The following is a 57,671-nucleotide window of genomic DNA, read 5'->3' on the forward strand; positions in this document are numbered from 1 at the left end:
CGTGCTGCGCCCGCGCCGCACCGACGCGCTGGCCCAACTGCTCGACGAGATACGCCAGGACAAGGACTACCGCAGCCACGAGACCGTGGCCGCACCCGTCCCACCCACCCGGACCGGCGGCGGGACAGAGGAACTCCCGCCTGTTCCCGGCGGCAAGACGAAGGAACTCCCCGCGCTCGACGGCGACGCCCGCCCGCCGCGTTCCGTAGGCCGCCCGCGCCTGGGACCCGGACAGCGCCGGGTGGCCGTGGCGATCGCGGTCGTCGCGGCAGCCGTCGTCGGCTTCGGCTGCTCCCTCCTGATCCCCGGCCGTACCGACGCCGCCCCGGCCGCACCCTCGGCGAGCGCGTCGGCCGCCCCGGGCGCGGCCTGGGCCGCCGACGTCCTGACCAACCCCGGTTTCGAGTCGGGCCGCCCCTCGCCGTGGAGCTGCACCGGCAACCCGGGCTCGATCGTCTCCTCCCCCGTCCACGCGGGCGCCAAGGCCCTGCAGGGGAAGGTCAGTTCAAGCGACACCGCACAGTGCAACCAGACCGTCGCGGTACGGCCGAACACCACCTACTCGCTCAGCGGCTGGGTCCGCGGCTCCAACGTCTACCTGGGCGTCAACGGCGGCGCCTCCACCTGGACGACTTCCCCCTCCGGATACAGCCCACTGGCCGTCTCCTTCACTACAGGCGCCGCCCAGACCAGCGCGACGATCTACGTGCACGGCTGGTACGCACAGGGCAGGTACTACGCCGACGACATCACCCTGACCGGGCCTGGTGGCGGCGGCGGTGGCGCCCAGTAGGGCTTGGTCAGGTGCGAGGACGATCACGACTTTCAGTAGTCCCACGGGCTCGGTACTACTCATGCTGAGGATTCCTTCGTCCGGAGTCAGAACCGACTCGTGAGTTTGTCGGCCACCTCGGACGCCACACCGCGGCCGATGATGCCTCCGACGACGCCGCGCCAACGACGGTACCCACACCGGGAAAGCCGGGGCCGGCCCGGGCACCCGCCTCCGCGCCGTGGACCACCAGTGGCATCAGCCAAGCAGCGCGCCCACGGACCGCGGGACTTACGCACCCGCAACCGAGAGGGCGCTGGATCACCGCGAGCCCCGCCTGATGCTCAGCGCACCATCAGCAGCGCCGGACCTGCTGGCAACCGGACCTGCCGGCAACCCTCTGAACAACCGAACCGGAGAACACCGCACCAGAAGAAATTAAGTGGCCCCTTGGGGCCGTTTCCTCTTCGGGCCGTTTACTTGGCCCCTCGGCCACCGCCAGACGCACTCTCAACAACCAAAGCCTTGGCCACCTCTGGTCAGGCACGGAACTGGGGCGCGCGATACGGATGAGTATCGACATCGCCGTATGCGCCGGTTACGCCCCCCCTTCTACTTCAATGCGCCGTGGCTGGCGGGCTCCGACCGCTCCCGCTAGCGGCGGAAGGGGGGCCACAGTCAGTGCCCTCGGTTTTCATACGGATCGGGCGCCATCGACGCGCCGCATAGTTGTGCCACGCGTGGCGAGATCCCGGCAGCAGTGGGCGTCGACAGCGACAACCGCGAGAGCACCTCGCCCAGCAGGCAGGTTGAAAATGAGTTGGAATCCTGGATTCAACGCACCCTACCCCGTTCTGCAATACGCAAGTTGGGGTTCCCGGCTGAAGGCCCGGATTGCCGATTCAGTGTTTTCGATCATAGCCTCCCCCGTGTCGACTCTCGTTTTGGCCATCATCGCCCAGAATGCGAGCCACTCGATCATCAGGGCGATCGGATGGCTCGGGCTGGTAGGCAATATTGGCGGAATCTTCAAAATGGCCTATGAGATCGGCAGGACTGGCCAGACGCGCGGCAGGCGCATGGTGCACATCCGAGTCGTGGACGCTGACACCTTTCAACCGATAGGTTTCAGCCGATCACTCCTGCGCCTGGTGGCGCAAATAATCGATAGCTGCTCCATCATCGGCATGTTTCGACCCCTATGGAACAGCAAGCGGCAAACCTATGCCGACCTGATCTCTCGATCCATCGTTGTTGTCTCCTGGTAGCGCGGTACGAAGCCGCCTTGGACAGCGGCTTGTGCCGCCGGACCAGCGGGCGTGGCGGCAGGACGAACTCGTCCGGTGCCGTGGCTTGACAACCGTTGGTGATCACACCGGTCCCGCCGTCCAAGGGCTGGCGAGACCTCCCGCTCGGACGTGAAGCAGGAGTGGGCGGGGCTGCCCTCACGGTGCTGGGATCTACGCAACTCTTTGCGTGGCACCCCCTGTCACGAAGTACCGGAGTGCCGGGGGAAGAGACCGCGCTCTCCGCACCCCGCGCGGGCGGGTTCCGCTTCGAGCAGCTTCAACAAGATCGTGTCACGAGCTCGTAGATCGGCATAGGCATCGGCATCACAGCCGTGATCACACGTGCAGCGTGGCCGACATGACCGAAGTTTCACAGTTGTTCCTGACGTATGGGCGTGCACGCCGCGCGATGGGATAGTGAAGAGGGGAAATGGGGGGCATGCAAGCATGAGTGGGCATGAAGACGGAAAAACGGAGATCCCTGCTGCGGATCCGCGCGCGCCGACCGACGGGAATCACGTACCGGACAATCAAGATCGGCCTCCGGCCGAGGAAATTCTTGCCGCGGGCGGTGCGAAGCCCGCCGAGGTGCCGGCCACTCCCGCGGAAGCCGGCACCCCGCCCTCCTCGCCGCACGCCGAACCAGCCGAGGGCGGCACCCCGACCAGTCCGAGCCCGGAGCTGTCGGCGTCCCCGGAGGACTGCCTCCGGGACGAGTTGAAGGCGCTGCTGTCGCTGCATCAGCACGATGCCCAGTTGAGCGACAGCGTGAGAACCCAAACCGAACTTCTGCATGAACTCACCGACGGGGTGACGCTCCTGACGGCCCGCAGTGAGGAGTTGGGACGGTTACGGGAGTACGACACGGAGATCATCGCCCGGCTGCACGCCGAGAACACGCGCCTAAGACAAGGTGAGTTGACCGAGGCGATGGCGCCGCTGCTCCGCGGTCTGCTCCGGCTGCACGACAAGATGGGCAGCCTGGCGGCGGGCGACCGGGACAGTATCGCCGGTCTGCTGCAGGCCCAGCTGGAGCAGACGCTTGATGTCACGGCCGGCATCCGGCCCTTCTCACCGTCGGTCGGTGAGCCGTTCGACTCGGCGCGCCACACGGGTATGCACCGGGTGCAGACCACGGACCCAGGAGCCGACAACATGATTGCCCGCGTGCTGAAGGCGGGCTTTCTACGGGACCAGAGCATGGTCCGAACCGCCGAGGTCGACGTCTTCCGCCTCGCTCACTGATGTAGCTCTTAGACGCTACGGGGGGTCTCCATGACCGCTGAGACTGGCCATGTATTCGGGATCGACCTGGGGACGACGTACTCCTGCGTCGCGCATGTGGACGAGTACGGCCGGCCCGATGTCATCCGCAACCTCGACTCCCAGCCCACGACGCCCTCGGTGGTGGCTTTCGACGGCGACGACTTCGTCGTGGGCGCACAGGCCAAACGCCAGGCGAGAGTCCGCACGGAGGAAGTGTGCAGCCTGGTCAAGCGGCATATGGGGGAAGAGGACTGGCGGTTCATCGTCCACGGGCAGGAGTACGCCGCGCCCACGGTTTCGAGCCTTGTCCTCAAGGCCCTCATCGACAACGTCGAACGCGTCACCGGGGAGACCGTGAGGGACGCCGTCATCACGGTCCCGGCCTACTTCGGCGACGACCAGCGCAAAGCCACGAAACTCGCGGGTGAGCTGGCGGGCCTCACCTCGGTCGACATCATCAACGAGCCCACGGCGGCGGCGTTCTCGTACGGCTTCGGGCATGAGGAGCTGGCCGATACCGCCGTCCTGGTGTACGACCTCGGGGGCGGAACCTTCGACACGACCGTCATCAAGCTGGAGGAGTCGGCGATCACCGTGGTCGCGACCGCCGGCGACCACGAACTGGGCGGCGCGGACTGGGACCAGGAGCTGGTCCGCTTCCTCGCCCAGAAGTTCCAGGAGCAACGGCCGGACGCCGGGGATCCGCTTGACGACGTCTACGACGAACAGGAACTGCTGGCGACCGCCGAGGAGACCAAGCAGGCGCTGTCCATGCGGGAGTCCGTTGAGGCGCTGGTCGTCCACAACGGCCAGCGGGCCGCCGTGCCCGTCGACCGCACCGCCCTCGAGCAGATCACGGCCGCGCTGCTGGAACGCACCATCGAGTTCACCAAACTGGTGCTGGGCAGGGCACGCGATCGCGGCGTGGACCGGATCGACATCTGCCTGCTCGTTGGCGGCATGAGCAAGATGCCGGTGGTTTCGCGGCGCCTCAGTGAGGAGTTCGGCCTCACTCCGCGACTTCTCGACCCCGACCTGGCGGTCGCCAAGGGCGCCGCGCTCTACGGGCAGAAGAAGGAGCTCGAGGCGCTGGTCCGCAAGGGGCTCGTGGAGCAGGGAAAGCTTGACGCGGACCAGCAGCTCGGCGAGGCCGATCCCGCGGACGTCCTGCGTGAGGTCCAGAAGGCCGGAAGCGACCGCGGCATGTCCGGCACTGCGGCCGTTTCGCTGGTCAAGACCCAGATCACCAATGTCACCTCGCGCGGTTTCGGCATCTTCGCCGAGGGGGACGGCAAGGTACTCGTTGCGCAGTTCCTCGCCCACCAGGACGATCCACTACCGATCGAGGTACAGCGGCAGTTCTATACGACCGTCGACAGCCAGACCGAGGTGCTGATCGAGGTCTTCGAGCAGGCCACGAGCGCCGAGTCCGGCAAGCCCGAGGACAACAAAGTGATCGTTGCCGACTCCATCACGGGGATCCCGGCCGGCTCTCCGCAGGGCACTCCGGTCGAGGTGACCTTCGCCATGCAGCCGGACCAGACCATCAAGGTCACCGCGGCCCACGAAGCCGTGTCCGAGCCACTCGTCCTGCAGATCACCGCCGGTGTGGGCAGCGAGGTCATGCGGAACGAGGAGATGGCCAAGGTCGAGGCGCTGAGGCACCGCACGTGACAGCGCACGTTCCCTTCGACGGCACCGCGTACCGGCGGCAAGTGCTCGCGATCCTGCAGACGCAGACACCGCTGTCGCTGGACGACCCGTTTCTGCTCGCCGCCCTGGACCCGGCAGAAAGCCTCCAGGACGACGCCGTTCAGCAGCACCTCGCCCAGGTGAAGGCGTTTCTCCAGCGGGAGCGCGACTCGGCCAAGTACAAACCGGTTGCCACCGAGCTGATCCGGCAGTGGGACGAATGGGCACCCCTGCTCCTCGACGGCAAGAAGCGGGAGGGCGCCCGGAAACGGGCTCAGGAACGCAAGGACGCCGGATACCGGGAGGTCGACGAAGCGCTCGCCAAGGTTGTCAAGGAGTTCGGGGGGATCCCACGCAGCAGAGAATCCAAGCTGTGGCGGTTGGCCGAGCGCCTCGACATGCCGGAATCCGCGTTCCGGGCACGGCTGGCCCGCCACCCGACGGTCGAGGACGGCGGCGGCGTGGAACCGCTGCCGGCGGAGGTGCGCAGGCAGATCCGCAGCCAGCTGGACGAGCTCGGTCGGCTGCGCGGGGACCGGTTGGGAACGGCGACGCTGTGGGCCTTCCTCAAAGTGCCCGCGAACGCCGGGCAGGAGCAGATCCGCGAGGCGCTCGACACGTTGGCCGGCAACCATGTGGGCGGCTACAACCGGCAGACGACGGTCACCAACAACCTGCTGACGCAGGTGCGCAATCAGTTGCTCGGGCGGGACCCGGCGGCCTACACGGCCGGCCTCTTCGAGGACGCCCGGGACGCGCTGCGACCGCAGGTGAAGAAGAGCGGAGACGTTTCGGACACGCTGGAACCCGCGGACGTCGAGGGGCTGGTACAGGAGGTGACACGCCTCGCCTACGGGTTGTCGTTGGATCGGGCCCGCCAGGTGGTGCTGTCGCTGGCGGGCGAAGCGGGCCTCGGCGTCTCGACCGGCATGCCGGTGGAGTACGTACTGTGCCCGGAGTGCAGAGCCGTCGCGCCCGCGGACGGCCCGCGCACCTGCCGGTATTGCAGGGCCGCGCTGTACACGCCCTGTCCCTCCTGTGGACGGGAAACCGAGGCGGCGCCGGTCACGTGCAACCACTGCGGCTACGACCTGCGCGCCGCCCACGAGACCGCCGCCGTCCTGCGCCGCGCCTGCGAGGCGTTGGCCGCGGCCCGGCCGCTCGAAGCCGCCCGGTACGCCGGTGAGGCACGAGAACGGGCCGAAGCTCTGCCACAGGGGCTGGACCTCGACCCGGCCGAGGCCGGGTCGTGCGGCGAGCCGGCCGATGTGGAGCGCCGGGCGCTGGCGGCGGTGCGGGCGGCCAATGCCGAGTGGCGGGCACTGGAGTCCGACATTTCTCTCCGGCGGATCTACCAGGCGGCGGAGCGCGCGCGGCATCTTGTGGCCACCGGCTCGGATGTCAGCGGCCCGGACGGCGCGACGCCGGCCGCACGACTCGACGCCCTGACGGCCCGCCGGGACGCGATGCGGGAGCGGGCTGCCGAGGCACGCACCCTGCCGCCCGGACAGCAGGAGCAGGCACTGCTGGTGATCCTCGCCGAGGTTGCCGACTGCCGCGAAGCGATCGTCGCGCTGGCACGCTTCCCACTGGCCCCGCCGACCGCGCTCACCGCGGCGGAAGAGGGCGACGGCGTACGGCTCACCTGGCGGCCCTCACCTGCCAAGGGCACGGTGGAGTACCGTGTTTCACGCGTCGTCACCGACCGCCGTACCCGAACCACCCGACAGCACACGCTGGGCCGTACGCAAAGGACCCAGTTCGAGGACTCCACCGCGCCTGTCGGCGAGATCGTCTCGTACGAGGTGCTCGCCGCCTTCGGCGAACGCCGTTCTCCGCCCGTCACCAGCCCGCCGAGGCTCGTGGCACACGACGTCCGCGATCTGCGGGCCGAGCCCATCCCCCGTGCGGTCCGGCTGAGCTGGCGGATCGGCAGCGATCCCCACAGCAGTTACAACGTAGTCATCAACCGCGTCGTCGAGTCGTCGTCACCCATCAGCCGCCCCCTGCGCCGTATCCACGGCTCCGGCGGCGAGGCCTTCGACCGCCATGTGGAGACCGGTGTGACCTATCGCTATCGAGTCTTCGCCGAGTACACCGACGAGCATGGACGACAGATCACCACACCCGGGCAGGAAGTGACGGTGACGGCGACCGGCTGACACCGTCGGGGGTGCCGACGCCGTCCGCCTGCCCGGCAGCGGGTGCCCGCGCCGAATGAGCACGCATGCGTACGGGTCCATGCCCGACGATGCGAGCGAGCGCGCCGGACTCAGCTCTCCCACATGCTCGATCACAGCGTGACCGTGACGGCCACGAGGGCCCGTGCGGCGCCCACCACCGAAGTCGGTCCGGGGCAGCAGGTTCGGAGCCAGTGCCCATGGGCGGCTGACGCGACGGGAAGGTCTCTTGCCGAAAAGCAGTCAACCAGCCCTGGAATGGGCATAATTGGGACTGTCAGCAGTTCTGCTCACATAGGCGGGAATGAGCGGTGACGTGTGGAGCAGGCATCGGCCTCGGACCACCACGTACTGCGTGTTCGTCAGGCGCGCTGCATGGGGACGCCAACCCCGTCCACCACTCGGAGTCCGGTACGCCGTACCGATCCGAGGAGATCTCCGCCCTGTTGCGCAAACGCCTCGAGGGGACGCCGAGATGACGCTCGGCAAGCCCGACCGACGACCGGATTCGGGCCCGGAACGGCAGCCATGGTGAACGCTCATCGACGTGGGGAAGGGGCGTGGGGACGTGGCGGCTGAGGAATACGCGGTTCTCAGGGCGAGGACACTGCTCGGCGTTTCTCGGTGGACGCAACAGGACTGCGCCGACGCGGTGCGGACGCACGACGAGTTGGAGGAGCCCGGCGAGGAGATGTCGAGGGTCGAGGCGCACGAACTGCGTAAGCGGTTCCGGACACTGCCCGAGTCGATGCTCGGGACCGGCGCCATCGACGGCGCGAGGCGGGCGATGTTCGCAGGCGGCCACCTGGACCGGCCGTCCGGGCCGGCGCGTCGGATGTACAGCCTGGCTTACCTGGCCCTGGTCCGCTTCCACCAGGGCCTCACGGGCAACCGGCAGTGCCTCGATGCGGCGATCTCCTTGTCGCGAACCTGTCTAGAGGTATGGGAAGCGGCGGGCGAAGCCGAACGGTCGGCGTTCGTCGCCAGGATCCCCACGGTCGACTGCTCCCTGGCCGCGGCCCTGGGAGCTCGCTACAACCTGAACCGTGAATTCCTGGTGCACCCCGATCCTCCCGTGCGCCCCGACGAGGTCAGGGCCGACCTGGAGGAGGCCTTCCGGGCCATCGAGCGGGGAGCCGCCCGGTTGCCATCCCACCGGGGCGGCTCGGATCCGCAACTCCAGGTCTTCAGGCAGCAGCTTCAGGCCATCAAGGCCTCCCTCATGTCCTTGAAGTACGCCGATATGCCGGCCGGCCCCGACTCCGGCTCCGAAATGCGCGCCACCGTCGCCGAGTTGGACCTGATCCCCTACGCCCCACCGGGTGACGCGACGGGGGCGCGCTCGACTTGGCTCGGCACCCGGATCTTCCTCGCTCAAGCCCTCGTCAACGAACCCGGAGCACTGACCAGTGATCTGCGCCGGGCCGAGGAGGTGCTACTGGGGCTTCTCGATGCTCCGGATCTCACCGAGGAGTCGGTGATCGCGGCCGCGCAGTTGAGTCTGGCCACGACACGGATGCTCCTCGCTGACAGCACGAGGGACGAGCGATACAGGCCACTCGCCGTGAACGCATTCGAGCAGTCCTATCTGACCGGCGCGCGCAGCAATCTGCGTACAGCCTGGGATGCGGCGACCCAACAGGCCGGGTGGGCGCGCCGGGACGGCCGCCGTCTGGAGGCTGCCCGGGCCTATGCCGCCGCGTTCCGTGTGCTCCCCGTGCTCATACATACCCAAATCACCCGCGCGGACAAAGAGTCGGCCCTGGCGATGGCTGCCGACGCGCTGCCGATGTGCGCGAGGGAGCTGGCGAATTCGTCCGCCGTCGAGGACAGGATCGAGGCCGTGCTCGCTCTGGAGGGAGCCCGTGGCGTCCTGCTGGCCGAGGGGCTCGGCCAGCGCGCAGGTCCCGCCGCCGACCGGGCCACCCCGCGATCCTCTTCGACCGTCGAGGGCGACGCCCGGACGGCACGGGCCATCGAGAACCTCACTCGTGAGCTGGACAGGCTCCGGCGGCAGGAACTCGCCCACCCGGCCGGTACGGAGTGGAAGGGAGCAGCGAGCATGGCCGCGTGCCGGCGGCAACTGGCCCTGGTGCAGGCGCGCAGTCGGGACGGCTCCGGCGAGGTAGCCGCCCCTGACTGGCAGGAGATCGTCACGCTCGCCGAGGTCGCTCCTCTGGTGTATCTCACCGTGACCAGGGATGGCGGCGCGGCTCTCGTGGTGACCGGCGAGGAATGCCGATGGACCGGTCCGATACCGGTGGACCTGCCGACGCTCACCGTGGGCGTCGTACGGAGACTGCTCGACAGACTGAAGGAAGCCGAAGTCCTCCAGGACCGGCAGAAGTCCCCGAAGTACGGCAGGACGCGAGGGCAGTTGACCAGAGACGTGGTCAACGACCTCTGGGAACAGGTGATGCAGCCGGTCGCCGAGGTGCTCGGGGACTGTGAACGGGCCGTCCTTCTGCCGGGAGGACTGCTGGGCATGCTGCCCCTCCACGCGGCCGGCAAATGCGACTCGCAGCAGGTCGACGAGTGGAAGTTCCTTCTCGAGAGGACCGCTCTCTCCTATGCCCCGCACGCAGCGGCCCTGCGCAGCGCCGCGCGCAGCCGGCCGGCGATCACCCGGCTCACCCTTGTGCACCCCGCACCGGCCCCGGCGGGCGACGCGATCCACCCCTCCCTGGACGTGGCGGCCGAGTTGAGCGGCGTGAAATCCGCTCGTCCCACCGGTGTCACGATGACGGAGATCGAACCCGAACAGGTCTCCAAGGCGCGCCTACTCGATGCGTTGCGGACCACCGACGTCCTCCACTTCACCGGACATGGCGACGTGGACAGCGGCAATCCACTCGGCAGCGGCCTCCACCTCGGTGGGGACGCCCAGCTGGAGGTACGCGACCTTTTGGCCGCACGTGGAGTGCGTGCCGCGTTCGCTGTGCTCTCGGCCTGCGGCACCGCCGTGACCGGCGACGCTCTGCCGGACGAGGTGGTGGGACTGCCGGCCGCGCTCATCCAGGCCGGTCTGCGCGGGGTTGTCGCCACGCAGTGGATGTGCTTCGACGACTTCACGGCGCCGCTCATGACGGAGTTCTACCGGTACTGGCTCGGCGGCGCCCATCCCTCGGTGGCGCTCGCACGTGCGCAGGCCACCGTCCTGCGCCAGGGCCTCCTGGTCAATCCGTTCGCCTGGGCCACCTTCGCGTACACCGGTGCCTGACGTGTGCCGGCCGAGGCCGCGGTCCTGAAGCGCCCGCGACCGGCACAGGGGCGGTACCCGTCAGTCAGCGGTGTCCGGATCCGTAGTGGTGTCGGCCTCTCCGGGCGGGACCGGCGCCGGAGGCGCCTCCATGGCCCCTTGCGGCGGCGGACGCATCTGGTCCGAGGTGAGCATCGAGCGCCCGTGCGAGCGGCCTGCGCCGCCTCCCAGCGTCTCGGTCGGATCGAACTCGTCGTCCGACGTTCTCACCTGTTCCGGCTCGGCCGACGTCTTGTCCGGCTGTTCGGGCACTTCGGGCTGCTCCGTGGTCATCCCCACATCACCTCGATGTAAGTGATCTCCTCCCAGGAGATCAGAAGGCCGATATTGCGCAGTACCGGTCGCCCGTCGGCGCCGCGCCGGAAGCTCCCGTCCGGCAGGGCCGCCGCGGTGTCGCAGAGGTAGAGGTCATGCGGCTGCGGGTACGCCGAGGCACGGGAGTCGAGCCGTCCACGCGCATCACGGGCGAAGACCCCCAGAATCCAGCCGTTGGTCCCCCCGTCGGTGTCCCGCAGCCTGATCCGGAGCCACAGCGCGGAATCATGGCCGAACAGGGCGTCCCAGGCCAGCGGTTCGGGTGTCTGCCCGTTGGCGATCCGTGCCCATCGGCGCCCCTTGCGGAACGCACTGCCGACGGCGAACCCCGCCAACAGCGGCACGGCGACGTACGGGAGCGGCAGCCACCACCAGGCCCACGGCACCGGAGGTCGCGCCAACCGCCCCGACTCCCAGACACGCGGATACGCCCACGCAGTGAGCGGAGCCAACGCCAGATGGAACAGGGCCGCGATCGCCGCCACCCGCATCGCACGGTCGGCCAGCCCGGCCCGGACGACGGCCGTCTCGCGTTCCACGGCGAAGATGTAGAGGGCCCCCGGCAGCAGAGCGATCATGGCCACCGCGGCAGCCTCGAATGTGCTCACGCTCACCCCCGGTGGTTGTCGCTGTCGCCCCGCCCCCTTGCCCGGAAGGCTGCCCTCTCCACTCGACAGCAACCGCCGGGCGCGGACGGACTCCGCTGTCCGCCACAGACACCCGCTCGGAGCCATGTCCCCGATGAGCCACGGGCGCCGCCCCTGTCTCCAGGCTGCGGCGGGCGGTATTACGAACGCCTTCTGCGCCGCGGCCAAGCCGGGCGAAGAGGCCTGCACGGCGCTGAGGGCGCCTCCTGTGGGGAGAGAGTCAACTCAGCTGCTGCTGACACTCGTTGAGCGTGAACTCTCCGAAATTGTCCGCGAGCTTCTCCATGAGCCCGCCTTCCAGAACCCCGGGGTTCCACGCGTACACCGGGTACTCGCCATCCTGGTCCCGCTGCGAGCTGTCGAGGACGACAACATCCCAGACGTCGTCGTGCATCAGCACCACCAGTGCACGCACCCGCAGCCGGCGCTCGGTCTTGTGGCCGTAGGCCATCTTCTTCAACCGCACGCGTCCGGCGGGCACTCGGGGCTGTCGGACCGGGGGTACGGACGAGCATGGCGGGCGAACCGATCGGCCGAAGTGGATCACTGGTACCCCGTAACCCGCCCCGCCCGTCACCGCCCCAGCCCCGCAATGACCGGTGCGAGAGGCCACTTGGACAAGGAAAACGCAACTTCGACATGGCCCGCAGAGGCAGCTACCTTCACCTGGTCTTCGGCGATCGCCCACGGTCGCGCAGGAGTTCGTTCAGGCTGAGCCACCCGCGGCGGGATGAGTTGGTCAGGCCCCACGAAGCCTCGCCCCCATGCGTAAGCCACCGAGCCGGATCCACACCAGGCACCCCCAACCAGGGAGAGACACATGCCCCATCTTGCTCTGTACACATTCGGCGTCCTGAAGTCACCTCTCGCCGATCCCGCACCTCTCACGCGCGAGTTCTACGACATCGGTGCGGCCGTCTACCGGAAGATCAGTCAGCACCCGGGATACCTCGCGCATGCCGAAGCGGCAGAAGGTGACCAGGGCGCGCTCTTCGAGGCGGACTGGGGTGCATGGGGAGAGTTCGCCGTACCGACCTGGTACGACAAGGGTCGTACGGTGGAAACCACCGCCCTGGCCGCGACCCTCTCACTCTGGACCGACCTGCGCCCGGCCTTCGACGCCATCTACACCGGTCTCCACCGTGAGGCGCTGAACAGGCGTTACGACTGGTTCGAGAGGACAGGCAACCCGAATTACGTGTTCTGGTGGGTCTCCGACGGCGTGATACCCACCTGGCAGGACGGGGTTTCCAGGCTGGAACACCTCCGCGACCACGGCTCCGCGCCGCACGCCTTCACCTTCCACCACTCGTTCACCCCGGACGGAACTCCGACCAGGCTCAAAGGCATCGGGCCGAAGAGCGACCAGGTTCACTGACCAGGAACTTTGCCCCACGACACCGCGCTCGACGGGTTATGTGACCTGTGGGGGGGGTGTCTCAGCCCCAAGGTGTCTCAGGCGGCGCAGCTGCTCCCATAGACGAGACGTGACGGGCGTCGCGGCCACGTGCCGCAGCGGCCGCTCAGAGGTGGCCGTCCAGGAACTTCCGTACCTCGGTGACGGTCATAGGCCCCGTGCCGTGCGCCACCGCCTCTCCCTCCTTCAGCAGGACGCAGGAGGGGGCTCCGGTGATCCCGTATCGCTCGGTTGCGGCCGGACAACGCGTGATGTCGGCGCGGACGGCCGTCAGGCGGCCCGTGTAGTCGTCGGCGATGCCACCCACGACGAGATCCATCACCCGGCAGGGCTCGATTGCCTTGGGCCATGTCCCGGTGAAGTATGCGAGGACCGGAACTCCGCTCATCCCGAGGATGAAATTGAACTCCGCGTCCTCACGGGGTCGGTGAACCCGATTCGCCATGGAAGCTCCTGACCTCACGTTTCGTCATTCCATCTCCATCATCCCTCGCGCGGTGTGCCAGGCCGGCCCGGTCGGTCGTCCGGTTGACCCGTCGGAAGGGAGGCACGGGGCGGTCGCAGAACCACGGTGGTCCCCGGCGCGAGCGGCCCGGCCCCCCGTTCCTGGTGACCCGGCCTGGCCGCCCGGCCGGTCACCCAGCTGCAGCCCGCCGCGCGCCCGTGGGTCAGCTCATGCCAGGACAGCGCCCCGACGGGCTTCCCGAGGCCTTGTCCGGTCTTCACGTCAACCCCCGGTCCCAGCCGGCCGATACCGCTCTTCCCCGGGGCCGCATGAGCCAGCTGATGGCACCGAGAACGAGGCACGATTCCTGGACCGCTCGCGGACGCGGTCGTGGACGCTCGAAGAACGCGTCAGCTGACCCGAAGACCGACCGCCAGCGTCAGTTCAAGGGCCCGGTGCGGCGATGCGAGATCCGGAAACAACTCCCGCAGCTGCGACATCCGGTACCGGACCGTCTGGGGATGGACGAACAACGCCGCCGCCACCTCGTCCCGCCTGCCCTGGTGCAGCAGCCACTCCCGCAACGTCTCCTCCAGCCGCCGTGCGGTCGCGACAGGCAAGGTCCGCAACGGTGCGAGGGCTCGGGCACGCAGGTCTGCGAACGCGTCCGCGTCGGCGCTCAGCACCAGCTCGGGCAGGTGGTCCTCGGTGTCGCGAATATCAGAGGAGAGGGAGCGTGCGCGTGCGGCTCGTGCGTACGAGGCGGACGCACGCGTCCATGGCCGGGCCGGGCCGACCACGGCGGTGCGGTCGGTCAGCTGCCGCAAGAGATGTGATCGATCGGCATCGGGGACGAGCAGCACACCGGTGGCGTCCGGCAGATCGTCGAGGACGAGGGTGCTCGGGTCGAGCGTGCGGTAGGCCGGCCGGGCCTGGGCGGCGGGCAGCAGGACCGCGGTCAGCGAAATCGGAGGCTGCCACCCGGCCCGTTGGACAGAGGCCAGCAGCACGTCCGGGCTCGCGCCGGCGAGGAGGTCGCGGGCCAGGTGTTCCAGGTGGCGCTCGTGGTCCCTGCCCCGGGCGGCCAGTTCGTCGGCGTGGCCCGCGGCGCTCGCGGCGGAGAGCTCGTCGATGTAGGCGAAGGTCAGCTCGGCGAACTTGGCGACCTCGGCGGCGGGCAGACCTGCGGGTACGGCACCCGCTGCCAGGCATCGCCAGGCCACGCGGGCGCCGACGCGGTAGGCGCTGAGCAGGGCGTCCATCGAACGGCCGTCGCGCACCTCGCCGCGGCCCAGCTCGTAGGCTGCGTCACCGGCGTCGCCGCCCGTGGCGTTCCCGCTCGCGAGGTCCAGGTAGTGCCCCAGGGCAGTGCGGACGGCTCGGCGGATGCTGGCGCCCATGCGGCCCGAAAGGGCGTTGGCGTAGGGAGGGACCTCGTCGATGATCGCCTGGACGACCTCGTCGGCGGTGGTCTTCAGTGCGGCCCGAAGTGCGGTGACCGTCGTCTCATCCAGGGCCAGTTCGCCGGCCCTCCGGATTGCATGGCTCATGTTTTGTTCCCTACGAACAATTCAGCCGCCCAGATTTACGTCCTACGGTCAGGACTTTACGCCTTGAGGCGCAGCAAGCTGGAGTCATGACGAGTACAGCCCTCCGCAGCAGGGCGTGGAAACTGCTGGAGATGGTCACGACGCCGCTGCTGCCGTCGGACTACCTCGACCTTGTCAGCCCGCTGCGTGCGGGCGCTGACCTGCGTGGGCGCATCGAGGCCGTGCACCCCGAGACGGGTGACGCCGCGACCATCGTGATCAGACCGGGACGGGGCTGGCGCGGCCACACAGCCGGTCAGTACGTGCGGATCGGGGTCGACGTCGACGGGGTGCGCCTGTGGCGTGCCTACTCCATCACCTCGCCGACAAACCGCCAGGACGGCCGCGTCACGATCACCGTGAAGGCGATCCCGGACGGCAAGGTCAGCAACCACCTGGTCCGCAGGGCCGAACCGGGCACGCTGATCCAGCTCGACCAGCCGACCGGTGACTTCGTGCTGCCGCAGACCAAGCCCGCCAAGGTGCTCTACCTGACGGCCGGCAGCGGCATCACGCCCGTGATGGGCATGCTGCGCGACATCGAGTTCGACGACGTCGTCATGGTCCACTGCGCGCCACAGCCACAAGACGTGATCTTCCGCAACGAACTGCACGACCTGGTCGCGGACAGGAAGCTGCGGCTCACCGAGGTGCACACCGACACAGCTGGCAAGCTCGACATCGCCCGTCTCGACGAACTCGTGCCCGACTGGGCCGAGCGCGAGACCTGGGCCTGCGGGCCCGCGGGCCTGCTCGACGCCGCCGAAGAGCACTGGACCGAGCACGGCGTGCAAGAGCGCCTGCACACCGAACGCTTCCGCCCCAGCATCGTCGTCGCCGGCGACGGTGGCGAGGTCACGTTCAGCGCCACCGGCAAGACCGTCGACGCGGACGGCGCCACGCCGTTGCTGGACATCGGTGAGGAGGCCGGCGTACTCATGCCCTCCGGGTGCCGCATGGGCATCTGCTTCGGCTGCGTCACGCCGCTCAAGGCGGGCGCCGTCCGTGACCTGCGCACCGGCGAGATCACCGAGGCCGAGCCGGGCGTCCTCATCCAGACCTGCGTGTCCGCCGCGGCGGGCCCCTGCGACATCGAACGGTAGGAGCACCTTGACCGCCACCGACCCCACCGCCCACCTGACCGCGGAGCAGATCGAGGAGCTGGGCCGCGAGCTGGACGCGATCCGCGACGAGGTGATCGCCGACCGCGGCGAGAAAGACGCCGCCTACATCCGCAAGGTCATCTCGGCGCAGCGCAAGCTCGAGCTGGTCAGCAGGGGCGTGCTGCTGTTCTCGATCTTCCCGCCCGCGTGGCTGCTCGGCACCGCCGGTCTGTCCGTGGCGAAGATCATGGACAACATGGAGATCGGCCACAACATCCTGCACGGCCAGTGGGACTGGATGCGAGACCCGAAGATCCACTCCACCACCTGGGAGTGGGATCACGTCTCGCCGTCCGAGCAGTGGAAGCACTCGCACAACGAGCTGCACCACACGTACACCAACGTGATCGGCAAGGACAACGACCTCGGCTACGGCATCATGCGCGTCGACGAGGACCAGAGGTGGCACCCGTTCCACCTCGGCCAGCCGCTGTGGAACTTCATCAACGCCTGCTTCTTCGAGTACGGCATCGCAGCGTACGACCTGGAGCTCGGCAAGAACCTGCACAAGCGCCGCCGCAAGAACCCGGAGTTCCGCGCGCGGGCCAAGGCCGTGGGCCGCAAGATCCGCAAGCAGGTCCTCAAGGACTACGTGATCCACCCGCTGCTGTCGGGCCCGTCGTTCCTCACCACACTCGCCGCCACGTTCACCGCGAACCTGGTCCGCAACATCTGGACCCACTCGGTGATCATGTGCGGGCACTTCCCCGAGGGCGTGCAGGTCTTCGAGCGCCGGTCGATCAAGGGCGAGACGCACGGCCAGTGGTACCTGCGCCAGATGATGGGCTCGGCGAACATCAGCGGCAGCAGGGCCATGCACTTCATGACCGGCAACCTGTCGCACCAGATCGAGCACCACCTGTTCCCGGACCTGCCGAGCAACCGGTACGCCGAGGTCGCGGTGAAGGTGCGCGCACTGTTCGAGAAGTACGAGCTGGAGTACGTCACCGGCCCGCTGCCCAAGCAGGTGTTCTCCGCGTGGCACAAGGTCTTCCGGCTCTCGCTGCCGAACAAGAAGCCCAAGCTCAACACACCGGACCCCGAGCAGGAGCTCGTCGCGGCCTGATCCCGGTACTGGTTCAGATCTTTCGGCCGTACCGGCGACACCGCCGGGTTCGGTGAGATCCGTTGCGGACTTCGGATACCGCCAGGCACGTCCGCCTCGCGGCCCGTTGACCACCACCGCCGGATAGCCGGCCCAGAGTTCGGCGTCCTGCTCGGTCGCCGACTCGATGAGCGGGGTTGCTTCCGCGGGCAGGGCCACGCAGCCGTCGTCATCGACGTCGCCGGAGAGAAAACGCTCCGAGCCCGAGAGGCGGCACACGTACGACGTGTCGTGATCCCCCACGGACAGCAAGGGCGTCTCGGTGTCGTCGGACAGGACGCACTCGCGGCAGTAGTCCAGGAGGCTGGTCCAAGTCGGCCGGGAACCAGCGGACTTGGGGGCTGGAGAATGTGCCTGCTCCTCAAGTCGAGCCGCCGGGCGGCCGCTCAGCGGTACGAGGAGCGGGGCAGCGCCGAGCGGGCGGTCGGCGAGGATGATGCGGTCGTCGACACCGTGCGCGGAATGCACCGGCACCTGGCGGCCGCCCTGCCCCCTCATGCCGGCGTCGCAGGTGCAGCATCCGGCGCCGTCGCCTTCTTCGCCAGATAGTCGCGGCCCCGCTCTCCTCCGGGAGGGCGGGGCCGCTTCGTCATGTCCGAACCAGCTGCCCCCGCTCTCTCGCTACCGGGTCGGCGTACCGTGTCGGCGTGGCAAACGACGGGCGGCCCAAGACTTACGAGATCACGGCGCCGAACGGCCCTGGCGCGACCGTCGGGGTGCACCCGGATCCGTGCAAGCGTCTGCCGACACCGACGTATCCAGCCGCCGGCACCGGCGCGTGCCGATCGCGCCGGTAGTGGGAAGCCTCGCACTGCACCCCGGCAAGCTCTGCGCGCGAGGGACGGGTGGCCCCCGGTCGACCCCGCGTGGGTCGGGGCCGACCCACGTACGCATAGACGTTGAGCAATTGGCCACCGACGACCGCGACTGAATGTTCATCGGGCAGGTAACACCCTGTAGCCGTTAGCCAGTGGCGTCATAGCAACAGGCTGGGGTTGCCGGAAGCGCTGGGCCGTCGCAAGGATCACAGGCATGGATGATCAGCCCGACCAAGTCGTGGCCCTAGCTGAGATCGTGGACGCCGGGCGGGTGCTGCTTGCCCGCCGTGCGGTCGCCGAGGGCACCCTCGCGTGGGTCTTCCCAGGCGATGCCGAAGAAGCGGTGACGCGTCTCACCTGCAGCTTGACCCGAGAAGCGGACATGTCCATCGGTATCGATCCCGCTGGACCCCGGTCAACTAGGTCGCCAAGGAGCTCGGGTCAACACCGAGTCCGATCCGACCTTCCGGAGATGTCCACACGTCGGGGGCAAACCCCGCCCCTCGGCTACTCCTCGGCGCCCTCCGGCTTCTTCCCGGCGGAAGCCAGGGTTCCGCCGAGGAGGGTCGTGCCCAGGGGCCATGAGTGCATGTGCACCGGAAGGGTCACGCAGTGCCTCCCGACGCGCAGGAGCAGGCCCCTGTCCACCAGGTCGTACGCGGCGGCGGCGCGCAGCGGGTCCCGGGTCAGCCCGGCCCATGCGCATCCCTCCAGTCCTCGGCGGAAAACATCCATCAGGACGGGGTCGTCCAGGACGATCCGGCTCTCGGATTCGGGGCGCTGATCGACGACAGACAGGAACGCCGGACCCTTGCGGAAGTAGAGGAGGCCGAACTGCCGGGCGGACCGCCACCGGCCGACGGGAAGAGGCCCCTTCTCCCGTACGGTGATCCGGTCGGGGGCGGGCAGGTGGTCGAGGCGCGGGATCAGGTCGAGCTGTTCCGGGCCCAGGGCCAGTGACCAGGTGATCCGGGCCCCGATCGAGGAGCACTCGCGAATCAGCGCGATGAGCCGCACAATCGCGTGACCGGCGAGGGCCGAGAAGTCCGCCGGATCCGCCAGCCGCACCTCGGCGACGGGCACCCGGGCCAGCAGCGCCGCCAGCTCGGCGGCCGCCGGGAGTTCGGCCTCACCAGGGCCGAGGGCGAGTGTCGCAGTCGCCGGCCGGCAACCGGGCGAGGCGCCGCCCTCGCCGGAACCCGCCGCCCGTGCCCTGAGTTCACCGATGTCCATCAGCATGCTCACCACGACGCCGCGACCTCCTTGCCGTTGATCAGCTTGCGTCGGTACGGGTCGACCCCGAGTGCGACGCTCACGAAGCGCCCCTCGTCCTCGAAGGCCAGGCCCCGGTCGACGAAGTAGCGGAGCATCTTCTCGACGTCCTCGTCCCCGACGGTGTGTCCGCCCTCGGCGAGCCGTCGGCGTATGCCCTCGCGGCCGGCCGCCTGGAACATGCCGAGATACACGTTGCTGTGGAGGTCGTCCAGCTCGATAACTTCCTCCGGCCAGCTGGCGCGGCGGTCTTCGATGACCACCCGGCCTTGGTCATCGACGCGATAGGAGAGGGTGCTCTGCGGGTATGCCTTGGCCCAGTCCTCGCACGCCTGCTTCATCTCGTCCTCGATGGGACCCGAGATTCCCTGGACGCTGGTGTCGAAGAAGAAGACCATGTCGTACAGCTGATCCCGTGGGACCTGGTAGATGAAGTCGTATATCTCCGACGGGCGGCGGAACATGAACCCTTGAGCGGGATCTTCGAAGTAGGGGCTGAACCGCTCGAGCGCTATGCGCCAGGCCCCGCTCGGCGGCTCCAGATGCTCGAGTGTGGCCATCTTCCTGAGCAGCCTGCGGTATTCGTTCTCGGTCTCGCCGGGGAAACCGTAGAGGATGCTCCACGTCACGTTGAGACCGAGATCCTGCCCGTCACGCAGCATCCGCACGTTGTGCGCGGCGCTGACGCCCTTGTCCATGAGGCGTAGCACGTGGCTGCTCAGACTCTCGATACCGGGCTGCACGAACAGGACGTTCGCCTCTTTCAGTCTGCTCAACTGTTCCCGGTTCATGTTGGACTTGATCTCGTAGTGGATTCTCAGATCGCAGTCGAGGGCAGCCAACTCAGGCATGGCCGTGCCGAGATACTTCATGTCGAGAATGTTGTCCACCATGACGAGGTCGAGGACCTGGTAACGCTGGGCGAGATCCCTGACTTCCTGGGCGATGCGCTCAGGGGCCTTGCTCCGGAAATCGATGTTCGATCCGTTCAGGCCGCAGAACGTGCACTGATGGGCTTCCCCCCACCAGCAGCCGCGGGAGGTTTCCAGCACCAGCATCGGCTGGACGTGGTGACGGACGGGTGACGTTTCGAGTGCCTGGAAGTAGCTGTCGTAGTCGGGTGCGGGCACCATGGCGAACGGCAGTGCCGTCTTGGCCGGCGGATTCACAACCGTCTGCCCGTCACTCCCTCTCCAGCTGAGCCCCGGAACGCCGGCAAGGGGCTCACTATGGTCGATGCAGTTCAGCAACGCGGGCAGTGCCCGCTCGCCTTCGCCGCTCACCACGAAATCGAGTTGCTCGAAATGCCGGTGCAGGGCGGGACCTTGGACTCCGTCGCAGTTGCTGCCACCGAGTACGGTGAGGATGCCCGGCACGAGTTTCTTCAGCTCCCGGGCCATCGCGAGGGACGGCACGTTCTGCATGAAGGTGCTCGTGAACCCGACCACGTCGGGTGGATCGGCGGCGATCTCGGCCGCCAGAGACCGGATGAACCCCCGGGCGTGTTTCTGCATCGCGACGGGAAGCGTCGGGTCTATGCCCCGCTGCTCGAGGAACTCGGAGTACTCGTCGGCCTGGTAGCTGTCGACGTCATACAGCGCCGGCGTGAACACCCAGTCGCCCACACCGTGGAAGACCTGATCCGCGACATTGCCGTAGTCCGCCGTTGTGATGGAGCCGTTGCTCTCCCGCATCAGGTGTTCGGCCCATCGGAGGTTGATGTACAACTCGTCGACATCCCAGTCGCCGGCATTCTTGCGGACGCACTGCCCCAGAACGCCCAGTGCGCTGGATGGGGTATCGAGCCCTTGCCACGGCATGGCGATCAAGAGGAGTTTCACAGGTTGCCTACCCAGGATTCGGTGTCGGACGACGGGAACGGGATGTGGCCGAGCGGCGGACGGGTATGTGCGGGCCGCGCATATCACGACCACTGCGTGCGGTCCGTCCGGCCGAGCGCCGTGAGCAGCGCCTCGTGTGCCTCGGCCTCGCCCACTGAGATCCGCACTCCGTGTGCCGGACAGGCGCGGACCTTGACCCCCGCCGTGGCCGCAGCCCGCGCGAAGTGCTCGGCGGCCGAGGCGAGCGGGAGCCAGACGAAGTTGCCCCGGGAGGGCAGGACGGGCAGCCCCAGTTCCTCAAGGCCTGCCGTGAGTTCCTCTCGTGCCGCGGCCACTGCGGCCAGCCGCCCGTACAGTTCGGCCGCGCTGCGCAGGGACCGGATGGCTGCTTGTTCGGCCATATGCGTCACGCCGAACGGCAGTGCTGTCTTTCGGACGGCGGCCATGACCTGGCGCGGCCCGACTGCGTAGCCCACCCGCAGGCCGGCCAGCCCGTACGCCTTGGAGAAGGTTCGCAGCACCACCGTGTTGCCGTGGTCGCGCAGCACCTCCGGCAGACCTGGCGGGTCGCCGCCCCGGTCGAACTCCACGTATGCCTCGTCGAGGACTGCGACCACGTGGTCCGGCAGTGCATCCAGGAAACCGTGCAGTTGCTCGTGGTCGATGACGGTTCCAGTGGGGTTGTGCGGGGAGCACAGGATCACCACCCTGGTTCGCGGGCTCACGCGTTCGCGGAACGCGTCGAGGTCGTGACCGCCGGACGCGGTCAGCGGCAGGTGGACGCCGACGGCACCGCACATGGCAACCAGCAGCGGATAGGCATCGAATCCAGGCCATGCGTAGAGGACTTCGTCACCTTCGCCGCACAGGGCGAGGAGGATCTGTTGGAGCACGCCCGCGCTCCCGGGGCCGACAGCCACCTTGTCCGCGTGGACGCACACGTGGCCGGCGATCTCCCCCGTCAGAGTCCGTGCGGTCGGGTCGGGGTAGCGGGCGAGCCGTGCGAAGCCCTCCTCGATGACGGGCAGCACAGTGGGCAGCGGGGGCAGAGTCAGTTCGTTGCTGGACAGATCGAAGGCGACGGCCGCGTTCGTTCCGGCGCTGGACGGTTCGGTGCCCCGGTAGGCCGTTATGTTCCGTAGCGTGCCGCGTTCCACGAATCTCACGTTCACCGCTGAACGCTCCTCTCACGGAGGCATCGGTCGGCCGGCTTCACGCAGTCCTCGCCGCCCGCGACACGCTCAGCGCGAGCAACTCGTAGAGCATGTCGTGGACCGGGGCGGCCAGGCCCGCCCGGCCGGCGAGGCGGACCGCGGCGCCGGTCCAGGCCTCGAGTTCCGACGGCCGGCCTTCGAGGATGTCCCGTTGCAGCGAAGAGGTGACGTCGGGCGGCTGCAGGTCCATGCGGGCGGTTGCCGCGTCCACGGCGTCATCCGGGAGTGCGATGCCCAGCGCCACGCCGGTCTCGTACATCTCCCGCATGCCGGCGATGAGTATCTTCCGGGTGCCGGCGCGCGACCGGAGCTCGCCGACGGTAGCCCCGCAGGCGGCACCAAGACTGCCGATCGGCACCACCAGCAGGAACTTCGCCCACAGGTCGGCCCAGATGTCGCTCGGCTCGGGGGCCGCCACCGAGGCGTTGCGCAGCGCCTCGCGCAGCCGCTTCACGCGGGGGGACGCGCTGCCGTCCCACTCCGCGAAGCCCAGGGCACCGGGGGGACCCATGTGCCTGATCTCGCCGGGACCGGCCGTCGTGGCCACGATCCTGACGGTACCGGGAAGCACCCGGTCGCGGCCGATGGCGGCGGCAACCTGCGCGGGGGCCTCCACTCCGTTCTGCAACGTGACCACGGCGGTGTCCTCGCCGAGCATCGGGAACAGTGCGTCGACGGCCGCCGGCAGCTGCGGCGTCTTGACACAGAGCAGTACGAAATCGACCTCGCCGATGTCCTTCGGGTCGCCCGACGTCCGCACCTGGGGCACCGACCAGTCGTGCTCGCCGCCAGTGACGCGCAGCCCGCTCCGCCTGAGCGCGGCGAGGGCCTCGCCGCGGGCCAGGAACTGCACATCGCACCCGGCGGCGGCGAGCCGCCCGCCGAGGTACCCGCCCACTCCGCCGACGCCCAGCACAGCAATGCTGGGCCCGCCCGGTTCTCGCGTCGCCGTCATCGGGTCAACCGCTCTCGCACTCGGATGGGGAGGGACTCCAGACCCCGGCTGAGTGAGCTGTCGGCGAGCCAGGTGACCTCCTCCTCGGGCACCGCGAGTTCGAACCCCGGTAGTCGGCGCAGCAGTGAGGAGAAGGCGATCTCGCCCTGGAGCCGGGCGAGGGGAGCGCCGATGCAGAAGTGCGTACCGTGCCCGAAGGAGAGATGGCGGTTCGGGGAGCGGGTGATGTCGAAGCGTTCCGGGTCGTCGTACACCTCGGGGTCGTGGCCGGCGCCGGACAGGGACAGGTGGACGAAGCTTCCCTTGGGTATCTCCGCTCCCCCGAGTTGCATGTCCTCCGCCGCGACCCGCAGCGAGGCCCAGGCGGCCGATCCCTCGTAGCGCAGGATTTCCTCGATCGCCGCGGGAATCAGCTCGGGGTTTGTGCGGAGCATGCCTAGTTGCTCGGGGTGCCGGAGCAGCAGCAGTGTTCCGTTCGCGACCATGTTGGCCACCGTCTTGTGGCCGGCGATGATGAGCAGAAGGAGCGAGGAGAGCAGATCCTTCTCGCTGTACATGCCGGCGTCCCGGGCCCTGATGAGTTCGCTCAGCAGGTCGTTCCGTGGATCGCCGCGCCGCTCGGCCACCAGCCGGGTGAAATACTCGGTGAACTCCTGACTCGCTGCCTTGAGTTCCGCCTCGGCGTGCTGCAGCGGATCCTGGCTGAGGATGTAACTCCAGTGCAGGAACAGCGGCCTGTCCTCGACGGGTATCCCGAGGTACTCGCAGATGACAGTGAGCGGAAGCGGCAGGGCGAACGCGGTCAGCAGGTCGATGTCACCGGACTGCGGGAAGGCGTCGATGAGTTCGTCGACGATGTCCTGGATGCGGGGGCGGAGCCGGGCGACCGCGCTGGGCAGGAAGGCCGAGCTGATCGGCTTCTTGAGGCGGGTGTGCTTGGGCGGGTCAGCGAACCCCAGATTTCCGACCACGAGGAGGCTGTTGGCCACCGCCTTGTCCCGGTACGGGGCGGGCAGGTTCTCGACTTGCTTGGACAGGCGCGAGTCACCGAGCGCCTCCTCGACGACCTTGTTCCCGAGCACCGCGTACGCCTCGGCACCGGGGGGAACGTCGATGCGATGGACCGGACACTTGGCCCTGAGATCTGCGGTGACGGCGTGCGGGTTCGGTCCAGGATGAGTGAAGAATTCCGAGGGAAGAACGTCAGACATCACGCCTCCCTGACTCGTGCCGCTCCGCTGCCGCCCGCAACCGCCGGCACGATCCAGATGATGTCGTCGTCTGCCACTTTCGTTTCGAGGTCGTCGAGACATCGAATGTCGCTGTCATTGCGATAGACGTTGACGTATCGTTTCACCGATCCATCCTGGTCCATGAGCCGATCTTGCACACCGGGGCATGCTCGCTCGAGGGCGGCAAGCACCTCTCGGACGGTTTCGCCCTCGACGGGCAACTGCCGCCGACCGCCAGTCAGCACGTGAAATGCCGCGGGAAGCTTGATGGATACGACAGGCGCAGGGTGCTTACCGACGGTTTGCGAGACGATCTCAGGCATGTGCCATCACTCCTTGGGTTCGCTATTTTCCCTTGGACGGCTCGTCATTCTTTGAACTGGCCTGCGATGCTGAATTCATCGCGAATGTCCGGCGGAATGCGAATATCAAGCATTTCGCACCGCTCAGGACCGGGCCGCCAACCCGCCACGCGATGCTCGAGAAGGCCACCGATCGCACGGATGTACCAGATCAGATTGACCGGCCAGGACGACTGACGGAAGAGATACTCATCCATCCGCGTCGGATTCTCGCTGAGCTCCTGAAACCGCTCGTGCGGCGGTCCGATCTCGTGCCAGTTCGGGTGCGAGTGCACGGATCCCAGCAGATCCAGGCCCTTCGCGGACTGTCGCTGAATCGCCTGGAGTACACCCTTGTCGTCGCTCCAGAACCCTCGTCCCGGATTCCGGTACACCTCGCCGAACTGGGGGGCGATAGCCGTCTCGAATTCGGCCATCACACTCTCGTCCTGGTCGCGGACGTTCTGTACGAATTCGAGGTCACTGATTGCGATCTCAGAGCCGCCCAACCGCCCGAACAGTAGTCCCGACGCACGGGGGAGATAAGTGGGAACCGCGTCCGCGTCACGGCTGTTCAGGCACTTCAGGCACTCCTGTACGGCGTTGTCGACGAAGCGCCTGAGGGGTTCGCTTTCGAAACGCGCGACCCTCGGCAGATGGGCAGTCACGCGCCGAGCATTCTCCATGCTTGTCAGTTGTGACTCACCTCCGATTTCTCGCTCGACCCATATGATGCCAACCGGTGGTAGAGGAGCAGGCCAAACTACAACCAACGATGCATCGGGCGCGCAATGCGACTGACCGGGGCCGGCCCCTAGTTATGATGTGCCCATGCATCTCTCGTCATTTCTGTGCTGCTGGCGCTCCTCATAGGAGCGGCCGCCTCTGATGCATGACAGGGCCGTTCGGACGGATGGACGGGCCCGACGCGTCCCCTGGACCAGGGATCGGGCCATCCTCACGGCGGCATCGACCCCCAGGAGATTCTGTGAACACCGCATCCCAGACCATGTCAACCGACGCCACCAGCTCCGGCACCCCTGGCGACACGCTCGGCCTGTCCGCCGTACAGGCCCGCAACGCGCTGCTGGAGGAGCAGATCCTCAAGAACCCCAAACAGTTCCGGGTGCTGACGGGCGACCGGCCCACCGGTCGCCTGCACCTGGGGCACTACTTCGGCACGCTGCACAACCGCGTGCGTCTGCAGAACCTTGGCGTGGAGATGTTCGTGATCATCGCGGACTACCAGGTCCTGACCGATCGTGACGTGGCGGACAACCTGACCGAGCACGTGGAGAACCTGGTACTGGACTACCTTGCCGTCGGCGTGGACCCGGCCCGCAGCACGATTTTCACGCACAGTGCCGTGCCTGCCCTCAACCAGTTGATGCTGCCCTTCCTCAGCCTCGTCTCCGTCTCCGAGTTGAACCGCAACCCCACGGTCAAGGACGAGATCGCCCACTCACGCCAATCGGCTGTCAGCGGGCTGATGTTCACCTATCCCGTTCACCAAGCCGCCGACATCCTCTTCTGCAAGGGCAATCTGGTCCCGGTCGGCCAGGACCAGCTCCCGCACCTGGAGATCACGCGCACCATCGCCCGCCGCTTCAACGACCGCTACGGCAACAGCACCGCCGTCTTCCCCGAGCCCGACGCCCTGCTGTCGAGCGCACCGCTGCTGCTGGGCACGGACGGCACCAAGATGAGCAAGAGCCGCGGGAATGCCATCCTGCTGTCCGCCGACGCTGACGAGACGGCCCGTCTGCTCAAGGGGGCCAAGACCGACGCCGAGCGCCACATCACCTACGATCCGGCCAACCGCCCGGAGGTGTCGTCGCTCCTCCTTCTGGCTGCGCTCTGCCAGAACCGGCCCCCCGAGGCGGTGGCCGCCGAAATCGGCTCCGCCGGGGCCGCCGCGCTGAAGAGGACGGTAACCGAGTCCGTCAACGAGTACCTGGCCCCGATCAGGGCCCTGCGGGCCGAATACGCGGAGGACCGCGGTTACCTCCGCCAGACGCTTCGTGAGGGCAATGAGCGGGCCCGGGCGGTCGCCGACGCCACGCTCGCCGAGGTACGTGCTGCCATGAACAGCGTCTACTGAGGTACTGGCCGGTGAGACACCGCTGCCGCTTCCGTTGCGGAAGCGGTGTCTCACCAGGTGGTTCCTGCCGCCCACCGGGGCAGTTGCTCGCGATCAGGATGAGGACCTCCATGCACCCTTGGATGCAGTCGCGGCCCGGGACGACACCATCCTCGTAATCTGACGCCGTGACAGTGACCTCCGGCAGAGTTCTCTCCCCTGCGTCGCGGCCTGGTGTCCCGCTGCGCCACTGGCCCCGCTACGTGCGTCTGAGCCTGGTCGAGGCCCGGCCTGTCGTCCAGATCGTGTTCCTCATGCGGTTCGCGGTGGGCGCCGCCTTCTTTGCTCAAAAAACGGTGGACGCACCGCAGTTGGCCGCCGGGGTCCTCGCATGGTGGCTGGCCGTGGTGACCGCCTACCTGGTCAACGGTGTGCTGGACGTCAAGGAGGACCGCGCCAACGGGTCCACCCGTCCGATCGCGCGGGGTGATCTGCCGGAGCGGACAGCCGCTTTCCTCACCGCGGCCGCGGCCGCGGGGTCCCTTCTGCTGTCGCTGTTCGTCCCTGGACTCACCGTGTGGGTGGCGCTGTTCCTGCTGCTGGGCTGGCTCTATTCGACACCGCCGTTTCCCGCAAAGCGCTGGAGCAGCACCTGTGCGGTGACGGTGTTCGGTCTCGGATGGACCTCGTTCGCGGCCGGTGCCACCTCCGTGGGAGGCGAACTGAGCCCGGCCGGCCTGGTCTTCGCCGCAGCGATGAGCGCCTGGATGGCCCTGGTGGGCGCGGTCGTCAAGGACCTCGGCGACGTCGAAGGGGACGCCATCGGCGGGCGCCGCACCGTGGCCGTGCGGTACGGCGCCGGCCGAGCCCGCGCGGTGGCGGTGGCGGGGTCGCTGTTCGTCGGCATCGGCGCGGTGCTGGCGGCACTGACCTGGGCCCCGCTGACGCTGGCCGGAACCGTTCCCCTGACGTTCGGAGCAGTATGCGTGGTGGCGCAGATCGTCCGCACGGCCAGGGTCGCCGACGGGGACAAAAGGACCAGGCGCAGCGCGTACCGAGTGTTCATGCGCACCCAGTACGCGGCGAACATCATCATGATGCTCGCGCTGGTGTTGCACGGGCCTGCGTGACATCCGCCCATGTGCCGGTGATGAGGGGGCTTCTTGAAGTTTTCCAAGTTCCTCAACAGATGCGAGTCAGTAGCGTCCGAAGGCCTTGTTGACGGCGTCGATACGGGACACGGCGTCCAGTTTTCCGTAGATGTTGTTGAGGTGCCGCTTCACGGTCGCTGTCGTTATGCCGAGCTGCCGGGCTATCTGGCTGTTGGTCATCGCCTTCGCGACCCTCTCGAGCACTTCCTTCTCACGCCTGGACAACGCCACGCAGGCGGCGTGCGCTGATGCCGTCTCCGAGGTGCCCCCTGCTGCGTCCTCGATCGGCAGAGTCTCGGACGCCCGGGCGGAGGCTCCGCCGTAGCCAACTGCGCCCGCATAGAGTCGGCTTCCGGAACTGGAGCGGAACGCGGCACTGATCAGCAGCAACGCGGATGTCCGTCGCGAGGGTGCCTCGTGCTGCACAGCGGAGCGGATGGTCGGCTGCATGGCTTTCCACAGGACCTCCACCGCGCGGACCGACTCGGCCACTGCGATTCCCTGGTTGGCGCGGTCGGCTCCCACGAGGTGTGAGTACTGCCAGACTTTGGCCGGCTCCAGCGGTTGGTCCCCGTTCAGCGTCGCAACGCAGTCCTCGACGATCGCCTGCGCCTGGTCGCGGCACTTCGGCCAGGCATCCTTGCGCGTCACCAAGGGACTGCGGACTGTTCTCAGCGCCGTCTCATAGGAGCGGATGACGTTTGGAGTCGCGGTGCGCAGGAACTGCGCCGCAGTCGGGTAACGCAAGAGCCCCCCTGCTACAGCCTTATCGAACGCGCCGGATGTACGGATCGACGCCACCCCTCAGCACGCGGGCGACCAGGACATCGCGACCGCCAGCAGGGTAACCGCCCTGCCCCCGCGGCCCGTAGCCGTGTGCCCGACTTTGAATAACCTTGACGTTCGACTGTGTGTCAGATCTACCTCGAGTCCTCATCGGACCGGGATGACCCAGACCGCGGTGCCGATCGGACCGGCGACGATTCGGACGTGTAGGGCCAACCAGTTGTCCTCGTCGCTGAGTCATGACGCGGACGGCCGTTGCATCCCTACTCGGCAGGGCAACAGTGGCGGCGGGGCTACCAGATGCTCCAGGATCGTCGTGCCGCCGTAGTCCTCGTCCACCCAGTTCGTGCCCGGAGACGGACCCTTCGCACAGCGGGCGAGTCCCGCCCATTCGACGCCGACACGTACGAGACCCGCGCTATCGGGGGTGATCTTCGAAGCCGTTCTTTCCGCACACCCCCGACGAGCAGGGCTTCGGTCAGTACGAGCGGTTCGGCAACGGTTACTTCTACGGGCGGATCGTCAGCGCCTCCGGCTGGGACACGGCTGCGCGTACCTGGCGGGAGTACGACGTCACCAAGCACCCCCTCAACGTGTCATCCGATGCTGCCGAACTCCACGGGGAAGTCCGGAGGCCAGGGCTGGTTGAAGTCGAACAGGGACGGGTCCTCGTACATGCGGGCCGCCTCGCGCCACGCGGGTTCGGCGGACAGGACGAAGGTGTCCCCGTACGGTTCGATCATCCAGGTGAAGGCCGCATCGTCCGTGACGAGGTCATGACGCCCCTTCAGTACCGCGAACTCCGCCTCCGACGCCCGGCGGACGTGGATCCCCTTCTCGTAAATGGGTTTGAGCAGCATGAGGTCCACATGGCCGAAGTACACCTCGACGCGAGTGTCCGTTTGGTCGATCGCGAGGGCGTCGCTGCGCAACAGTAGCTGCCGGTGCGACGGCGCGAAGCTGACCACCCGGAACAGACGTCCCTCTCGTACGAAATCCGGCATTCTCCGTGTTCTTCCTGTCCTCGGGGTCTTCGGGTCACGGGGCCCAGTCCGGCTTCGGCATGTCTTTGACGCGGCTCGGTACTTGGTCACCCGGCTTGGTGAAGTACAAGTACCAGTCGACGGCGTCGAAGCCCCGGCGCCCAAGGATCACCTTGAGACGCAGCGTCGCCACTTCCCATGCGGTGCCGTTGTTGCTTCCTGGCGTGGCCACTGCCCGCCAGTCGCCGCGGACCAATGGTTTCCCGCGCTCGACCAGTGGGACCGGCCCGTATTAGTGCTGTCCGACGTCGCAGCGCACCTGGCAGAAATACAACGCCACCACCAAACACGCACAGGGGGCCGCACGCCGGGCGTGCGGCCCCCCGTCTTAGGTCGGTCTCGGGGGGAGAGTCAGCTCAGATGCTGCTGACACTCGTTGAGCGTGAACTTTCCGAAATTGTCCGCGAGCTTCTCCATGAGGCCGCCTTCCAGAACCCCGGGGTTCCACGCGTAAACCGGGTACTCGCCATCCTGGTCCGGCTGAGAGCTGTCGAGGACGACAACATCCCAGACGTCGTCGTGCATCACGACCATGAAGTGGGGCGGCAGTCCCAGCGCCTCGCGGTCCTCCAGGGTGTAGGCAGGAGAGCCCAACAGTTTGTCCCCCCCGGCCGGCGTCTGGTAAACGCCGGGGAACTCGACGGGTGGAACAGCCCACATCCCGAACTCCTCGATCAGGCGCCGATACGAGGGAGGGAAGGAGAGACCCATCTCAGACTCCGCCCTGGAGATCACCCCTGATGGACAGCCGTCGCCGTGGTGCGCAATGTCCTCGTTGGCCCGCACCAGCCTGATCACCTGTTCTGCTGTCCTGAGACCGCTTGTCATGTGAAGTCCTTCGCCCTGTTCTGCCAATAGCCTTTCTTCCACTTCTCGAACGCAGGCCGGTCGATTCCGCTGGGGATCTTGGTGCCCGACTTGGTACCCGTCGGTGAAGGTGACGGCTTGAGCCTGCCGGAAGGTGATCTCTGACGGGAGTCCTCGTGCCCGAACTCGACCAGCGGGTCATCACCGGGCTGCTCACCACCCGGCTGGCTCGCACCGAGGGCCGGCTGCTGCTGGGTGCACGGGAAGTACGCGGCGAACGGGCCAGAAGAGTTCAGCGTGCCGATCGACGACGGGACACGGCGCAGGGCCCGGGTCACCCGTACCACCTCGGTACTTGGACTCACCGACGCCTAAGGCGCTGCTGAACAACCTGCTGCCGCGTCTGGAGACGCACACCTCCTGGCTGGGCCGGACCGCCGCGCTGTGGCACGGAGACGTGTCGCAGCCGCGCCGCAAGAGGATCCTGCGGGACCGGCCGGACATACTGCTGACCACACCGGAATCGCTGGAAGCATGCTCGTCGGCGCCAATGTCGATCACCGGGTGTTCTTCTCCCTGGCTTCTTTCCTCCATCGTCTTGGCCGTACGGGTCGGCGTCCGGGCTCCATCCGCAACTGCCTGTTTATCACCGTCGACGAGGGCGGACTGATCGCGGCAACAGCCCTGCTGCTTCTGTGGTCACGTGGCTGGGTGGAGCCGGTGGTGGCGCCAGCGGAACCCCGGCACATCGTCGCCCAACAAGTACTGGCCCTCTGCTTGCAGGAACATCGAGCCGGGGACCGGGTGTGGCGGGAACGGTGGGGAGGGCTCGGTCCCTTCGGAACCTCGGCCGAGCCGATCGTGTGCCACCTGGTCAAGGAGGGATTCCTGGACCAAGACGGAAGGATGCTCTTCATCGGCCTCGAGGCCGAATGCCGCTACGGTTACCGGCATTTCATGGACCTCACAGCGGTGTTCACCGCGGCTCCGGAATTCACGGTGCTCTCTGGCCGCACCGAGATCGGCACGACTAATCCCGCGCTGCTGACCGAAGAGGTGGTGGGGCCTCGGCGCCTGCTCCTCGCCGGGCAGAGCTGGCAGGTGCCGTACATCGACTGGTCCCGGCGGCGACGCTTCGTCGAACCGGTTGACGGCGGCGGCAAGGCGCGCTGAGGAGGAACTGGTTCCGGCCGGACCGCCTCGTACGAACTGACGCGCGCGGCACGGGAAGTGCTCCTCGGCGCCGGCCAACCGGTCGCCCTCACCGGGCGCGCCAAGGCCGCGCTCACTCAGGCACGCGAGAGCAGTTCGGAACTGGTCCACCCCGACGGGACGGTGGTCGCAAGGGGCGGGCGCGACACCAGTGTGCGCTGGTGGACCTGGGCCGGCTACCGGGCCAACGCCACCCTGACCGCCACACTCACCACGATCGCCGATCCCCTCCTGCATCCGACTTCGCGAGGACGTGACGCCCGCGGAATGGAGGAAGGTCATTCGGAAGCCGCCGATCAGCTGTGCCTTCCGGATGGACGCGCGTGCGCTGAACGGCCTCAAGTTCAACGCCGCACTGCCGACCCGGCTCGCGCGGAGGCCACCCTTGCCGCACGGCTCGCGGATCTGGACGGCGCAACGGCTGCGCTCAGAGGACCGACCAGGTTCACAGTTCTGGGGCAGTGACTTGGGCATCGATCATCGAGGGACCAACAGGCCGACAACGCGAACCGGCTCCTGAAGATCAGGCTCGTACGTCCCGCTGCTGAACTTCCTTGAGCACTCCGGCCACCGTCACGAAGTCGTTGTCCACGTGGAGAACGGTGTGCCCATGGTGCACAGCTGTCGCACACACCAACAGATCGATCGCCCCAGCCGCCCGATGCTGGCCCCGCTGGGTCAGCTTGTACTGGGCGGTGTCGACCCAACGCCAGGCACTCTTCGGCACAGGAGAGAGCAAGCAGAGTGCGTCCAGCTCCTCCGCGAGCTCGTCCCGATGAGACGGACTGCTTGCCGAGTAGAGAAATTCGGCACGTGTCGGCTCGCAGAGGTGGAACACCCCGGCGGCGATGTGTCCCTCCCACGGCGGCAACGCACCGGGGGTGCGGAACAAGTACCACAGGGCGGAGGTGTCGAGCAGATATGTGATCACTCGAAGGCCTCGCGCCGGGCACGCTTGCCTGCGTCATGCGCCGCCGCGGCCTGCTCGAACTCGCCACGCGCACCGCGCGCGGCCAGCTTTTCGGCAGCATCGAGACGCTTGATCCGTGCCACGTAGTCCCGCAGGGCTGCGTTGACCGTCTCCTTCTTCGTCGTGACACCCATCAGTCGCATGGCCTCGGCGAGCGCTTCGTCATCGAGATCAATCTGCGTGACGGACATCGAGCACCTCCAGCATCCATGATGTATGCCATCAGGATACATCACCAACATTCGACGCCAGTAGGGCTGTCGTTTGGATCAGTCCGGATCAGGCCGCGGCGCCTGGAGTGGTGCATCGCAAGGCGGAGCATGACCCGCGTACTGGGTGTACTCGGGTGATGCGACAACGCGGCGAGGTGCCGTGCCAGGCGTCGCGGACCCGGGTTGATCCGAACGACATCCCCTGGTTGCAGTCGCCCACCGAAGATGACCGGACGAGGTCCAGGCACACCCGGCACAGGCCGTTGGCCAATAGGTGCCAAACAGCACGGCTCGACCACTCGACAACCAGCAGAGGATCGCCACCGAGGCACTGCGTGCGGAGCACCCTCAACAGGCACCGGACCTGGGGTCAATCCCAACACGGCTCGGCATGTCCGATTCTGGGATATTCACGGGCCTCAATTTCGGCCTCAACGTAGCGAACCCACGATCGAGCATGACCGCCAAGATCCCCCAACTCCCTCGACCCTCCAGCGAAGTTGCTGGTCAGATCGATTCTTCCCGCGTAGCGGAGAGTGGGGCGGGTGGGACTCGAACCCACGGCCGACGGATTATGAGTCCATTAGGGATCTTGGCGGACCTTGCCGATCAACATCGATCCCTGACGTTCCTGCAGGTCAGGCGCGCTGATCGATGTCAGTCCTATGAAGCGCTTGTCGATCTGTTCCGGTCCTTGTGGCCCCTCGATGGCCCCTGAGTGTCCTTGAGGGAGCGCTCGCAACCTCGGTAACCGTCGTCCACCAGGTCGGCCCCGGGGATGGATCCTTCGACAGCGGACGAGTCCCGGTCCTCGACGCCGACACGTAACGAGACCCGCGGTATCGGGGTGATCTTCGAAGCCGTTCTTGCCGCACACCCGGAGAACAAGGCCAGGGTCAGGACGAGCGGTTCGGCGGCGGCTACTTCTACGGGCGGATCGTCAGCGCCTCCGGCTGAGACTCGGCCGCGCGTACCTGGCGGGAGTACGACGTCACCAAGCATCTGCACACGGACGGCATCCTCCTGGACCACGACGGTCACAGACACTTCGGTCCGTGACCGCCCTCGTGCCCAACCCGTCAGGCAAGCCTGGTCGTTGCTGACCACCGCGGGGAGCTCAAGCACGGCCTTGGCCCCGGGCCTTTCTCCGCGGGTGCCTGTGATGTCCATTGCGCCTTTCACCAGTGAAGGGCCGTGCACGGCGCTGAGGGCGCCCCCTGTGGCAGGGGGCGCCCTCAGCGCGTCGTCCGCGTCAGCCGATGCTGCCGTACTCCATGGGGAAGTCCGGAGGCCAGGGCTGGTTGAAGTCGAACAGGGACGGGTCGTCGAACTCGCGGTCCGCCTCGCGCCACGAGGGGTCGCCGGAGAGGACGAAACTGTCCCCGCCCGCTTCGATCATCCAGATAAAGGCCGCATCGTCCGTGGCGAGGTCGTGGCGCTCTTTCAGCACCGCGAACTCCGCCTCCGACGCCCGGCGGACGTGGATCCCCTTCTCGTAAATGGGTTTGAGCAGCATGAGCTCCACATGCCCGAAGTACACCTCGACGCGGGTGTCCGTTTGGTCGATCGCGGTGGGTTCGCTGCGCAGCAGCAGCATCCGGTGCGACGGCGCGAAGCTGACCACGCGGAACAGGCGCCCCTCTCGTACGAAATCCGGCATTCTCTGTGTTCTTCCTGTCCTCGGAGTCTTCGGTTCACTGGGCCCAGTCCGGCTTCGGCATGTCTTTGACGAGGCTTGGCACCTTGTCACCCGGCTTGGTGAAGTACCAGTCGACGGCTTCGAAGTTCCGGCGTCCAAGGATCACCTTGAGACGCAGCGTCGCCACTTCCCATGCGGTGCCGTTGTTGCTTCCTGGCGTGGCCACCGCCCGCCAGTCGCCGCCCACCAACGGCTTCCCGCGCTCGACGAGCTTGTTGAGGGCTTCGGTCGGGGTCTTCGCGCCTGAAATACCGTCCAGCGAGATGCTCAACTTCACCGACTCATTGTCCAGAGCCTTCTCGACGCCCACCATCCAGATCGGACGCCCGTCGCCACCGGGGGCTGCCTTGCCGAGAAGCCTGTTGTTGAACGTCCGTGCCCCGGCGCCGCTGAGGCCTCCGGTGCCGCCCAGGGTCTCTTTGGCCAGCGTATCGGAGTATGGGTTGATCCCCAGAACGATGTGGTCGCCGTCCTTGACGAGCTCATTGACGATTCCTTCGAGGCACTCGTTGTGCACCAGGACCGGCGTCGACCCCGTGTACACGTAATACGTGTGGTTACGCGCGACCTCGAAGTTGAAGACCTCGACGGATCCCTTGACGACCGTGGTGCCAAGGACCTTTGTGGAGCCGCCTTCCCGCGCCACAAGGGTGTCTCCGGCGCGCAGTTCGCCGGCCTCGACCCAGCCCCGTTCACGGACCCAGAAGCGATGCGAGTCGGTCGCTTCGACCTGGCCGTCGGCGGTTCTGATCCGGACCACGGAGTCGACGGTCCGGTGGAACAGGTTCAACACCGGCTGCAAGGACTTCTTGCCCGTGACCTGGTCCTGCGACCAGACCCGGTCGCCGACCTCGATGTCCTCGATGGATTTGGGACCGTTTTCCGTCGCAACCTTGGTGCCGGCCGTGAAGCACTTGGTCAGCGCGAGCTTTGAGGTGATTCCCGCGATGGCGGCTTCGCTGACGCCGGCGATGCGCAGGGCCTTCCATGCCTCGTCGATGGCGATGCCGGTTCTCATGGCGGCATCGAGGGCCGTCACGCCGTCCCTGATGGCCTTGATGGCGACGTTGCCGAAGACCAGGGTGGCAATGTCGAAGACGGCCCATCCGCAGTTGCCCAGGGTTCCGCCGCCACCTGTTGTGATCCTGTCCCAGCAGCCGGTGAAGTCTTCGGTGAGGGCTTTGATAAACCCCTTGGCTACGGCGTCGTTGAACTCCTGCTGTGTGATCGTGTAGGTGACCTCTTCGGTCTGAGGCTTCAGCTCCAGACTCGCGAGGAACTGGGTTTCGGAAGCGGGGCATCCGGACTGCACGTCCGGGATGTCCGTAGCCGTACACAGGTAGACGTCGACGAAGGTCTTGGAAGTGATGTTCGCGGTGATGATGCAGTCACCGACGTGGACGATGACGTTGCAGTTGTCCTTGTTCAGGATTTCCGGGTCACCGACGGGTTCTTTGTGCGTCTTGTAGAAGACGCCATCGACGCCACCAGTGCCGGCCTCGAGTTGGTCGTTGCGGTTCTTGGTCTCTGTTCGCCGGGCCGCCTCTTGGGCTTCCTTGGCGTACGCGTCGGCGTCCTTCGCCGCCTGTTCCGCCTCGGTTGCCGCCGCGTCGGCGCGGTCGGCCGCTGTCCGGGCGTCCTTCGCAGCTTGTTCGGCCTCTTCGGCTGCGGTACGGGCGGCTGCCGCGTCGAGGGCTGCCTGGTCGGCGGATTCGCGGGCGTCCTTGGCGTAGCCTTCGGCGCGGCCGGCTGCCTTGGCGGCGGCGGCTGCGTCCTCCGTGGCCTTGCGGTCGTACTCGATCGTGCGGGCCAGGGAGGCTGACGCCTTCGAGGCGGCGGTGGCGGCGTCGGCCGCGTAGCCGAGGGCCTCCTTGGAGTACGTGCGGGCGTCCGACGCGTAGCCGGCAGCGTTGGCCGCGTGTTTGTAGGCCTCCTTCGCGTCGCCTGCGGCTTGATCAGCGATCGCCTTGGCGGCGGCGGCCTCCTCCTGGGCGTTCTTGGCGTGGGCGTCGGCGACGGCCCTCTGTTGGTCGGCGATCGTTTTTGACGCCTGCCCGCTGAGCACGACCAGGTCGGCGGCCGAGTCCGTGGTGACGTAGGGGGATCCCAACTGGATCGCGTCGTTGGCCGGCTTGGCGATTTGTTCGGCGGACTTGGCTGCGTCCACGGCCGATTGGGCGGTGACGTAGGCGAAGCCCGCCGCCTTCGCTGCCGCGACGAGTGCCTTGGCGACCTCTTGCTGGGCCTTGTCCGCCTGGGTCTTGGCGGTCTTGGCCTGGGACTCGGCCTCGTCGGCCAGTTTGACGGCCGTATTCGCCTCTTCGGCGGCGTGCGCGGCTGCCTTGATGGCATCCGCCGCGGCGCTGGTGGCGGTCTTCACCGCGGCGTCGGCCTTCAACTTCGCGGCCTGTGCCGCGTCCGAGTCGGAACGCGCGCGCTTGGCGGCTGCTTCGGCTCGGGTGGCCGCTGCGTCGGCATCGGCTGCGGCCTTCGTCGCCGCGTCCGCCTCGGACCGGGCCTTCGTGGCGGCCGCTTCGGCGTCGTCCGCGTGCTGGTCTGCCTTGTTGGCCGCGGCGCGTGCGGCATCCGCCGCGTCCCCGGAGTCCAGGGAGTCGGCGTAGGCTCCCTTGGCGTCGGCCTTGGCGCGTTCGGCCTGGGCCTTCTGTTCGGCATCCCAGGCGTCGTCGCGCTTGGCCTTGGCGCTGTTACTGGACTTGACCGCGTCGTCCCGCTTCTTTTCGGCGGTCTTCTCGTCGGCCTCGGCCTTGTCCTTGGCGTCCTTGGCCTTCGTAGCTTCGGAGTTGGCGTTCTTTTTGTGCTCGGCGGCCTCGGCTTGCTTGGCCGCGGCAGTTTCCTTCTCCGCCTTGGCCGTCTTTTCCTCGGCCTCGGCGGCCAGGCGCTTGGCGTGCGCGTCGGTGGCGGCCGCCTTCGCGTCGCTCTCGGCCGTCAGGGCGTCGGTGAGCTTCGCCTCCGCGGTCTCCTTGTCCTTCTTGGCGTTGTCGCGGTGCGCCTTCGCGGCGTCGGCCGCGGCTTTCGCCTGCGACTCGGCCTTCTCCGCGGCCTTCTTGCGGAACTCGGCCTTGGCCTGTGCGGCCTGCGCCAGCGCGCGCTGCGCGATGGTCTCGCTGTCGCCGGCGGAGGCACGGGTGGCGGCCTCGGCGGTCTCGCCGGCCTGCACCATCGCCGTAAGCGCGGCGACCACACCCTTGGTGACCTGAGCCTTCTGTTGGCCAACCAGCAGTCCGCGACCCCTCGGCGCGCCATTGGAGTCCGCGATCGAGTACGCCGATTGCTCGGCAGTGTCCGAAGCAGTGGCCGCCTCCTGCGCCGTGGCAAGCTGCTTCTTGAGCACCGCGAGCTGGTTCTTCGCCGCGGTCTGAGCGGAGGTGATGCCCGACTTGGCCTTGGTGAACTGCGTAGCCGGCGGAGGGGTGCCCGTGTGGCTGGACGGCTGAATGTCGAACTGCTGCGGACCGGTGCCATTGCACGCGTACAGCAAGGAGTCGTAGCCGTTGGTGAACTCGTGTATGTCCAGGCACTTGTGCGTGCCGGTGTTCATCAGGGACGAGGTGGCCCGGAGGTTGAACTCCCAGGTCTGTGCGGGCGAGCTGTTGCAGGTCCAGATCTGGATCTTCGTGCCGTTGGCGCTGTCGCCGTTCGAAACGTCCATGCACTTGAGGGAGTTCACGTTCCGCAGGTGAACGCCCTTGTCGTCGGTCAGGACCTGCCACTGCTGCGCGGCTGAGTTGTTGCAGGTGTAGAGCTGGACGGGCGTGCCGCTGGCCGCCTTCCCGCCCTCGGTCTCCAGGCATTTCCCCTGCGAGGCGTGCAACTTGATCACCGTCGGCGCGTCCCCGACCGTGCCGGTTCCGCCTGCCGACCAGAAGTCCTGCCAGCGGGCGAGGCGGTCGGCGATCCATGACTGTCCCAGCAGGTCGCCCAGCGTCTTGGAACCGGACGTCAGGGCGGTGACGGCGTTCTTGTTGGCGGTCAGGATCTGATTGCGCTGCGTGGTCTGGGAGGCGATCTCCTGCTGCCACTCGGAGGCGGCTGTGGCGGTGACACCGCCCAGGACGTTGTCCGGGTCGACCGGGTCGCGCCAGGCGCAGGACGCGAAGCGGGTCTTGAGGTCCTCGACCGCGATCCGGTACTCCGTGCTGTCCGGCTTCGGAGCAGTACGGGGGAACCCGCCGGACGCCAGGAAGAGCCGGGCGTCGTCCGCGCCTGCGTTCGCCCCGGTCGTTCCGTGCATCCAGGTGAAGGCATCGCGCTCGGCGAGTGCCCGATTCCATTCGTCGGCCGGGAGGCCCGGGTCCGGGGAGCCGCTGTAGAGCGGGGCGCCCAGGGCGTCGACGGCTTTGACAGTGGCCTCGTCGGGCCGCGGAGTGGAGTCCTGGTAGAAGTCCCCCTCGCTCTTCCAGAACCGGTCGGAGATCCACTTGGTCAGACCGGTCTGGGTGTAGAAGCTCTCCTTGCCGTCGTTGCTGGTGCCGGGCGGCCAGTGGAAGTCGGTCTCGGTGAAACCGGCCGGCGTGGTCAGCCCGCTGAGGGGCTGTTGCCAGGCGTCCCGGAGAGCGTTGATGGTGTCCAGGTCGCGGTCCGACTGGGCCTTGTCCTTGTCGTACGCCGTGGCGAGCGCCGTGTCCTGCCAATGCTGGCGGTTGGCGAGGACGTGCAGCTGCTCCGGCGTTTTGTTCAGGCCGTCCTGTGCGGTCGTGGCCATGGACGTGCCACCCAGGCGCAGGACGTCGGTCATCAGGCACTGGTCTTGCCGCAGTTGCTCGGCGGCGGTGTCCTCGTTCCAGGAATACGTGTCACTCGCCGGGGTGGCGTCTCTCCCGGTGGGCGGGCCGACCGGGCTCGAGCCGACTATGCCGGCGAGGAGTGCGGTGGCGAGGACGGGCGGGAGGAACCGGGCGGTCATGGCGGATCGTCTCGACTTCGCCTGCGAGCCGAGTCTCGGCAGTCCCATCCCGAGAAATCTCGGCGGTCTGGAGCGCAAGTGCGTACCCCCTGTTAGGGGGAAGGAAGCCGCGGGTCGCCCCGTGGGACTCACGGCGTGCAGGCATTGCGGCACGTCGATGTGCCCCCGTGGCGCGGCGGCACAGTTCCCCCGGTCGTTGGCTGATGAGCACCCGTCCGGTTGGTCATGTGCCGGTCAAGCGCGCGTTCATGATGCGCACGCTTCGGCGATCTCAGACAGTGGTCTTTCCCTGTGCGACAGGGGGAGTGGCGCGAATGCGCGTACCGTTGGGAGGGCGCAAAGGAGTGCAGACCCTCGGCGCAACCAAGGGACTCCCGCGCCGTCGGGAAATGTGCATGAGTAGTGCAGGCCGCGTGAAGATGGCTGGTTCTCGATCCGGGTCGGCCGCCCTGGCTTCCGCGTCTTCGCCGGATACCCGCTGACGCTTCGGCTTCTGACCTCCGACAGCGATCGACGGCCGACGCCGCTCCCCGTAGGCGATTGCCGCGCTACGGATGGCAGCCCCGGGACGCAGTCGGCGCAGCCACGCCGACGCCCCCCCGGCCCCCGTGCGGCCCCTGGATCTTGGTACCGAGTGTCAGGGCGGTCGCCGGGACGGCAAGCGACAACCTTGATCACTCGTTCCACCGCAGCCAGAGTGGCCAGGGCTCCCCCGCGCACCGCCGGACCCCAAAGCCGCGAGCAGGTGGTTCCGTCCATGGAGTGGAAGTTGACGCCCCAACACCCCACGAGGAACGTTTCCGCAGCTCAGAAGGTATGCATGGTGGGGCGGGTGGGACTCGAACCCACGGCCGACGGATTATGAGTCCGCTGCTCTAACCGGCTGAGCTACCGCCCCATCTACGGCGCGTCGCGCACATTTGTGCGCGCCGTCTGCCGCAGCATAGCCGCTCATACGATCTCCTGCTTCGGATGGTCGGCAACGCATGACCATGAGGACTTCGGCGCGGCGCGCGCGGTTCCGGCGGACATGAAAAAGGACCCCTGAGGGGTCCTCTTCCGCTGCTCTCCCGACTGGACTCGAACCAGTAACCTGCCGGTTAACAGCCGGCTGCTCTGCCAATTGAGCTACAGGAGATCGAGCTCCCCCGACTGGACTCGAACCAGTAACCTGCCGGTTAACAGCCGGCTGCTCTGCCAATTGAGCTACAGGGGATCGCTTCGTTGCATCGAACGTACCTACCTGGGTATTCGCCAGGGGGCGTGCGCTCGCTGCGACACATACATTAGCGCAAGCAGGGGGGTGCTCCGCCAATCGGTTCCCCCCGCACCGATGCCGATCGCAAGGGAAGGGTGGCTGCCATGCGCTACCGGCTCACGTTCGTCGCCGGACTGGCTCTGGGTTACGTGCTCGGCACAAGGGCCGGGCGCGAGCGCTACGAGCAGTTGAGGAAGACCGCCCGGCAGGTCGCCCAGAACCCGGCGGTGCGCAACACCGCCGAGTCCGCGGCCCAGCAGGGGCGGGAATTCGCCGGCAAGGCCTACCACGTGGTGACCGAGAAGGTCGGTGACCGTGTCCCCGACTCCGTGGCCGACCGGGTGCGATCCCTGCGGGAGCGCAACACCGGCACCGGCGGCGGGGACGACTGGGGCACCACGAACACCTGAATTCACCCGGCTGAGGGCCGTCGGCGGGCATCCGTCCGCCGACGGCCCTGCGCGCTCACCCCCCTTCGTACGGCAGAATTTGCACCATGGGGATAGTCGCCGGGTTGGACAGTTCGCCCGATTTCACTCGTATCGTCGTCTGCGACACGGACACGGGCGCCGTGCTGAGGCAGGGCTATGCGCCGCACCCGGTCGACGGTGCCGAGGGTGGCAGCCGTCCTTCCGACGTCGATCCGCAGGCCTGGCTGCTGTCCCTGGGCGAGGCGGCGGGCGGCGGGCTGCTCGAAGGCGTGCAGGCCATCGGCGTCTCCGCGCAGCAGAACGCGCTGGTCCCGGTGGACACCCAGGGCAATACGGTGCGCCCCGCGCTGGTCGGCGGTGACAAGCGGGCGCAGGTCGCGGCGGCGGATCTGATCGACTCGCTCGGCGGCCGTGAGGCCTGGGCCCAGGCCGTGGGGTGCGTACCCCAGGCGGCCCATCCGGTGACCAAGCTGCGCTGGCTGGCCAAGACGGAACCCGAGGTCGCGCTGCGTACCGGCGTGCTGCTCCAGGCGCACGACTGGCTGGTGTGGCAGCTGCTCGGGCGGCCGGTGAGACGGACCACGGACCGGGGCGGGGCCTCCGGTACCGGTTACTGGTCGGCGGCGACAGGCGCTTATCGGCCGGATCTGGTCGAGCTCGCGCTCGGCCACCAGGCGATGCTGCCCGACGTGCTCGGGCCGTCCGACGCCGCGGGGACCACCCCCGAGGGCCTGCTGATCTCCGCCGGGACCGGCGAGACCATGGCGGCGGCCTTCGGACTGGGCATCGGGCTCGGGGACGCGGTCGTGTCCCTGGGGGCCTCCGGGTCCGTGATGGCCGTACACCCCGAGGCGCTGATCGACTCCTCCGGGATGATCACCTCTCTCGCGGACGCGACCGGCATGCATCTGCCGGTCGTCACCACCCTCAATGCCGTACGGGCCCTGCGCGGCGCCGTCGACCTGCTGGGGCTGCCCGATCTGGAGAGCCTGTCCGACCTGGCGATGAAGTCGACGCCGGGTTCCCACGGGCTGGTCATGCTGCCGTATCTGGAGGGCGAGCGGACGCCGAATCTGCCGCACACGGCGGGGACGCTGGCCGGGCTGCGCCGGGAGTCGATGCGGCCCGAGCACCTGGCACGGGCCGCGTTCGAGGGCATGCTGTGCGGGCTCGCGGACGCGCTGGACGTGCTGCGCGGCCGGGGTGTCGAGGTGCAGCGGGTCTTCCTGCTGGGGGCGGCCGCCGAGCTGACCGCCGTCCAGGCGGCGGCCCCGGCGCTGTTCGGGGCGCAGGTCGTGGTGCCGCAGCCCGCGGACTACGCGGCGATCGGCGCGGCCCGGCAGGCGGCCTGGGCGCTCGGGGTCTCGCAGGGTGCACTCGACCCGCGGCTGCCACCCGTATGGCAGGGCGCGGCCGCGCAGCTGCTGGAGCCCGGCGAGGACCTGGCCGTGGGACAGGCGGTACGGCAGCAGTACGTGTCCGTACGGGAACAGACGCATCCAGGGGCGTTCCGGGCATAACCCCCGGTCGGGGCGCCGGGGCGTACGCCTCAGGTCGGACGTCCGGCGACCCGTGGACCGAGATCCCGTCCGTCCTTTGACCGCTGTTGGGTTAATCAGTTGAGGTAACGCGGGGGTAGTGACCGACGATAGGGGGGTGGTGCACCACCCAACCCCCGTCGACGACTCCGAGAGACCCCGCGTGCTCATACGACTCCTGCGTACCTATCTCAGTCCGTACAAGAAGCCCATCGCCCTGCTGCTGCTGCTGCAGTTCCTCCAGACCTGCGCCACGCTCTACCTGCCCACCCTCAACGCGCACATCATTGACAACGGTGTCGTGAAGGGGGACACGGGCTACATCCTGTCCTTCGGGGCCCTGATGATCGGGATCTCGCTGGTCCAGGTGGTCTGCAACATCGGGGCGGTCTACTTCGGCGCCCGTACGGCGTCGGCGGTCGGCCGCGACATCCGGGCCGGCGTCTTCGACCGGGTGCAGTCCTTCTCCGCCCGAGAGGTCGGCCACTTCGGTGCGCCCTCGCTGATCACCCGCACCACCAATGACGTCCAGCAGGTGCAGATGCTCACGCTGATGGCGTTCACCCTGATGGCGTCGGCACCGATCATGTGTGTGGGCGGCATCGTCATGGCGCTCGGACTGGATGTGCCGCTGTCCGGCGTGCTCGTCGCCGTGGTGCCGGTGCTCGGCATCTGCGTGACGCTGATCGTGCGGCGGCTGCGGCCGCTGTTCCGCACCATGCAGGTGCGTCTGGACACCGTGAACCGGGTGCTGCGCGAGCAGATCACCGGTAACCGCGTGATCCGCGCCTTCGTACGGGACGGCTACGAGAGGGACCGGTTCGAGAAGGCGAACGCCGACCTCACCGAGGTGTCCCTGGGCACCGGCCGGCTGCTGGCCCTGATGTTCCCGATCGTCATGACCGTCGTGAACCTGTCGTCGATCGCCGTGGTCTGGTTCGGTGCGCACCGCATCGACAGCGGCGGCATGCAGATCGGCGATCTGACGGCGTTCCTCGCCTATCTGATGCAGATCGTGATGTCCGTGATGATGGCCACCTTCATGTTCATGATGGTGCCGCGCGCGGAGGTCTGCGCCGAGCGCATCGAGGAGATCCTGGCGACGGAGAGCAGTGTCGTGCCGCCGATCGCGCCGGTGGTGGAGCTGCGGCGGCACGGGCACCTGGAGATCCAGGGGGCCGGGTTCCGCTACCCGGGCGCCGAGGAGCCGGTGCTCAGGGCCGTCTCCCTGGTGGCGCGGCCGGGCGAGGTGACCGCCGTGATCGGGTCCACCGGCAGCGGCAAGTCCACGCTGCTCGGGCTCGTCCCCAGGCTGTTCGACGCCACGGAGGGCACCGTGCTCGTCGACGGTGTGGACGTGGGCACCGTCGAGCCGCAACTGCTGGCCAGGACCGTGGGGCTGGTGCCGCAGAAGCCGTACCTCTTCGCGGGCACCGTGGCCACCAACCTCCGGTACGGCAATCCGGACGCGACCGACGACGAGCTGTGGCACGCGCTGGAGGTGGCGCAGGCCAGGGGCTTCGTGGAGGGGCTGGAGAACGGCCTCGACTCCCCCATCGCGCAGGGCGGCACCAACGTCTCCGGTGGTCAGCGGCAGCGGCTCGCGATCGCCCGCACCCTGGTGCAGCGGCCGGAGATCTACCTCTTCGACGACTCCTTCTCCGCCCTCGACTACGCGACGGACGCGGCGCTGCGGGCCGCGCTGGCCGAGGAGACCGCCGAGGCCACCGTCGTCATCGTGGCGCAGCGGGTGTCGACCATCCGGGAGGCCGACCGGATCGTGGTCCTCGACGAGGGCCGGGTGGTGGGCACCGGACGGCATCACGAGCTCATGGCGGACAACGAGACCTACCGGGAGATCGTTCTCTCCCAGCTCACGGAAGCGGAGGCTGCCTGATGGCCGGGCCTATGGGGCGGATGGTGGCCGGGGGCGGCCCCGACCAGCGCTCGATGGATTTCAAGGGGTCCGGCAAACGGCTCCTCGCACAGTTCAAGCCCGAGCGGGCCACGATGTTCGCGATGCTGTTCGCCGTGGTCCTGAGCGTGGGCCTGTCGGTGGTCGGTCCGAAGATCCTCGGGCGGGCGACCGACCTGGTCTTCTCGGGCATCATCGGGCGGGAGATGCCCGCGGGCGCCACCAAGGCCGAGGTGCTGGCGTCCATGCGGGAGCGCGGTGACGGCGGCATGGCCGACATGCTCTCCGGCACGGACTTCACGCCCGGCGAGGGCATCGACTTCAACGCGGTCGGCGAGGTGCTGGGGCTCGCGCTCCTGGTGTTCGTGCTGGCCGGCCTGCTGATGGCGGTCGCGACGCGGCTGGTGAACCGGGCGGTCAACATGACCGTCTACCGGATGCGCGCGGACATCCAGGCGAAGCTCTCGCGGCTTCCGCTGTCGTACTTCGACAAGCGGCAGCGCGGTGAGGTGCTCAGCCGCGCCACCAACGACATCGACAACATCGGGCAGACCCTCCAGCAGTCGATGGGCCAGCTCATCAACTCGCTGCTGACCATCATCGGCGTCCTCGCGATGATGTTCTGGGTCTCGCCGCTGCTGGCGCTGGTCGCGCTGATCACCGTGCCGCTGTCCTTCGTCATCGCCACGCGCGTCGGCAAGCGCTCGCAGCCGCACTTCGTGCAGCAGTGGCGGACCACCGGCAAGCTCAACGCGCACATCGAGGAGATGTACACCGGGCACACCCTGGTGAAGGTGTTCGGGCGGCAGGAGGAGTCGGCCGCGCAGTTCGCCGAGGAGAACGAGAAGCTGTACGAGGCCGGGTTCAAGGCGCAGTTCAACAGCGGGATCATGCAGCCGCTGATGATGTTCGTCTCGAACCTGAACTATGTGCTGGTGGCGGTCGTGGGCGGCCTGCGGGTCGCGTCGGGCTCCCTCTCGATCGGTGACGTCCAGGCCTTCATCCAGTACTCGCGGCAGTTCTCGATGCCGCTGACACAGGTCGCGTCGATGGCCAACCTGGTGCAGTCCGGGGTCGCCTCCGCCGAGCGGATCTTCGAACTCCTCGACGCGGAGGAGCAGGGCGCCGACCCGGTCTCGGCCGAGCACCCGGCGGAGGTGCACGGACGGGTGGCGCTGGAGAACGTGTCCTTCCGCTACGACCCCGACAAGCCGCTCATCGAGGACCTCTCGCTGAAGGTCGAGCCCGGTCACACGGTCGCGATCGTCGGGCCGACGGGGGCAGGCAAGACCACGCTGGTCAATCTGCTGATGCGGTTCTACGAGGTCACCGGCGGGCGGATCACGCTCGACGGGGTCGACGTCGCGAGGATGTCCCGGGACGAACTCCGGGCCCAGATCGGCATGGTGCTCCAGGACACCTGGCTGTTCGGCGGCACGATCGCGGAGAACATCGCGTACGGCGCCTCCCGGGACGTGACCCGGGGGGAGATCGAGGAGGCGGCGCGGGCGGCCCACGCGGACCGGTTCGTGCGCACGCTGCCCGAGGGGTACGACACCGTCATCGACGACGAGGGGTCGGGGGTGAGCGCCGGCGAGAAGCAGCTCATCACGATCGCTCGGGCGTTCCTGTCCGATCCGGTGATCCTCGTGCTCGACGAGGCGACGAGTTCGGTCGACACCCGTACGGAGGTGCTCATCCAGAAGGCGATGGCGAAGCTCGCGCACGGGCGTACGTCGTTCGTGATCGCGCACCGGCTCTCCACGATCCGGGACGCGGACACCATCCTGGTGATGGAGAACGGGGCCATCGTCGAGCAGGGGGCGCATGCGGAGCTGCTCTCCGCGGAGGGCGCGTATGCGCGGCTCTATCAGGCCCAGTTCGCGCAGGCGGTGGCCGAGGTGGACTGAGGGCTTCTTTCGCCCCGCCGCCCCTGCCCGTCCCGTACCGGGGCCAGCCCCCGGACCCCCGCTCCTCAAACGCCGGAGGGGCTGATTTTCAGCCCCTCCGGGTGCGGGTCCTCAGTCCAGGTATCCCCGCAGCTGGTCCGCGAAGGCGTGGTCCCGCAGTTTGTTGAGGGTCTTGGACTCGATCTGGCGGATGCGTTCGCGGGTGACGCCGAAGATGCGGCCGATCTCCTCCAGGGTGCGGGGCCGGCCGTCGGCCAGGCCGTAACGAAGCTGGACGACCTTGCGCTCGCGCTCGCCGAGCGTGGACAGGACCGCCTCCAGATGCTCACGGAGCAGCAGGAAGGCGGCGGACTCGACGGGACTGGTCGCGTCGCCGTCCTCGATCAGGTCGCCGAGCGCCACGTCGTCCTCCTCGCCCACCGGCGCGTGCAGCGACACCGGTTCCTGGGCCAGCCGCAGGACTTCGCTGACCCGCTCGCCGGGCAGGTCGAGGTGGGCGGCGACCTCGTCGGGGGTCGGCTCGTAACCCCGCTCCTGGAGCATGCGCCGCTGGACCCGGACGACCCGGTTGATCAGCTCGACCACGTGGACGGGGACCCGGATGGTGCGGGCCTGGTCGGCCAGCGCGCGGGACATGGCCTGGCGGATCCACCAGGTGGCGTAGGTCGAGAACTTGTACCCGCGGGCGTAGTCGAACTTCTCAACCGCCCTGATCAGGCCCAGGTTTCCTTCCTGGACGAGGTCGAGCATGGTCAGTCCGCGGCCGACGTACCGCTTGGCGACGGACACGACGAGCCGCAGGTTCGCCTCGATCAGCCGGCGCTTGGCCATCCGGCCCATCACGACGAGCTTGTCCAGGTCGAGCGCGAGCTGGCTGTCCAGGTCGCGGGCGAGTCGCAGCTTCTCCTCGGCGAAGAGGCCTGCCTCGACGCGGCGCGCGAGATCGACCTCCTCGGCGGCGGTGAGCAGGGGGATGCGGCCGATCTCGCGCAGGTACTGGCGGAACAGGTCGGAGGAGGGGCCGCTGGTGTCGGCCGCGGCACGGCTGCGGGGCGTGGTGACGGGCTCGGGTTCGACGACCTCGGGCTCGGTCTCGGGCTCGGCTTCCGGCTCGGCCTCGGCTTCCGGTTCGGTGTCGTCGGGCACGGCGGCCTCGCCGGGTGGCTCGTCCGGTTCGGCCGGGCTCTGCGGGTCCGCCTCGGGGTGGTGCGTGGCACGGCTCTGCGGAGGGACCGCCGCGACGACGCCGGTTTCCGCGTCCGTGTCCGTGGTGTTGTCGGTCTGTGTGAGGGTCTGGGTCTGCACGGGGGCGACCTCCAGGAATGTCGCTGCTGAGGCATGCGGCAGCGATACGTCGGGGATGGGGTCGACGGCCTTGCCGCTGACCATCCCGTAGTCGTTTGGCGGAACCGCGGGGATGGGGGACCCGTCGCGTACGGGTCGGCCGCGCTCCGAGGACTCAGGCACCGGAACCCAGTGTGGAGTACGACACATCGCCGCCACGAGGGGCGTGCGGTGACTTTTTGCGTCCGGTCCGTGACCGCATGGTTACCCTGCCGGACGAGTACGCAGTCCGGGGCGCCCCGAACGGGGCGAAAGTCGCACGTGACGGATGCCTGTGCCGGGCGCACGGCGCCGCCCGACGGCGAGCGGAGGCGGCCGCGGCCGGCGCCGGGTCCCGGGGCCCGCGCCGTCAGAGCGCGGCCGCGCCCCGCTCCCGCAGCGCCTGCCCGTACTGCTGGAGCACCCACAACTCGTTCTGTACGGCGGCCAGATGGGCCGGGTCGCCCTGCGTGCTCGCGCGGGTCAGCGCCCCCTGGACGTCGCGGATGCGGCGGTCGACGGCGCGCCGGCGGACCATGACGAGCTGGTCGCCCGCATAGGTCTCGTCGACGGTTCTGCGCAGGATGGCCTCGACGGCCAGCTCCGTGACCATGGCGCGGACCGTGTTGTCCGGGGCGGCGTCACGGACCCGGACCAGATACTCCTGGGGGTCCTGGACGCCGAACTCGGCGCCGCCCGCGTCCATGATCGCCTGGCGCACGGCCGCGTACGGCTGGGCGGTGAACTCGTCGAGCCCGTACGCGTCGAAGGCCGGGGAGACCAACTCCGGTCGCTGAAGGGCGAGTTTGAGGAGCTCGCGCTCGGTGGCGAACACCGGGTTGCGGAGGGTGAGCGCGGGGCCGCCGGTCGGTGCCTGGGCCGCCGCGTACGCCTGCTGGGGGCGCTGGGAGGCGGGGGCAGGGCCCTTGCCGCCGCGATCGCGGGACCAACGGGCCAGCTGGGCCACCCGCTTGACCACGAACTGGGTGTCGAGGATGCCGAGCATGCCCGCGAGCTGGACCGCGACCTCGTGCTGCGCGCCGCTGTTCTTGATGCGGGCGACGACCGGGGCGGCCTCGTCGAGCGCGGCGGCGCGGCCCGCGGGGGTCTCCAGGTCGTAGCGCAGGACGATCTGGCGGAGCGCGAACTCGAAGAGCGGGGTGCGGGGTTCGACCAGGTCGGCGACCGCTTCGTCGCCCTTGGCAAGGCGCAGCTCGCAGGGGTCCATGCCGTCCGGGGCGACCGCGATGTAGGTCTCGGCGGCGAACTTCTGGTCGTCCTCGAAGGCGCGCAGGGCCGCCTTCTGGCCGGCCGCGTCACCGTCGAAGGTGAAGATCACCCGCGCCGAGCCGTTGTCCATGAGGAGGCGGCGGAGGATCTTGATGTGGTCGCTGCCGAAGGCGGTGCCGCAGGTGGCGATGGCGGTGGTGATGCCGGCCAGGTGGCAGGCCATGACGTCCGTGTAGCCCTCGACGACGACCGCGCGGCTGGCCTTGGCGATGTCCTTCTTGGCGAGGTCGATGCCGTACAGGACCTGGGACTTGCGGTAGAGCGCCGTGTCGGGCGTGTTCAGATACTTCGGGCCGTTGTCGGAGTCGTAGAGCTTTCGCGCGCCGAAGCCGACGACGTCGCCGCCGATGTCCCGGATCGGCCACATGAGGCGGCCCCGGAAGCGGTCGATGGGGCCGCGCCGGCCCTCCTGGGAGAGCCCGGAGAGGACCAGCTCCTTGTCGCTGAAGCCCTTGCCGCGCAGATAGCGGGTGAGGTGGTCCCAGCCCTGGGGGCTGTAGCCCACGCCGAAGTGGGCGGCGGCGGCCTGGTCGAAGCCGCGCTCGGCCAGGAACTTGCGGCCCGTGTCCGCCTCGGAGCTGGTGTCGAGCTGCTCGATGTAGAACTGTGCGGCCGCCTTGTGCGCCTCGACCAGGCGGATGCGCTCGCCGCGCTGGTTGGAGGGGTTGTACCCGCCCTCCTCGTACCGCAGGGTGATGCCCGCCTGGCCGGCCAGGCGCTCGACCGCCTCCGAGAACGTGAGGTGGTCGACCTTCATCACGAACGTGATGGTGTCGCCGCCTTCCTGGCAGCCGAAGCAGTGGAACAGTCCCTTGCTCGGGCTGACCTGGAAGGACGGTGACTTCTCGTCGTGGAAGGGGCACAGGCCCTTCAGATTGCCGCCGCCCGCGCTGCGCAGCTGGAGGTACTCGGACACCACGGCGTCGATCGAGACCGCGTCCCGAACAGCCTTCACGTCCTCGTCGTTGATCCGTCCTGCCACGGGGAGAGTCTACGGCGACTCACTGACACTCCTGGGGCGCGCCGGCCGTCCGGCCGGGCGCCCGGGGGCCGCCCCCGGGATCCGCGGTACGGGGGCGGCGCGGCGGCCGAGCGCCGGGCGGGTCATGGGACGAGGCTCTCCAAGGGCACATGGGGGTCGGCGAGCGCCTCGGTGTCCACCTGGATCCGGGACCTGATCAGGGCCTGGATCGGCTCCGTGACGTCCCACACATTCACGTTCATCCCGGCGAGCACCCGGTCGTCCTTCACCCAGAAGGCGATGAACTGCCGCTTTCCGGCGTCGCCGCGGATCACCACCTGGTCGTACGAGCCCGGCGGCGCCCAGCCCGAGTACTCGAGCCCGACGTCGTACTGATCGGAGAAGAAGTAGGGCACGCGGTCGTACGTCACCTCCTGGCCGAGCATGGCGCGGGCCGCGGCCGGGCCGCCGTTGAGAGCGTTGGCCCAGTGCTCGACGCGCAGCCGGGTGTCGAAGAGCGGGTGGGGGAAGGAGGCCACGTCGCCGGCCGCGTGGATGTCGGGGTCGGAGGTGCGCAGCCGGGCGTCGACGGCGATGCCGCCGCCGTGCGCGCGGTCGGCCAGGGTGAGGCCGACGGCCTCGGCGAGGCCGGTGCGCGGGGCGGCGCCGATCGCGGCCAGTACGTCGTGCGCCGGGTGCTCCTCGCCGTCGTCCGTGCGGGCGGCCAGCACGAGGCCGTCCTGGCCGACGATCTCGGTGAGCCGGGCGCCGAAGTGGAAACGGACTCCGTGCTCGCGGTGCAGCTCGGTGAAGAGCTGGCCCAGCTCGGGGCCGAGGACCCCGTGCAGCGGGGTCGCCTCCGGTTCGACGACGGTGACCTCGGCGCCGTACTCACGGGCCGCGGCGGCGACCTCCAGGCCGATCCAGCCGGCGCCGGCGATGACGATGTGGCCGTTGTCGCGGCCGAGGGCGGCGAGGACACCCTTGAGCCGCTCGGCGTGGGCGAGGCGGCGCAGGTGGTGGACGCCCGTCAGGTCCGTGCCCGGGATGTCGAGCCGGCGGGGCTCGGCGCCGGTGGCGATGAGCAGCTTGTCGTAGTGGACGAGGGTGCCGTCGTCGCCGAAGCGGACGGTCTTCGCCACCCGGTCGACGGCGTCGACGGTCTGGCCGAGGTGGAGCTCGATGTCGTTCTGCGCGTACCAGCTCGGTTCGTGGACGAAGACGCTGTCGCGCTCCTCCTTGCCGAGCAGATAGCCCTTGGAGAGCGGCGGACGCTCGTAGGGGTGGTCACGCTCGTCACAGATCAGTATCACCCGGCCGGTGAACCCCTCCGCGCGGAGCGTCTCGGCCGCCTTCGCGCCGGCCAGGCCTCCTCCGACGATGACGAATGTCTGATCCGCGTCGACCACTTGATGCCTCCTCGTAAGGGTGTCGCCACATGCGAGCGTCCCGCACGGAGTGTGATGCGGGAAGAGGGAGTGGCCCGATCAGGCCACGCAGGGTCACCCTCCGCCACCGCCGTCGGGGCGCGTGGTGAGCCTGAGGTGCAGGGAGCGGGCCGAGGCGTCCGTGAGCGAGGCGATCTGGTCGACGAGCACGCGCTTGCGCGCCCGGTCGTCCGGAGCCGTGTCGAACAGGGCGCGGAACTGCGGGTCCAGGCCGTCCGGAGCGCGCGCGGTGAGCGCCTCGGCCAGCTCGGCGACGACGATCCGCTGGTCGGCGCGGAGCCGCTCCTGCTCGGCGCGCTGCATGACGTAACGGTCGGCGACCGCCTTGAGGACCGCGCATTCGTGGCGGGCACTGGTCGGTACGACGAGTTCGGCGGCGTACCGGGAGAGGCGGCCGGTGCCGTACCGCTCGCGGGTGGCGGCCTCGGCGGCCAGGCAGAAGCGGCCGATGAGCTGGCTGGTGGCGTCCTTCAACCGGGCCTGCGCGACGGCCGATCCGTCGTATCCGTGCGGCCACCACTCCTGGTCCAGGAGGCGGTCGAGGGCCGCGTCGAGCTCGGCGGGATCCGTGTCGGCGGGCACATACCGCCCGATGGCCACCGCGAAGACCGCCTGCCGCTCCGGCTCGGCGTGCAGGCAGTTGGGGTCGATGTGGCCGGCGTGCAGGCCGTCCTCGACGTCGTGCACCGAGTAGGCCACGTCGTCCGACCAGTCCATGACCTGGGCCTCGAAGCAGATGCGGGTGCCGGGCGCGCCCTTGCGGACCCAGTCGAAGACCGGCCGGTCGTCCTCGTAGACCCCGAACTTCGGCGACTTGGGGTCGGCGGGGTGGCCGCCGCGGGGCCAGGGGTACTTGGTGGCGGCGTCGAGGGCGGCGCGGGTGAGGTTGAGGCCGACGCTGACGAGATCGCCGGACTCCTGGGAGCGGACGAAGCGCTTGGGCTCTATACGGGTCAGCAGCCGCAGTGACTGGGCGTTGCCCTCGAAGCCGCCGCAGTCCTCCGCGAATTCGTTCAGCGCCTGTTCGCCGTTGTGCCCGAAGGGCGGGTGGCCCAGGTCGTGCGAGAGACAGGCCGCCTCGACCAGGTCGGGGTCGCAGCCGAGGGCGGCGCCCAGCTCGCGGCCGACCTGGGCGCACTCCAGGGAGTGCGTCAGCCGGGTGCGGGCGCTGGCGTCCCAGAACTGGCTGCGCGTGCCGGGGGTGACCACCTGGGTCTTGCCGGCGAGCCGGCGCAGGGCGGAGGAGTGCAGCACGCGCGCGCGGTCGCGCTGGAAGGCGGTGCGGCCGGGGCGTTTGTCGGGCTCGACGGCCCAGCGCTCGACGGCCGCCTCGTCGTACGCGGCGGGCCGGGTGTGGTTCTCCTGGGGCTGGGGTGGGGTGCCTTCGGTCTTCGGTGCAGTGCCTTCCATGCACCGACAGTAGACGCAGGCAGTGACAAACGGGACGCGGCCGTCCGGTTCAGGCCGAGGCCAGGGCACGCTCGGAGGCGGGTTCGGGGGTGGCCAGGGCCTGGTCGTAACGGTGCAGGACGAGGCGGGCCATCGCCGGGTGGGCACCGAGCGGGGCTGCGGCGATCCAGGGGGCGGCGGCCGCGCACTCGGTGGCGAAGCGGCCGGGCGCGGTGAAGTAGGAGGCGACGGCGTTCCGGTGGCGGCCGCGGGCGGCGAGGGCGCGCAGGGCGGCGGGGACGTTGGGCGTCGCGGCGGAGGCGTAGGCGGGCACGACAGGGACGCCGAGGCGCTCGGCGAGCAGCTGGGCGGTACGGCGGGTGTCGACGCCCGCGTCGGGGTCGCGGGAACCGGCGGCGGCGAGGACGACACCGCTGGAGCGGCGGGCGGCATCGCTCATCCGGGTCCGCCAGCCGGCCTCCACGAGCCGCGCGTACAGCGTCTCGACGAGGAGAGGGTGCGGGCCGAGCGGGGCGGCGACGCGGGTGCGCACGTCCGGGGCGGCGGCCGCGGCCTCGGGGATGTCGTGCTTGACGTGGTGACCGCGGCTGAGCAGCAGCGGGACGAGGACGGCCTCACCCGGGCCCGCGGACGCGAGCGTGTCGGGCAGCAGCGGTTCGTTGAGCTCGATGTGGCCGAGGCGCACCGTCAGGTGCGGGCGCAGCTCGCGGATCCGCTCGACCAGCAGGCGTACGGTGCTCAGCGCGCGCGGGTCGCGGCTGCCGTGCGCCACCAGGACGAGCGCGGGCGGCGCCGCGCGGCGGGTGCCGTTGAGCGAGACAAGGCTGAGCTGGCTGCCGAGCTGGCTGGTGATCCGGTTCATGATTTGCGCCGTACTGTCGAGGTGGGTCCCGCGGAGCGGGGAACCACCGGGGCCGGCCGGGGACTCGTCGCGAAGAGGGTTCGACGCCGTCATGGGCCGATCCTGGCGGTAGGAGGTTGCCGTCCCGTTGCGCGGGCATGACGGGTGTTTTCCGGCGGATCACCATGGGGTGAGGGGGGTGTGTGAGGCGCTTCCCCCCGCGGTCGCGGCGCCCGGGGTGAGCCCGGTCACGCCGGGGAGGCGAACCGTATCGCCTCGCACTGCGTCCCCCTTTGTCGAACGCCGACGTCACTGGGGGTACACCGACCATGCGCCTGCCGCGCCCGAGCTTCCGCCGGCCGTCGCTGCCGCGCACCCGCGCGGGCCGGCGCCGGGCCGTGCAGGGATTCATGCTGCTGTGCGTGCTCGCGCTGCTGCCCGCCACGTGGATGTTCGTGTCGACGGGCGACCGGCTGCGGACGACCGCGGACGTGCCGCGGACCGAGGTCGCGGTGGTGTTCGGGGCCGGGCTGTGGGAGGGCGAGCCGTCGCCGTATCTCGCGCACCGGCTGGACGCGGCGGCGAAGCTGTACCGGGACGGGCGCATCGAGGTCGTGCTCGTCACCGGTGACAACAGCCGCGAGGACTACGACGAGCCGGACGCCATGCGGGCCTATCTGACGCGACGCGGGGTGCCGGACCGGCGGATCGTCAGCGACTACGCCGGGTTCGACACCTGGGACTCGTGTGTGCGGGCGAAGAAGATCTTCGGTGTCGACCGGGCCGTGCTGATCAGCCAGGGCTTTCACATCCGGCGGGCCGTCGCGCTGTGCGAGGCGGCGGGGGTGTCGTCGTACGGGGTCGGGGTCGACGCCAAGCATGACGTCACCTGGTACTACGGGGGTGCGCGCGAGGTCATCGCCGCGGGGAAGGCCGCGTTGGACGCGGTGTTCCAACCCGATCCCCGGTTCCTGGGGCCCAAGGAATCCGGGGTGACCCGGGCGCTGGGGGGCGTCGAGCGCTGACGGGTGCCGCCGATGGGTTCGCCCCCTCCGCCCCCTGCCCGTCCCTGGGGCTCCGCCCCGGACCCCGCTCCTCAAACGCCGGAGGGGCTGAACTCCTCACTGCGGCGCCCGGGGTGCGGGGAGGTCCCCGCACCGGGCGCGTAACGGGGTTCGTCGCGGCGTGAAACACGTTCGTCGCACGCTGGGCGGCATGCAGACCTCCGTGACGCCGACCCACTGCCCGTACTGCGCCCTGCAGTGCGGGATGAACCTGACGCCGACGCCCGGCGGCGGCGTCGAGGTGACGGAGCGCGCGGACTTCCCGGTGAACCGGGGCGCGCTGTGCGGCAAGGGCCGGACGGCGCCGGCGCTGCTCTCGTCCCGGGTCCGGCTGACCTCCCCGCTGGTCCGGAGGGCGGGCGTCCTGGAGCCCGCCGGCTGGGACGAGGCACTCGACCGGATCGCCGGCGGACTGTCCCGCACCCGGGCGGAGCACGGACCGGACGCGTGCGGGGTCTTCGGCGGGGGCGGGCTGACGAACGAGAAGGCGTACGCGCTCGGGAAGTTCGCCCGGGTCGTCCTCGGCACCTCGCAGATCGACTACAACGGACGCTTCTGCATGTCGTCGGCGGCGGCCGCCGGCATCAAGGCGTTCGGCCTGGACCGCGGGCTGCCGTTCCCGCTGGAGGACATCCCGAGGACCGGGTGCGTGATCCTCGTCGGCTCGAACCTCGCCGAGACGATGCCGCCCGCGCTGCGGTACCTCACCGAGCTGAGGGAGAACGGCGGCACGCTGATCGTGATCGACCCGCGCCGGACGCGTACCGCCGAGCAGGCGGACCTGCATCTGGCGCCGCGGCCCGGCACGGACCTCGCGCTGGCGCTCGGTCTGCTGCACCTGGTGGTGGCCGAGGGGCGTACGGACGAGGAGTACATCCGGGACCGTACGAGCGGATGGGAGGAGGCGCGGGCGGCGGCGATGGCGCACTGGCCGGAGCAGGTGGAGCGGATCACGGGCGTGTCCGTGCCCCAACTCCGCGAGACGGTACGGATGTTCTGCGAGCCGTCGGCCGCCATGGTGCTCACCGCACGCGGGCCCGAGCAGCAGTCCAAGGGCACCGACACCGTGGGCGCGTGGATCAACCTCTGTCTGGCGACCGGCCGGGCGGGCCGGCCGCTGTCCGGGTACGGCTGTCTCACCGGGCAGGGGAACGGACAGGGCGGGCGCGAACACGGCCAGAAGGCCGACCAGTTGCCCGGTTACCGCAAGCTGACGGATCCGGCGGCGCGGCGGCATGTGGCCGAGGTGTGGGGCGTGCACCCGGACTCGCTGCCGGGGCCCGGGCGCAGCGCGTACGAACTCCTCGACGCGCTGGGCACGGACATCCGCTCGCTGCTGCTGATGGGCTCGAACCCGGTGGTGTCCGCGCCCCGGGCCGCCCATGTCGAGGAGCGTCTGAAGTCGCTGGACATGCTGGTGGTCGCGGACGTCGTCCTCTCCGAGACGGCGGCGCTGGCCGACGTGGTGCTGCCGGTCACCCAGTGGGCGGAGGAGACGGGCACGACGACGAGCCTGGAAGGCCGCGTCCTGCTGCGCCGCCGGGCGCTCAGCCCTCCCGACGGGGTCCGCAGCGATCTCGACGTCCTGCATGAACTGGCCGACCGCCTGGGCGTGGAGAAGGGCTTCCCGACCGATCCCGAGGAGGTCTTCGAGGAGCTGCGCCGGGCGAGCGCGGGCGGCCCCGCGGACTACTCGGGGATCACCTACCGGCGGCTCGCGGAGGGGGCCGGGCTCTTCTGGCCCTGCCCGGCGCAGCCTCCCCACGACGACGCTCCGGGCACGCCCCGGCTCTTCCTCGACCGTTTCGCCACCGACGACGGACGGGCGAACTTCGTGGCGGTCGGCCATCGGCCGATCGCCGAGGAGCCGGACGCCGAGTACCCGGTGCTGCTCACCACCGGGCGGGTGGTCGCGCAGTACCAGTCGGGGGCCCAGACCCGGCGGGTCGACGAGCTGAACGCCGCCGCGCCCGGGCCGTTCGTGGAGATGCATCCGCGGCTGGCCGAGCGGCTCGGCGCCTTGGACGGCGACACCGTGGCCGTCGTCTCCCGCCGGGGACGGGCCCTCGCACCGGCGCGGGTCACCACCGCCATCCGCCCCGACACCGTCTTCATGCCCTTCCACTGGCCGGGCGAGGGGCGGGCCAACACGCTGACCAACCCGGCCCTCGACCCGACCTCGCGCATGCCCGAGTTCAAGGCCTGTGCGGTGCGGGTGGAGACCGTCGGACCGCCCGCACCCGGCGCCGGTCCGGTCCACCGCTGACCGGTGGCCGGGTCGCCGGGTCGCCGGGTCGCCGGGTCGCCGGGTCGCCGGGTCGCCGGGTCGCCGGGTGACGAACGCCCCCGGGGCGCCGGCGCGGCTCAGCTGCGAGTGTGCCAGTCGCCGCTCTCGATGAGCTTGCCGCGGGCGCGCAGCCGGGCGGCGACGGCGGGGGCGGCCACGTACACCCAGGCCCGTACGACCGTCCCGTCCGGGCGGGTCACCTCCCGGGCCACGCGCTCGTAGGGACTGCGCGGGTCGCCCGGCACGTACTCCTCCAACCGGTCGAGTGCGCCCAGCAGTTCGCCGTACGCCTCGGGCAG

45 protein-coding genes, 3 tRNA genes and 1 pseudogene (1 of these 49 cut by a window edge) are annotated in these 57,671 nt (G+C 68.9%); 19 read left to right on the forward strand and 30 right to left on the reverse strand.

The genetic code is table 11. The features are described 5' to 3' along the window. Window positions 1-340: 340 nt before the first annotated feature. The 6 genes and pseudogenes from ACFWM2_RS23710 to ACFWM2_RS23735 all read left to right on the forward strand — a co-directional run. Window positions 341-784: pseudogene (locus ACFWM2_RS23710) on the forward strand (carbohydrate binding domain-containing protein); the annotation flags it as partial. Between the two features lie 803 nt (window positions 785-1,587). Beyond that, window positions 1,588-2,040 carry an RDD family protein gene (locus tag ACFWM2_RS23715; RefSeq protein WP_383283267.1) on the forward strand — a complete coding sequence of 151 codons (453 nt, stop codon included), beginning with the start codon at window positions 1,588-1,590 and terminating at the stop codon, window positions 2,038-2,040. A 438-nt stretch (window positions 2,041-2,478) separates the two neighbouring features. Further along, window positions 2,479-3,306, forward strand: coding sequence for a nucleotide exchange factor GrpE (gene grpE, locus ACFWM2_RS23720; protein ID WP_383283270.1), 828 nt, complete (start codon window positions 2,479-2,481; stop codon window positions 3,304-3,306). Between the two features lie 30 nt (window positions 3,307-3,336). Beyond that, entirely contained in the window at window positions 3,337-5,001 is a 1,665-nt protein-coding gene (locus tag ACFWM2_RS23725; protein ID WP_383283273.1) for an Hsp70 family protein, read from the forward strand. After that, on the forward strand, window positions 4,998-7,181 hold the full coding sequence (locus ACFWM2_RS23730) for a hypothetical protein (protein ID WP_383283276.1): 2,184 nt from the start codon (window positions 4,998-5,000) through the stop codon (window positions 7,179-7,181). Before ACFWM2_RS23725 ends, ACFWM2_RS23730 begins: the two co-directional genes overlap by 4 nt. A 586-nt stretch (window positions 7,182-7,767) precedes the next feature. Continuing rightward, window positions 7,768-10,419 (forward strand): CHAT domain-containing protein, encoded by a 2,652-nt coding sequence (locus tag ACFWM2_RS23735; protein ID WP_383283280.1) that lies wholly within the window; start codon window positions 7,768-7,770, stop codon window positions 10,417-10,419. A gap of 60 nt (window positions 10,420-10,479) precedes the next feature. Here ACFWM2_RS23735 and ACFWM2_RS23740 read toward each other — a convergent pair whose 3' ends face one another. From ACFWM2_RS23740 to ACFWM2_RS23750, 3 genes are all read right to left on the reverse strand, one after another. After that, window positions 10,480-10,731, reverse strand: a complete 252-nt coding sequence (locus tag ACFWM2_RS23740; protein WP_383283282.1) for a hypothetical protein — start codon at window positions 10,729-10,731, stop codon at window positions 10,480-10,482. Further along, a complete protein-coding gene (locus tag ACFWM2_RS23745) occupies window positions 10,728-11,381 on the reverse strand; it encodes a DUF6338 family protein (protein WP_383283285.1) in 654 nt (217 codons plus the stop codon). The genes ACFWM2_RS23740 and ACFWM2_RS23745 overlap by 4 nt, the downstream gene beginning before the upstream one ends. A 259-nt stretch (window positions 11,382-11,640) precedes the next feature. Beyond that, a complete protein-coding gene (locus tag ACFWM2_RS23750) occupies window positions 11,641-11,886 on the reverse strand; it encodes a hypothetical protein (RefSeq protein WP_383283288.1) in 246 nt (81 codons plus the stop codon). A 354-nt stretch (window positions 11,887-12,240) separates the two neighbouring features. On the opposite strand from ACFWM2_RS23750, the gene ACFWM2_RS23755 reads away from it, so the two are divergent. Beyond that, complete coding sequence (locus ACFWM2_RS23755) at window positions 12,241-12,798, forward strand: DUF3291 domain-containing protein (RefSeq protein WP_383283291.1); 558 nt, start codon at window positions 12,241-12,243, stop codon at window positions 12,796-12,798. Between the two features lie 145 nt (window positions 12,799-12,943). On the opposite strand, the gene ACFWM2_RS23760 is transcribed toward ACFWM2_RS23755, so the two are convergent. Next, window positions 12,944-13,282: a thioredoxin family protein gene (locus ACFWM2_RS23760; RefSeq protein WP_383283294.1), complete on the reverse strand. Its 339-nt coding sequence runs from the start codon at window positions 13,280-13,282 to the stop codon at window positions 12,944-12,946. Window positions 13,283-13,692: 410 nt separating this feature from the next. After that, complete coding sequence (locus ACFWM2_RS23765; protein WP_383283297.1) at window positions 13,693-14,832, reverse strand: helix-turn-helix domain-containing protein; 1,140 nt, start codon at window positions 14,830-14,832, stop codon at window positions 13,693-13,695. Between the two features lie 86 nt (window positions 14,833-14,918). Here ACFWM2_RS23765 and ACFWM2_RS23770 point away from each other — a divergent pair, with 86 nt between their 5' ends. From ACFWM2_RS23770 to ACFWM2_RS23780, 3 genes are all read left to right on the forward strand, one after another. After that, on the forward strand, window positions 14,919-15,974 hold the full coding sequence (locus ACFWM2_RS23770; RefSeq protein WP_383283300.1) for a ferredoxin reductase: 1,056 nt from the start codon (window positions 14,919-14,921) through the stop codon (window positions 15,972-15,974). 7 nt (window positions 15,975-15,981) lie between these two features. Continuing rightward, window positions 15,982-17,100 (forward strand): fatty acid desaturase family protein, encoded by a 1,119-nt coding sequence (locus tag ACFWM2_RS23775; RefSeq protein WP_383283302.1) that lies wholly within the window; start codon window positions 15,982-15,984, stop codon window positions 17,098-17,100. A 387-nt stretch (window positions 17,101-17,487) separates the two neighbouring features. After that, a complete protein-coding gene (locus ACFWM2_RS23780; RefSeq protein ID WP_383283305.1) occupies window positions 17,488-17,688 on the forward strand; it encodes a hypothetical protein in 201 nt (66 codons plus the stop codon). A 776-nt stretch (window positions 17,689-18,464) separates the two neighbouring features. Here ACFWM2_RS23780 and ACFWM2_RS23785 read toward each other — a convergent pair. From ACFWM2_RS23785 to ACFWM2_RS23815, 7 genes are all read right to left on the reverse strand, one after another. Further along, on the reverse strand, window positions 18,465-19,196 hold the full coding sequence (locus tag ACFWM2_RS23785; protein WP_383283729.1) for a DUF5825 family protein: 732 nt from the start codon (window positions 19,194-19,196) through the stop codon (window positions 18,465-18,467). A gap of 2 nt (window positions 19,197-19,198) precedes the next feature. After that, complete coding sequence (locus ACFWM2_RS23790; protein WP_383283731.1) at window positions 19,199-21,049, reverse strand: RiPP maturation radical SAM C-methyltransferase; 1,851 nt, start codon at window positions 21,047-21,049, stop codon at window positions 19,199-19,201. 104 nt (window positions 21,050-21,153) lie between these two features. Beyond that, a complete protein-coding gene (locus ACFWM2_RS23795) occupies window positions 21,154-22,242 on the reverse strand; it encodes a histidinol-phosphate transaminase (RefSeq protein ID WP_383283308.1) in 1,089 nt (362 codons plus the stop codon). 40 nt (window positions 22,243-22,282) lie between these two features. Beyond that, a complete protein-coding gene (locus ACFWM2_RS23800; RefSeq protein ID WP_383283311.1) occupies window positions 22,283-23,239 on the reverse strand; it encodes a 2-dehydropantoate 2-reductase in 957 nt (318 codons plus the stop codon). After that, on the reverse strand, window positions 23,236-24,450 hold the full coding sequence (locus tag ACFWM2_RS23805; RefSeq protein WP_383283313.1) for a cytochrome P450: 1,215 nt from the start codon (window positions 24,448-24,450) through the stop codon (window positions 23,236-23,238). Before ACFWM2_RS23805 ends, ACFWM2_RS23800 begins: the two co-directional genes overlap by 4 nt. Beyond that, the gene (locus ACFWM2_RS23810) at window positions 24,450-24,794 is read right to left on the reverse strand and encodes a ubiquitin-like small modifier protein 1 (RefSeq protein WP_383283316.1); all 345 of its coding nucleotides are present in this window, start codon (window positions 24,792-24,794) and stop codon (window positions 24,450-24,452) included. The genes ACFWM2_RS23805 and ACFWM2_RS23810 overlap by 1 nt, the downstream gene beginning before the upstream one ends. Before the next feature lie 44 nt (window positions 24,795-24,838). Next, on the reverse strand, window positions 24,839-25,480 hold the full coding sequence (locus tag ACFWM2_RS23815; RefSeq protein ID WP_383283319.1) for a hypothetical protein: 642 nt from the start codon (window positions 25,478-25,480) through the stop codon (window positions 24,839-24,841). A 341-nt stretch (window positions 25,481-25,821) separates the two neighbouring features. On the opposite strand from ACFWM2_RS23815, the gene trpS reads away from it, so the two are divergent. Continuing rightward, the gene (gene trpS, locus ACFWM2_RS23820) at window positions 25,822-26,913 is read left to right on the forward strand and encodes a tryptophan--tRNA ligase (protein ID WP_383283734.1); all 1,092 of its coding nucleotides are present in this window, start codon (window positions 25,822-25,824) and stop codon (window positions 26,911-26,913) included. A 167-nt stretch (window positions 26,914-27,080) separates the two neighbouring features. Next, complete coding sequence (locus tag ACFWM2_RS23825) at window positions 27,081-28,022, forward strand: UbiA prenyltransferase family protein (protein ID WP_383283322.1); 942 nt, start codon at window positions 27,081-27,083, stop codon at window positions 28,020-28,022. Between the two features lie 66 nt (window positions 28,023-28,088). Here ACFWM2_RS23825 and ACFWM2_RS23830 read toward each other — a convergent pair whose 3' ends face one another. From ACFWM2_RS23830 to ACFWM2_RS23850, 5 genes are all read right to left on the reverse strand, one after another. Then, the gene (locus ACFWM2_RS23830) at window positions 28,089-28,790 is read right to left on the reverse strand and encodes a response regulator transcription factor (protein WP_383283325.1); all 702 of its coding nucleotides are present in this window, start codon (window positions 28,788-28,790) and stop codon (window positions 28,089-28,091) included. Between the two features lie 635 nt (window positions 28,791-29,425). After that, the gene (locus tag ACFWM2_RS23835) at window positions 29,426-29,833 is read right to left on the reverse strand and encodes a hypothetical protein (RefSeq protein ID WP_383283328.1); all 408 of its coding nucleotides are present in this window, start codon (window positions 29,831-29,833) and stop codon (window positions 29,426-29,428) included. Between the two features lie 34 nt (window positions 29,834-29,867). Further along, a complete protein-coding gene (locus ACFWM2_RS23840) occupies window positions 29,868-30,089 on the reverse strand; it encodes a polymorphic toxin type 27 domain-containing protein (protein WP_383283736.1) in 222 nt (73 codons plus the stop codon). 134 nt (window positions 30,090-30,223) lie between these two features. After that, window positions 30,224-30,700 carry an SMI1/KNR4 family protein gene (locus tag ACFWM2_RS23845; protein ID WP_383283330.1) on the reverse strand — a complete coding sequence of 159 codons (477 nt, stop codon included), beginning with the start codon at window positions 30,698-30,700 and terminating at the stop codon, window positions 30,224-30,226. After that, window positions 30,697-31,017, reverse strand: coding sequence for a hypothetical protein (locus tag ACFWM2_RS23850; RefSeq protein ID WP_383283333.1), 321 nt, complete (start codon window positions 31,015-31,017; stop codon window positions 30,697-30,699). Before ACFWM2_RS23850 ends, ACFWM2_RS23845 begins: the two co-directional genes overlap by 4 nt. Window positions 31,018-31,213: 196 nt before the next feature. Here ACFWM2_RS23850 and ACFWM2_RS23855 point away from each other — a divergent pair, with 196 nt between their 5' ends. Continuing rightward, window positions 31,214-31,852 carry a hypothetical protein gene (locus ACFWM2_RS23855; RefSeq protein ID WP_383283336.1) on the forward strand — a complete coding sequence of 213 codons (639 nt, stop codon included), beginning with the start codon at window positions 31,214-31,216 and terminating at the stop codon, window positions 31,850-31,852. A gap of 562 nt (window positions 31,853-32,414) precedes the next feature. Here ACFWM2_RS23855 and ACFWM2_RS23860 read toward each other — a convergent pair. From ACFWM2_RS23860 to ACFWM2_RS23890, 7 genes are all read right to left on the reverse strand, one after another. After that, window positions 32,415-32,822, reverse strand: coding sequence for a PIN domain nuclease (locus ACFWM2_RS23860; protein WP_383283339.1), 408 nt, complete (start codon window positions 32,820-32,822; stop codon window positions 32,415-32,417). Further along, window positions 32,819-33,052: a type II toxin-antitoxin system VapB family antitoxin gene (locus ACFWM2_RS23865; RefSeq protein ID WP_030606313.1), complete on the reverse strand. Its 234-nt coding sequence runs from the start codon at window positions 33,050-33,052 to the stop codon at window positions 32,819-32,821. The genes ACFWM2_RS23860 and ACFWM2_RS23865 overlap by 4 nt, the downstream gene beginning before the upstream one ends. Window positions 33,053-34,325: 1,273 nt before the next feature. Further along, window positions 34,326-34,733, reverse strand: a complete 408-nt coding sequence (locus ACFWM2_RS23870) for a hypothetical protein (RefSeq protein ID WP_383283342.1) — start codon at window positions 34,731-34,733, stop codon at window positions 34,326-34,328. 34 nt (window positions 34,734-34,767) lie between these two features. Further along, window positions 34,768-39,744, reverse strand: coding sequence for a polymorphic toxin type 27 domain-containing protein (locus tag ACFWM2_RS23875; protein ID WP_383283344.1), 4,977 nt, complete (start codon window positions 39,742-39,744; stop codon window positions 34,768-34,770). A 773-nt stretch (window positions 39,745-40,517) separates the two neighbouring features. Next, window positions 40,518-40,594, reverse strand: a tRNA-Ile gene (locus tag ACFWM2_RS23880). A 167-nt stretch (window positions 40,595-40,761) separates the two neighbouring features. Beyond that, window positions 40,762-40,834 (reverse strand) — tRNA-Asn (locus ACFWM2_RS23885). A gap of 5 nt (window positions 40,835-40,839) precedes the next feature. Further along, window positions 40,840-40,912: transfer RNA gene (locus ACFWM2_RS23890), tRNA-Asn, on the reverse strand. Between the two features lie 146 nt (window positions 40,913-41,058). Here ACFWM2_RS23890 and ACFWM2_RS23895 point away from each other — a divergent pair. The 4 genes from ACFWM2_RS23895 to ACFWM2_RS23910 all read left to right on the forward strand — a co-directional run bounded on the left by ACFWM2_RS23895 (window position 41,059) and on the right by ACFWM2_RS23910 (window position 46,748). After that, window positions 41,059-41,364: a YtxH domain-containing protein gene (locus tag ACFWM2_RS23895; protein ID WP_383283347.1), complete on the forward strand. Its 306-nt coding sequence runs from the start codon at window positions 41,059-41,061 to the stop codon at window positions 41,362-41,364. A gap of 86 nt (window positions 41,365-41,450) precedes the next feature. Continuing rightward, window positions 41,451-42,905 (forward strand): FGGY-family carbohydrate kinase, encoded by a 1,455-nt coding sequence (locus ACFWM2_RS23900; RefSeq protein ID WP_383283350.1) that lies wholly within the window; start codon window positions 41,451-41,453, stop codon window positions 42,903-42,905. Between the two features lie 181 nt (window positions 42,906-43,086). After that, window positions 43,087-44,820, forward strand: a complete 1,734-nt coding sequence (locus ACFWM2_RS23905; RefSeq protein WP_383283353.1) for an ABC transporter ATP-binding protein — start codon at window positions 43,087-43,089, stop codon at window positions 44,818-44,820. Beyond that, window positions 44,820-46,748: an ABC transporter ATP-binding protein gene (locus ACFWM2_RS23910; protein WP_383283356.1), complete on the forward strand. Its 1,929-nt coding sequence runs from the start codon at window positions 44,820-44,822 to the stop codon at window positions 46,746-46,748. The genes ACFWM2_RS23905 and ACFWM2_RS23910 overlap by 1 nt, the downstream gene beginning before the upstream one ends. Before the next feature lie 111 nt (window positions 46,749-46,859). Here ACFWM2_RS23910 and ACFWM2_RS23915 read toward each other — a convergent pair whose 3' ends face one another. The 5 genes from ACFWM2_RS23915 to ACFWM2_RS23935 all read right to left on the reverse strand — a co-directional run bounded on the left by ACFWM2_RS23915 (window position 46,860) and on the right by ACFWM2_RS23935 (window position 54,042). Continuing rightward, on the reverse strand, window positions 46,860-48,215 hold the full coding sequence (locus tag ACFWM2_RS23915) for an RNA polymerase sigma factor (protein WP_383283359.1): 1,356 nt from the start codon (window positions 48,213-48,215) through the stop codon (window positions 46,860-46,862). Window positions 48,216-48,441: 226 nt separating this feature from the next. Beyond that, window positions 48,442-50,343: a DNA primase gene (gene dnaG, locus ACFWM2_RS23920; protein WP_383283362.1), complete on the reverse strand. Its 1,902-nt coding sequence runs from the start codon at window positions 50,341-50,343 to the stop codon at window positions 48,442-48,444. Window positions 50,344-50,465: 122 nt separating this feature from the next. Beyond that, window positions 50,466-51,731 carry an NAD(P)/FAD-dependent oxidoreductase gene (locus tag ACFWM2_RS23925; protein WP_383283365.1) on the reverse strand — a complete coding sequence of 422 codons (1,266 nt, stop codon included), beginning with the start codon at window positions 51,729-51,731 and terminating at the stop codon, window positions 50,466-50,468. A 93-nt stretch (window positions 51,732-51,824) separates the two neighbouring features. Then, on the reverse strand, window positions 51,825-53,180 hold the full coding sequence (locus ACFWM2_RS23930; RefSeq protein WP_383283368.1) for a deoxyguanosinetriphosphate triphosphohydrolase: 1,356 nt from the start codon (window positions 53,178-53,180) through the stop codon (window positions 51,825-51,827). Window positions 53,181-53,229: 49 nt separating this feature from the next. Continuing rightward, window positions 53,230-54,042 (reverse strand): sirohydrochlorin chelatase, encoded by an 813-nt coding sequence (locus tag ACFWM2_RS23935; protein WP_383283371.1) that lies wholly within the window; start codon window positions 54,040-54,042, stop codon window positions 53,230-53,232. Window positions 54,043-54,350: 308 nt separating this feature from the next. On the opposite strand from ACFWM2_RS23935, the gene ACFWM2_RS23940 reads away from it, so the two are divergent. Both ACFWM2_RS23940 and ACFWM2_RS23945 read left to right on the forward strand, forming a co-directional pair. Next, entirely contained in the window at window positions 54,351-55,046 is a 696-nt protein-coding gene (locus ACFWM2_RS23940) for a vancomycin high temperature exclusion protein (protein ID WP_383283374.1), read from the forward strand. 190 nt (window positions 55,047-55,236) lie between these two features. Then, window positions 55,237-57,351, forward strand: a complete 2,115-nt coding sequence (locus ACFWM2_RS23945) for a molybdopterin oxidoreductase family protein (protein ID WP_383283377.1) — start codon at window positions 55,237-55,239, stop codon at window positions 57,349-57,351. Between the two features lie 98 nt (window positions 57,352-57,449). On the opposite strand, the gene ACFWM2_RS23950 is transcribed toward ACFWM2_RS23945, so the two are convergent. Continuing rightward, a protein-coding gene (locus ACFWM2_RS23950; protein WP_383283380.1) for a gamma-glutamylcyclotransferase family protein crosses the window boundary here: on the reverse strand, window positions 57,450-57,671 show its 3' portion. 213 nt of this gene lie beyond the right edge of the window; only the last 222 of its 435 coding nucleotides appear in the window; its start codon lies off the right edge, out of view; the stop codon is at window positions 57,450-57,452.

Origin of the sequence: Streptomyces sp. NPDC058371, assembly GCF_042723265.1 — a bacterium.
Classification (GTDB): domain Bacteria; phylum Actinomycetota; class Actinomycetes; order Streptomycetales; family Streptomycetaceae; genus Streptomyces.

Bases quoted from the DNA above. Each gene is read 5' to 3' on its own strand.
- ACFWM2_RS23715 (WP_383283267.1), top strand. From the start codon at position 1,588: ATGAGTTGGAATCCTGGATTCAACGCACCCTACCCCGTTCTGCAATAC.
- ACFWM2_RS23725 (WP_383283273.1), top strand. From the start codon at position 3,337: ATGACCGCTGAGACTGGCCATGTATTCGGGATCGACCTGGGGACGACG.
- ACFWM2_RS23740 (WP_383283282.1), bottom strand. From the start codon at position 10,731: ATGACCACGGAGCAGCCCGAAGTGCCCGAACAGCCGGACAAGACGTCG.
- ACFWM2_RS23755 (WP_383283291.1), top strand. From the start codon at position 12,241: ATGCCCCATCTTGCTCTGTACACATTCGGCGTCCTGAAGTCACCTCTC.
- ACFWM2_RS23760 (WP_383283294.1), bottom strand. From the start codon at position 13,282: ATGGCGAATCGGGTTCACCGACCCCGTGAGGACGCGGAGTTCAATTTC.
- ACFWM2_RS23765 (WP_383283297.1), bottom strand. From the start codon at position 14,832: ATGAGCCATGCAATCCGGAGGGCCGGCGAACTGGCCCTGGATGAGACG.
- ACFWM2_RS23770 (WP_383283300.1), top strand. From the start codon at position 14,919: ATGACGAGTACAGCCCTCCGCAGCAGGGCGTGGAAACTGCTGGAGATG.
- ACFWM2_RS23780 (WP_383283305.1), top strand. From the start codon at position 17,488: ATGTGCCTGCTCCTCAAGTCGAGCCGCCGGGCGGCCGCTCAGCGGTAC.
- ACFWM2_RS23785 (WP_383283729.1), bottom strand. From the start codon at position 19,196: ATGCTGATGGACATCGGTGAACTCAGGGCACGGGCGGCGGGTTCCGGC.
- ACFWM2_RS23790 (WP_383283731.1), bottom strand. From the start codon at position 21,049: ATGCCGTGGCAAGGGCTCGATACCCCATCCAGCGCACTGGGCGTTCTG.
- ACFWM2_RS23800 (WP_383283311.1), bottom strand. From the start codon at position 23,239: ATGACGGCGACGCGAGAACCGGGCGGGCCCAGCATTGCTGTGCTGGGC.
- ACFWM2_RS23805 (WP_383283313.1), bottom strand. From the start codon at position 24,450: ATGTCTGACGTTCTTCCCTCGGAATTCTTCACTCATCCTGGACCGAAC.
- ACFWM2_RS23810 (WP_383283316.1), bottom strand. From the start codon at position 24,794: ATGCCTGAGATCGTCTCGCAAACCGTCGGTAAGCACCCTGCGCCTGTC.
- trpS (WP_383283734.1), top strand. From the start codon at position 25,822: ATGTCAACCGACGCCACCAGCTCCGGCACCCCTGGCGACACGCTCGGC.
- ACFWM2_RS23835 (WP_383283328.1), bottom strand. From the start codon at position 29,833: ATGCCGGATTTCGTACGAGAGGGACGTCTGTTCCGGGTGGTCAGCTTC.
- ACFWM2_RS23845 (WP_383283330.1), bottom strand. From the start codon at position 30,700: ATGACAAGCGGTCTCAGGACAGCAGAACAGGTGATCAGGCTGGTGCGG.
- ACFWM2_RS23855 (WP_383283336.1), top strand. From the start codon at position 31,214: ATGCTCGTCGGCGCCAATGTCGATCACCGGGTGTTCTTCTCCCTGGCT.
- ACFWM2_RS23865 (WP_030606313.1), bottom strand. From the start codon at position 33,052: ATGTCCGTCACGCAGATTGATCTCGATGACGAAGCGCTCGCCGAGGCC.
- ACFWM2_RS23870 (WP_383283342.1), bottom strand. From the start codon at position 34,733: ATGCCGGATTTCGTACGAGAGGGGCGCCTGTTCCGCGTGGTCAGCTTC.
- ACFWM2_RS23875 (WP_383283344.1), bottom strand. From the start codon at position 39,744: ATGGGACTGCCGAGACTCGGCTCGCAGGCGAAGTCGAGACGATCCGCC.
- ACFWM2_RS23895 (WP_383283347.1), top strand. From the start codon at position 41,059: ATGCGCTACCGGCTCACGTTCGTCGCCGGACTGGCTCTGGGTTACGTG.
- ACFWM2_RS23900 (WP_383283350.1), top strand. From the start codon at position 41,451: ATGGGGATAGTCGCCGGGTTGGACAGTTCGCCCGATTTCACTCGTATC.
- ACFWM2_RS23910 (WP_383283356.1), top strand. From the start codon at position 44,820: ATGGCCGGGCCTATGGGGCGGATGGTGGCCGGGGGCGGCCCCGACCAG.
- ACFWM2_RS23930 (WP_383283368.1), bottom strand. From the start codon at position 53,180: ATGGAAGGCACTGCACCGAAGACCGAAGGCACCCCACCCCAGCCCCAG.
- ACFWM2_RS23935 (WP_383283371.1), bottom strand. From the start codon at position 54,042: ATGAACCGGATCACCAGCCAGCTCGGCAGCCAGCTCAGCCTTGTCTCG.
- ACFWM2_RS23940 (WP_383283374.1), top strand. From the start codon at position 54,351: ATGCGCCTGCCGCGCCCGAGCTTCCGCCGGCCGTCGCTGCCGCGCACC.
- ACFWM2_RS23945 (WP_383283377.1), top strand. From the start codon at position 55,237: ATGCAGACCTCCGTGACGCCGACCCACTGCCCGTACTGCGCCCTGCAG.